Raw genomic sequence first — 57671 nt, 5'->3', positions numbered from 1 at the left:
TAGCACCATCTGCCGCTTTATCTAGCCCTTTTGCTAATTCCTGCATTTTATGAAATACGCCTTCCGTATAGGATTTCGTAATACTGTTCGCCATTTTTGTTTTCATTTCTTTCACAGCAGTACTGCTAATCTGGGACGCAACGAAGTTTTTTCCCGGATTGATTTTATACACAAGTTGTGCAGGTTGTGGGTGTTTATCCATCAACGTAGTTACCTTTTTGGAAAAATCTTCAGGAATCGTAATGGTCATGTAATACCGTCCGTCTTTTAGACCATCTTCAGCCTCTTTAGAAGACACAAACCGAAAGTTCAAATCTTTGTTTTCTTTTAATTTTTTAACAAAGTCGTCACCAGCATAAATCGCTTGATTGTCCATCACAGCCCCTTTGTCCAAATTGACCACAGCGACAGGAAGTTGCTCGAGTCGACTATATGGATCCCAATATCCAGATAAAAAGAATCCTACATAAATCAAAGGAACAATGAGCAGAAAGCCTAGTGCGATTCGTCCATGTTTATTACTTAATAGTAATTTCCAATCTTTAAAAATCAACTTTATACCATTCATGTCTGTTCCCTTCCTCTTCCATTATTGTTTTGGCGTTAATCCATTCAAGAGAAGGAGATTAATATATTGCTTGATTACTTCTTTATCCAATGGTGGACGAGTTCGATTCCACTCCAAAGTAAGGGCTATGTAAAGCCGAACAATGGCATAACTAACAATCTTCGTGTCACAGGAGACAATTTCTCCTTTCTGTATAGCATCTTGCAGTAGATGTTCGATAAAACGTTCCAATGCTTCTTCATACCTTTTTTGAGCCTTCTCGGCAACAGGAGTACCAGCAATCCGAATTTCCTGCAACAACTTGTCAAGCAATTTACTTTTTTTTCGAAAGGTCATCACCTCTTCCAAAATCATTAATATATTTTCTTGAAATGAACGTTCATGTGAAATGGCATTTTGAGCAACACGGATCACTTTAGCAATTACCCTACTAATCACTTCATCAAACAATTCTTCTTTACTTGAAAATATAGTATAAAGAGTTCCTTTACCGATATTAGCCATTTTCGCTACTTGATCCATCGTAGTCCCTTTATACCCAAAGAGAGCAAAGGCTTCTGCAGCGGATCTGAGAATAGCTGTTTTTTTGTCTGTTGTCATATATTTCTCCTCTATCTTTTGACTAAAGAACTAAAGTTTAAATATAGTCAATATTGTCGTAAATTATATTTAATAACACTATAAAAAATATGTCAATATTTTTTACCCCTCGATTCATCTCAACAAACGTTGTAAATGTTAGAAACAGAAGTCTTCTCACAAAAGAAAAACGCTGCCATGATCATGGCAGCGTAGCGAAGAATCCATTATAAGTACAAAATGATTTTTTATCCTTTTAGCACAAATTCATTTCCATCGATATCCTTAAATTGCACAAATGTGCCCCATTGCATTTTTTGCGGTTCTCCTAAAAATTCTACACCTTTAGCTTTCATCGTTTCATATGTACCTAGCACATCTTCACACTCAAACACAATAGACGGCTTTCTCTCATTCCAATCTTTCATCATCGCTTTTGGGTAAATAACTAATGCTGTTTGTGCACCTTTAGGAGCTATCTCTAACCAAAAGGCATTCGGTCCCATTGGATGCTCAGCGACAACTTCAAACCCTACTTTTTCCGTCCAAAACTCTTTGGCTTTTTGCTGGTCTTCTACATAAATAGCGACAGTCGCAATTCGTTTAATCATAAAAGTTTCCTCCCTCTATACATATGTTTTAACTTGTCCATTTGTAATGTATCATATTTTTGACTCACTCATCTTGTAAAAAAACGATATCATTTTTCATATGGTTTCCCCTCGTAGCAAGCATACTGTTTTTAAACTCAATAGGTGTGATTCCAAGATACTTTCGAAAGTCTTTTGAAAAATGCGAGTAATCGTAATAACCATAATGAAACGCCAAATCCATTACATCCATCTCTGGATGTTTCCGCAAGTGTTCCCTTGCGGCATTAAAACGGTAAATGGTTGCCATTTTCTTTGGAGAAAATCCGACAAACTCATTAAATTTGCGTTCTATCTGCCTAAGCGATAATCCTGTTAACTGTTCGATATTTTGTAATGGAACCATTCCGTTTTCTTTCTCAACCCACTTTGCTAATTCAGAGATAGGATGATAGGAAACTGTATGTAGCTTTTCTAATAGAAAATGTTGCAATACGGAAATCGAATCCTCTAAACTTGCTTCAAACAAACGTTCTTCCAAAATTTCAGCATCCCGCCCAATTAAATCTGATAAAGGAACGATTTGGTTTCGCAAACTGTTCATCGAAATACGGAAAAATGGTGCGAATCCCCCCGGATGAAACCTCGCACCAACCAACCTAATGTTTCCAAAGGAGGTTAAATTTATATAGTTCGTTAATGGACCAATAAGAAAACTACAAGAAATGATTTCATTTTTGGAATTTATATATCGGGCACCAAAATGAAAAAGTAACTCAACATCCCCTTTTGCCCATATTACCTCACCAGGGCCAAATTGTTTATAATCACGTTCTAAGTACCAAAAACACTTTATAAAGGGAGCTAATGCGTTCGTTGGCTTCAATTCCCGGTATATCATCGTATTTTCATCAATCCTTTTTAATTCATTTTCGGCTCCTTTACCTGTTGTTGTTTGTACTTCTAATACCTGACCTAATCCATCACTTTCTTTGTTTGAACATTAGGATAAAAAAATGGCCAACCCTTAGTTTTAATAAGAGTTGACGTTTCTTTTTATCTGCTTTTCACCAATAGTTCCGCTGCTTCTTTTACAAGGTGCTCCGTTTGTTCACCTTTTTCGATATTACGATACCTCTTTCTGATCGTTTTCATCACATGGGCATTCTGTTAAATAGTAGCTTGTGACATGAAAACCTCTATGAAGTAGAAACCGTAGCCCTAGGTTGCGCTCTAATTCGTCTGAGGCAATAACATGAATCGGTCGATTCGGAATTTCTTTATAGAAACGTTTTAAATAAGCATAAGGAATATTCAATGAACTTGAAACAGGATTCTTACTTGTTTCAGTGTAATCTCGGATATCTAGCACGATTATATTATTATCTTTTGAATTATTTATCTTTGATACACATGGAATCCAATTAACTGGATAATAACGTCTATATACACTTACGATTAAAATTATAAGCATTATTATAAACATATACAACAACACCACCACCTTTGTGTGTTGATCAAACTATCTATATTTTTATCTTTTATCTATCATTACATATACATGTAATAGTATATGCCAAAGCGAATTTTAAGAGTAACTTCAATTACCCACGTATGTATATAAAAAACTCTCTACCTAGTCGTCAACATATTTGACTATACTAATCTTATAACACTCTATCTAGCGGATAAAAAACGTAGGTAAGAAAGAAATATCCGATTCAATCTCACCTACTTCGTGAAATAAGCAGAAGTCCTTTGATCATTTAAGAGTTTGTAACTTTTTCCGCGTTTCTTCTCTAGTTAATATTTCATAATCAAGAATAAACTTAGAGTAAGGGAGATAACGAATAACAAACCATCTATGTGAATATTCCTCCTTAATATCATCCGGCATAGAAAATGTCACATCATCCACCACGACCTCCCAATAGTCTGGACTTTTACGGGCGGAATGAAATTCAAACTTACTCGGTACTCCTTCAGCCACTTTATATTCGTGTTTTAAATAAAAAGGTAAATCAACCCATTCATGAGAAAGTAGCATCATAATAACTGTTATCCCAAGTTGAATATAACGCTGTAACCCAAATTCTTTGCGAAACAGGATTATCATACAAACGAGTACGAGTATTATAATTGGAAGGGTTTTGACCAAGTACGGAAAAACGAAAGAATCTGAAGTTACTATTGAAACGATTAGAAAAATGAACCAGGTAATATTAAGTATTTTACCGAATCGACTTAGTTTGGCATTGATGTCGAGTAGAAGATCGGAATCTCCAAATAAGAATTTTCGAATTCGTTTTGACAAGGTATTCTCCTCAGGTTGAGGAATATGTTCATTATTCGTCTCCCATTTTTCGCCATCATATTGAATGGATAGTTCCGGTTGAACTTCTTTAATGCTTTTATTAATCGCCACACGGGAGATAGTTTCAGGAATAATAAACTTATGTGTCTCTCCATTTGTTAGTGTAAATAAAATTGTTCCGTTATCTCGGAATCCTGTATGAAAGGTTGCTGCTGTATTTATAACAATGTTCTTTATTTCCAGGCTGTTAATGGAAAAGTTATGCTCTTTCTGTAACAGTTCAGATACTTCGTTGTTATTGACCTTATTGTCATACTCGGCTTCTAAAGCAGTCTGCTTCTTTTCTGTTTTTTTCAACCAATACCAAAATAAAATTTCGAACAGTACCGGAATTTGCTTTTCATATGCATAACGGTTGTGAAATTGACCGCCGATTTTAATAAAATAAAAAGAAGTATCGGTAACGTAAACCTTATAAAAAATGTCGAATTTCGTTAATCTCGGTTTAATCAGGTAAAAACTGTGAACCATATGATGCACTACACCTTTTTATGAAGTAATTTTCTACTGTTGTCATCTGTTCATTCCACTAGAATGATATTTATTTACCGACAGCACTATTAAGGTGCTGCTGAAGGTGTTCTTGATAAAAGACCATTTGCCACTTATCTTCTTTCCTCTTCCAAATAGAACTGCGCAATGAGTATTTCATATCTTTATGTTTGAGCACACGGTAAGTCGTTAATGCCACATCTGGTGCCAATAATTTCACTTCGAAATCCATTAACGTCATTTGAATGATGGGTTCATTTACAAGTCCATCGATAACCTGCTGTTTATTGAAAATACGACCTGAGCTTCCGAATTCTATAAAATCATCGTCAAGCAGAATCTCAAGTTCCTCTACAGATTTTCGAACTTCAGGTTGCAGTATCGTTCTTCGAGTGAACAAAGGGGTTCTTTCAATGAAATGGTTTCCATCTCCAATCCCCCCAAAGGCTTTTATAATCATTGTAACATGATGATCCCATTTATTTAGTTGATTAACATGAAAGCATTGTTGAATGATCTTGCACTGAACTAATGTTTTACAGGATATCCAAACCAATTCTTATACATTTTTGAAGTATCACTCTCAACTAGTGCAAAACCTCCTTATAAATATTAATGGTTCTTAGCTTTCACTATCAAAAAAGTAATCTCTTTCTACTTTACAAATTCTTGTTGCAAATCTTTTGTACCATTCTCTTTTCCCTCTATCCTGCGCCACTTTATGTCGCAAGTTTTCTTTCCAATTCTTTATCGCCTCAAGTGATTCCCAATAAGAAACCGTTATTCCGAACCCATCTTGATTTCTAACGCTTTCCACCCCTAAAAATCCCGGCTGCTGAGAAGCTAATTGAACCATTTCTTCGGCCATTTCACCATAACCATTGTCTCCTTCTGTTCTTTCCGAAGTAAAAATAACTGCATAATATGGCGGCTTCGGTGTTTTGGAAATTCCGCTCATTGTAAAAATTCCCTCCCTCGCTTAAAGATGAACTCAATTTAGACCATCAAATTCAATAAACATGAATGTCTCTTACTTCAATAAGAAAAGCATTACTCCTGCTTATTGAAGTAATGCTTCCGTTCGTCGAACAACCATACCAATTATTCCATTTAGTCTTTTCATAAAGATTATTGCTTACAGAATTTATTTAAAAGGGATTAAAAAGTATCCATAACCTCACTAAAAGCCCAAACAGAAAGAAGAACGATGCAAAAAGCTCATACAAAATTCATTTAGCCTCTTCTTCTTTTAATGGATATAGCTTCTGCTCTTGTTTCGTTTAAACTTGAATCAAACAAAAAACGAGACTGACACTTAGTAGTGTCAGCCCTTTTCTCCAATTATATAAACTTCCGATGCACCGCTTTTCCATCATATGTGAACATCACCGGGCGGTTTTCCACCACCGTTTCTATATGCACCGCTCTGCCCCATAGCTGATGAAGATATGGAAGCACTTTTTCCAAGTATTTAAGATCTAATTCAATACCTTCGTACCAATGTTTCAAGTATAGTTCACCGTTTCGCATGTAATCTCCGTCATTGACGGTGATGTACGGGAATCCGCCATTCACGCGCATGTTCACTAATTGGTCGCGGATATTTTCCCAGCTCTTGTCGACGATTTTGTAGTCTTTTCCTTGTTTTTGGAACAAGTACATGTCTTCACGCATAACCAGTTCTTTGGTTAAATAGTTGCGCAAGAAGGAAATATCGGAATCAAGTTCGCGCACTTCAAAAATTTTCTCTCGCCCTGAGCCTGGTTTCACACCGAGTTTTTTCATTTCTTCCGTTGGATTGTTCCAGCGTTCTTCGATGTCTTCAAAGATTTTTAGTCCTAAATAATATGGATTAATGCTTGTTCGTGATGGCTGAATAACTCCGGCGTTTAACTTCGCGAACTCAATTGCCTCGTCGGTTGTTAAATCCATCTCGCGCAAGATGCGTTGGTGCCAGTAAGATGCCCAGCCTTCGTTCATGATTTTCGTTTCAAGCTGCGGCCAGAAATAAAGCATTTCTTCCCGCATCATCGTGAGAATATCACGCTGCCACTCTTCAAGTTCACGGCTATATTCCTCAATAAAGAGAAGGATGTCTTTTTCCGGCTGCGGTGGAAATTTCTTTTTCTTCTTTCTCTGTGGAGGGGCAGGTTTCTTTTTTTCATCGAGTGACCATAAATCATCATATGGGGTTGGTTTTGGTGTCTCTTCCTCCTCGTATATTTCCGTATCTTCTAATGTCCATGAAAGCTTCGGACGAAGGAGAGAAGGATCAATATGTTCTTGGATCGCTAACACCGCATCTAAAAACTTTTCCACTTCTTGTTTGCCGTATTGATGCTCATAATGCTTAATTCGTTCCGCGGTTGCTGCCATGCTTTCAACCATATCACGCTTCGTGTTGCTGAAGCGAACGTTATTTTTGAAAAAGTCGCTATGGGCTAATACGTGGGCAACAATCAATTTGTTTTGAATGAGGGTATTCGTATCAAGCAAAAACGCATAACAAGGGTCCGAGTTAATCACTAGCTCATAAATTTTACTTAATCCTAAATCATAATGAAGCTTCATTTTGTAAAACTGCTTTCCAAAACTCCAATGGGAAAACCGCGTCGGCATCCCGTATGCTCCAAATGTATAAATGATGTCAGCAGGACATATTTCATAACGCATCGGATAAAAATCCAATCCAAAGCCTTCCGCGATTTCCGTAATCTCCGCAATCGCATACTCAAGTGCTTTTTGATCCTCTGGTTTCATCCACATCTCCCCCCTTTTTCCTCTTATCACAATGTATGAAAAAGATGGGGAAATGATGAAGGTTGTTTAACCATGAACGATGATTTATGTTAGTCAAAAAGTGTTGATGTTCCTCACCAACACTTTTTTTGTTCCATATATTTTTGGTTTTGTCGTATAAAACGGCTGAAGGGGAAGAATATAAAAAATACCAATTCGGCTCGCAGGGAGTCCAAATCAGTATTAAAACTTATACAAATAACCCGTCCCGTAGTCGTTTATTTCACCAGCTGGCCTTCTGCCACTTTTTTCACTCGTTCCACAAAGTCAATAACTACTTTTTCCGTTGCGAAAAGAAGGAATAATTTCGTGTACCATTTCAGCGGTTCATTCGTTACGGTGTACGTGAACTCAGTTCGATTTTCATCTTTTTTCTCCAGTTCATAACAAGCGGTAATATCGAACATATTCCCTAAGTTGAATCCGACCTTTAATTTTTTGTAAGCTGAGTTGTCAGCGTACTCTAACGTTTTCACATCGTATTCTATCACGCGCTTACCTTCACGATACTTTTGACGATACACACTGCCGACTACTTCTTCCGTTTCATGAACGGGAGTATGTTCTACCACTTGTGGCATTATTTTTTGCATGTTTTCTAATGATCCGTCAAATAGCTCCCACACCGCTTCAATCGGTGCGTTAATCTCGATCGATTTTGTCCACTTTTTCATCACAATGACCTCCTTATTATACGAATTGCACCTTTGCTAAATATGTCCTTTTTAATCAAAAAAGACCTCTTCATCAAAATGACGAAATGCTAGCGGGAAAATTCCGTCTTTCTAACGGTAAAATTTATATTCTACTCAACAACGAACATATGTTCTTGATGATTTTACCATATTTTTTTATACAAGAAAACAGAAAACATTCATTTCTTATTCGATCCGCTTACTCGCTTTTGCTCATGGAAATGGAGCTTTCACAGTAATTCACCATAAAATGGAAGGTCAGTTCAGCCGTAGAATCCCTTTGGAACCTTCTCCTCTACCTTTCACTTAGAAAAGGAAGACTTATAAAAAATATTAAATTGACACAAAGATTTTATGGAATTTTATGTTAATATATTGACATAAAAAATGCGTTCGGGTTGTCCATGAGGAACGATGATTAAGGGGGGAATCATTTTGGATTTATTTTTCTTTTTCAATGTGATTAAAAACATTATTTCCTCTTTCTTTCAAAACGGGATATGGGTGGTAGGCTTCTTTTATTTGTTAAACAAAACATTTGCAAGTAAACAACTATTGCAGCTATCAAAAGTAGTTACAATAGTAGCTTTGGCGTTCTTATTCCTCCATGCCGTATTTGTAAGTATTTAGCTTATTAAGCTAACGGAAGCGCTTGTTAAGCTAAAAGCACAAAAACGGTTTTGTCGCATTTTTATACAAATATGTAATATGCTCTATCTTCTGCCATAAAGCTGCTCACTAAAAAATTTGTGGATTTAGTTGCGCTCGTTGTTCTTGGCTACACATTGAACCATCCGAATGAAAAAGTATTTCGCGTATTGTTAGTGTGTATGTCATCCTCTGCTTTATACACATATCCATCCGATAATTTTAGCCAATCCAACACAGCTCTCTGTTTCGCCCCGCTTACCAATTCACACAACATTTACAGCGAAAAAAACACCAAACTCATCACACACTAAACATATCTCCTCATTATAAGGGGGCTTTCGAGTTTGAATACACTGGATTATGATAAAGCGTTATATTATACACATCGTTCCCAATGGGATAATTTGCTTATTTTAATGGTGCGCACAAAGGATGACTTACTTTCGAAAAAAATTGAGCATTTTCTTCATGCCTATAACTTTGAACATGATTATTCTGTCATCCAAAAGCACTTAACTGCTTTGCTTCGCTATATTGATCACGCACTAGAAACAAATGGACAAAATGTACTCCACGAACAGTACGTCAATTTTTACTAAATGAAAAGAGGCAGACTCAGATGAGACAAATCCCTTCATTGAATATGATAACCATTCGAGGGAGAAATCATCATGAGTCAGTCTCTTACATAGCTTGTGAAATATCCGTTTCCTCTTTTTTCACTGTTTTTATTAACCCCATACCGTTAATTAATGAAACAGATAATACTGCACCTAAAATAGCATACGGCATCATTACACTTTCCAATGAGACAGCACCCGTGAAAACGGATAACAACAAAATACGAATCATCAAACCAACCGCACGGAACAAGCTGTCGACACGGCCGATTTTATCATTCGGAATGCATTCCATCATTAATGAACTGCGTGCGACTCTCGTTCCTGCATTTCCAGCAGCAAGCAATTTATATAAGCGGCTATCACGATAAAGACTATTCATCTTGCACCTTCAACAGTTCAAACGCTTTCATATAGCGCTTTAACTCTGAAATAACTCCTTCTACTTGCTGCGCCGCTGTTTCTGTTAATGCGCCGCCCGAAAAGCAAGATGGATCTAAGACAAGCTGTCTTGGAATCGCGTTTGCATAAACACCTCGCATCACGATGCGCATGTTATTTAGCGCGTTCATTCCACCTTTGCCGCCTCCACCTACAGCAATAAGCGCGACAGGTTTATGTTCAAATTCGTCACTTCCTAGAAAATCCAGGGCATTTTTCAACGCTCCGCTCATCGCATTATGATATTCAGGGGAGCAGAGAATAACACCATCCGCTTTTTGAATCGTTTCTCGCAGCTGTTTTACCGATTGTAAAAGGTCTTGGCCGGCTTCACCATTATACAAAGGCAATACTCCCTCACTTAAATCGATTAATTTGGCACCGTATTGTGAAGCAATATATCTCGCAACAATACCTGTTCTTCCCGATTTTCGTGGACTTCCATTTACTACAACCATCTTCATTTGAATCTCTCCTTCATTGTTTTCCTATTTCTAATTGTAGACAATACTCATCTCGCGCAAATCGTCGAATCGAGTGAACTTTTTCTACGAAAATAGCCGAAGGCACAATACGACTAAAGTCCGAGATGTTTCACCGCATAAAGAGCTGCTTGGGTGCGGTCAGCTACGTTTAATTTTGCTAAAATATTGGATACATGTGTTTTCACCGTTTTTTCCGTAATCATTAACGATGCAGCAATTTCCTTATTGCTTTTACCTTTTGCAATTTCCGCCAACACTTCTTTTTCGCGCTTCGTTAATTCTTCCAATAAATTCTCTTCTTTTTTCTCTCCTTGAGACAAATGGGCCATCACATGGGAAGTCACTTTAGGATGAAGCTGGCTTTCTCCTCTATAGACAGATTTAATCGCTTCGACAAGCTGATCTGGTTCAATATCTTTTAATTGATATCCTGATGCACCGGCACGAATGGCAGGAATAACATGATCTTGATCAGAAAAACTTGTCAAAATCAGTATTTTTGTCAGAGGAAACAGCTCTTTTATTTTTTTTGTCGCTTCAATCCCGTCCATCACCGGCATCACTAAGTCCATAAGAACCACATCAGGTTGAAGTTTCTCAACGAGTGTTAATGCCTCTTCGCCATTTGCTGCCTCACCAACAATTTCAATCTCTTTTTGTGTTTTTAGAAAAAAGACTAAACCTCTGCGAACGACATGATGATCATCAGCAATTAACACTTTAATCGTCATTTTGCTCTCTCTCCTTTCAATGGAATCATCATTTGAACAGTCGTTCCTTTACCGATTGCGCTTTTTATATGAAAAGTACCATTCATCGCTTCGATTCGTTCTTTCATACTTTTTAGACCAAGGGACGGCATTTCTTCATCGCTGTAGTTAAAACCGCATCCCTTATCTGTAATTTCCATTTTAATTTGCTTATTTTTAACAGTAATAAAAATGGATACAGTTGAAACGTCTGCATGTTTTTTGCAGTTATTGAGTGCTTCTTGACCAACACGCCATAAGCATTCTTCTACATCACTTGGTAAATCAATGACACCATGAATGTCCATCTCTACGTTTAGACCAAGCATTTTTCCATAATTCATTAACGCACTGGCCACCCCATTTTCCAAACCTTGCGGGCGAAGCTGCCAAATTAATGATCGCATCTCTTGAAGCGCTTCTTGTGCTAATTGTTGAATATAGTCTAGTGTCTTTTTCATCCGTCCATCGGTCGTCATTTCCTTCGCTCCACCAGCTGTGAGCATGAGCGAAAAAAGCAATTGGTTCACGGAATCATGCAAGTCACGCGCCAAACGATTCCTTTCCGCTAAAAGTGCTAATTTTTGTTCGTTTTCGACGAGCTTAATCCGCTTTATTGCCGTCCCAATTTGAAACGCTACTGCTTCAAGTAAAGCCAGTTCCTCATTTGTAAAATGGGTTTTGTTCGGTGAAGCAACATTTAATAACCCAAACTTTTCATCACCAGCGCGTAAAGGAACGGTCGCATGATGAGTAATTCCTTTCGTATCCCCCCATTTTTCTTCTATTGCATCTTCTAAACGCTTGCATTCAATAATATTTGCCGCCCTTTGCAACCGTCCATCGTTATAGCGGTCTAAACACCAACAATCTCCTTCGCACATCGGCTGTTTATTTTCCCATGTAAGAGCAGGAGGAAGTTCACAATCAGCAACAAGAGAATAAGATCCCTTTTTGTCAACCAAAAAAATCCAGCCACATTCTAATTCGGTTACATGGATTAATTGTTTTAACACGGCATCTAGCATTTCCTCTAAATCGTTCGCTTCGTTTAACGTTTCAGCAATTGCTTTTAATGTCTGCAGTTTTTGAATATGCTGTTCGCTCATTCTCTCTCACCTTTATTTTTCTATTAAGAATATTCTAATAAAATATTGTATAAAAAAAGAGGCTGACCTATAAGTGCCTGCCCTCACACCAGCTACAATATAGTTTATTTATATTGTGCTGTGAGGGTCTGGCACTTCGCTTAGGATGAGCCCCTTTTGTTTCAATTAGGCAATTGGGTAGTTTTGAATTAATGGATGAAGCACAATTTCATCAATGAGCATATGTTTTGGAGCGCTCGCCATATAAATAACCGCATCGGCGATATCTTCTGCCTTCATCCAATCTTGTTTTTCTGGCAAGCCTTGTACAGAATTAGCAAAATACGTGTCAACCATGCCAGGGTTAATCGTGCCGACTCGAATTCCATACTCTCTTACTTCTTGAGCAAGCGATCCGGAAAAGCCTTGCACCGCATATTTTGTCGCTGTATAAGCGGAACCGTTTGGAATCGTATAACGTCCCACATCAGAAGAAATCGTAATAATCGTTCCAGATTTTCTTGCTTTCATATGCGGTAGCACTGCTTTTGCCCCGATAAAGACGCCTTGCACATTTACTTCAAATACTTTTTTCCACTCATCAACGGTTGTTTCCTCCACTGGTTTAAAAAAGCCGATTCCTGCATTGTTGACAAGGATATCAATTTGTCCGAACTTTTCAAGCGTTTTCGCTACCATATCATTCATTTGTTCTTCATTGGCAACATCGACTTGAAATGTTTCGATATGATGAAATCCTTTTTCTCTTAACTCTTTTCCCGTTTGATGAATCTCTTCGGAACTTCCGATAAGCGCCAGCTTCGTTCCTTGCTCAGCGAATTTCAAGGCGATTGCTTTTCCGATTCCCCGCGAAGCACCGGTAACGATCGCTACTTGATTTTTTAACATTGTAAACATCCTTCCATATGTAATTCTTTTGCAACTATTATATAGTAACCATTTATCCGGCAGCACGCAACTGAACGAAAAAGAAGCAAAAATAACTGATAAGGCACTTACGCCTTACCAGCTGTTTTGTTTAACAAGTTTTGGACTTGTTCCATTACTGCGGAAGAGAGTTGCTGCAATTGTTGTTCACTATCTTCTAAAGAGTTACCCTTCACACCGAAATAAAATTTTACTTTCGGCTCTGTTCCTGAAGGCCTTATGCAAAACCATGAGTCATCTTCTAAGAAATATTTTAATACATTCGATTTAGGCAGTGTAATGATGCTTTTTATTCCTGTATTTGTATCCATGCGTTCGCTTGTTTTGTAATCTTCCTGCACAACGATTTTTTTGCCGGCCATGATCATCGGAGGGTTGTCGCGGAATGCTGCAAGAAGCGCTTGAATTTGTTCTGCGCCTTCCTTCCCCTTCAATGTTAATGATTGCAATCCTTCTCGATAATAACCGTATTTCTCAAATAGCTGCATTAACGCTTGATACAGAGATAACCCCTGCTTTTTATAAAATGCACATACTTCCACTGCTAATAATGCGGCTTGAACGGCATCTTTATCACGGGCAAAGTCACCGATTAAATAACCGTAGCTTTCTTCATAACCAAACTGGAACGTATACTGTCCCGTTTGCTCATATTCCTTAATTTTTTCCCCGATAAATTTAAACCCTGTCAACGTATCAATCGTATCTAAACCAAATGACTCGGCAATAACACGACCGAATTCTGAGGTTACAATCGTTTTTAAGACAACCCCGTTTTTCGGTAATATTCCTTTTTCTTTCTTTTGTGAAAGAATATAATGAAGCAACAATCCTCCCGTTTGGTTTCCAGTTAATACAACATACTCCCCTTGCTCATTTTTTACGGCAATTCCTAGACGATCGGCATCTGGGTCTGTTGCGATTAAAATATCCGCATCAATTTCCTTGCCGGCTTGAATCGCCAATTCAAAAGCAGCATGTTCTTCTGGGTTTGGCGACTTCACTGTGGAAAAGTTCGGATCTGGAAGTTCTTGTTCTTTTACGACTACTATATTTTTGTACCCGAGCGTTTCTAGCCCGCGGCGCACAGGTTTATTCGCTGTACCGTGCAATGGAGTAAAAACGACTTTGACGTCTACTTCCTGCGAAAGCCCCGGATTTAAAGAAATCGTTTTTAGCTTTTCTATGTATGCTTTATCAATTTCATCACCAATAACTTGAATAAGTCCTTTTTCCTTTAAAAGTGCTTCATCTTTCACTTCAATAAGCAGTTCATTTTCCACCTGATTCACATATTCGATTACTTTATCAGCCGCTTTTGGCGGCAGTTGTCCCCCGTCTTCTCCATACACTTTATAACCGTTATATTCAGGAGGATTATGGCTTGCCGTAATCACAATTCCCGAAAAAGCATTTAAATAACGCACGGCAAATGAAAGCTCCGGCGTCGGACGCAATTCGTTAAATACATATGTTTGAATGCCATGTGTCGCTAATGTCTTTGCTGCTTCCATCGCAAATTGTGGTGATTTATGACGGGAATCGTAAGCAATGACAACCCCGCGCTTTTTTGCCTCTTCTCCAAAAGATTGTATGTATCGCGCTAACCCTGCAGATGCTTTGCGCACCGTATATATGTTCATGCGATTTGTTCCCGGACCAATCTCACCGCGCATACCGCCCGTGCCAAACTCTAAATTTTTATAAAAACAATCTTCCAAAAGCTTGGGATCGTCTTTTATTTTCGTTAACATCACTTTCATCTCATCATCTAAATTTTCATATCGTTCCCATAATTCATATGTTTTTCTCCAACTCAATCGAATCCCTCCAAAAATTCAAAACGTTACCTCCTTAACGTTATTCTTCACAGCTATAGTATATTCCTTCAAAAAATTAGAAAAGAGGCTGACCTATAAGTGTCTAACCTCTTACACATTCCACCATATATCTATCATGTACTTTCCAAACATGAATACGGTATGATGGTTATAAGGTCCGACACTTTTTCTTTAGGTCAACCTCTTATCTTAACAGTTAAGATTGCGGACTGGATGGTTCAGATATATTGCTGAGCGCTTGTTCTGCTTGCTGGTCATAAGCGCTATTTGTTGCGATATCACCTAATGCAACAATACCGCGAAGCTGATTATTTTCAACAATTGGTAAACGTCGAATTTGATTTTGCGACATTAACTGAGCCGCTTCTTGAACACTCATATTCGGTTTTCCTGTTACTAAGTTCGTTGACATCACCTGAGAAACAGGAGTTGAAGAATTCAATCCTTGTGCAGTAGAACGTAGCGTGATGTCACGGTCTGTAATGATTCCTTTCACTTGACCGTTTTCAACAACCGGAAGTGCACCAACGTTATGTTGGCTCATTAATTGTGCCGCTTCTTGTATCGTTTGATTGGATGAAATAGTCGCGACATTTGTCGTCATAATATTTTGAACGGTGTTGTTGTTCAATGTGATCCTCTCCTTTCACCGATTATTTTCACCGTTTTTTCGCGGGTTATAGTTAGAAAATAATTCTTATCTTTTGGAATGAATATAAACATCGTCAATACTATCCCCATAAATGTCTGACTTCTCACCTATTCGGCAATACACCGCTTGTTTATCTAAATAATTCGGAAGGTTAACACTTTGCTTTTGGCCCAACTTATTTATCCCTTTCGTTTAAACATTTTAACGTTTCCAAGCTACTGATTAATATTTTACATACAACTGTTGATTAACTATAATGAAACTAGCATTATTTACTAACAATAAGGGGTTTTATATGGATGATGGATAAAAAAGAGAAAACACTGGAAAATTTACTTGTCAGTGCTTGGGGAATATCTCTTATTGCTACATTGGGAAGCCTTTATTTCTCAGAAATCATGAAATTTATTCCATGCGAACTTTGCTGGTTTCAGCGTATTTTTATGTACCCACAAGTCATTATTCTAGGAATGGCAGTGATTCGTAAAGAATACGACATTGCCCGCTACAGCTTAGTCCTGTCGATCATTGGTGGGGCGATTTCCACGTATCATTATTTAATTCAAAAAGTACCATTTTTCCAAGATAATGCGATTTCATGCGGAATTGTTCCATGCACAGGACAATATATCAATTGGCTTGGTTTTATTACGATTCCGTTTCTTGCGTTAATCGCCTTCATACTCATTGCTGTGTTAAGTAGCATGATGATTCGGAAAATGAAAGAAGGGAACTAAAATGAAAAAAATCGTTATTTTCGGAGCGATTATTTTAGCACTATTCGCTGCTATTGCATTTACGACATCTTACCAGCAGCAACAAAAAGCAGAAGGAAACCCATTTAAAAAAGAAAAGCTTCATCCGGCTACAATTGAACAGCTTGATGATCCGAACTATCAAAACATCATTTTGCCGGACGAATTAGAGAAGAAGCTTAAAAATAAAGAAACCGTTACCGTCTATTTTTACAGTTCAACTTGCCCTCATTGCAAAAAAACAACACCAATCGTTGTTCCGTTGGCAAAAGAAATGGGAATTGATTTAAAAATGTTCAATCTTCTCGAATTTGAAGATGGTTGGGATAAGTACAAAATTGAAGGAACACCAACGATTGTTCATTACGTTAACGGAAAAGAAGTCAAACGAATTGATGGCTATCGAGAGGAAGCAGTATTTCGCGACTGGTTTCAATCTATTCAATAACAAAGTGGCTGACCCGTAAGTGTCTGCATTGTTATGTCCTATATATGATGGATGTGGAAGCTGACACTTTGCTTTTGGGTCAGCCTCTTTTTCAATTAGCCTACTTCATATGTAACTTTTAAATAAGCCATTGATTCGCAGGCTGCGAATATATACTTAATACTTCTTTACGCCCGTTTGCAAATTGGTCGATTAAAAATGGAAATGAGATACCATATCTCCCAAGCAAGCGAATATTTCTCTGAAAAAGCTTGCGATGGTGTTCACCGATATAATTAGGTTCTAACGCTTCAATAATTGCTATTAATGATTGAAGTGATGAGATAATTTGAAATGCTTCCTTCATTGTACCGTTATAGCTGATGTGTTCACTATGTAAAGAAAGGACTCCTAAATTTTCAAACTCCATAATTTTTTCATCATCGAAGTAGTGCGGGAAAATATTACTGTAAATATAGTTAATTAAACAGTTAATATACTTCTCCTGTTCCTTCGTTGCCGCATAAACAATTTTCAATTTCCATACCACCTTTTCCACACTGCACTTCTCCACATGATATTATGAGTGTAGCATAATTTTTTTATGTGTGGCTGTGGTAAGTGTTTCCGCGTTTTCGACAATCTGCCTATTTTGCGCTATACTTTAACATCATAACATGATGAAGGTGATTTTCATTGATGACAATAAGAAAAGGGGAATGGCTTGAATTTTCAATTCCTTCAGACTGGGACGGGCATACTGTAGAGTTTCTTTTGAAAGAAGTTTGGAAAGCCCCCAAAAAACTAATTCATCAATTGAGGATGGATAAAGGAATCAAAATAAATAGACAGGAAATAAAATGGACAGAGCGACTTCATACAAACGATCGTCTACAAATTTGGCTATACAAGCCCGAGCCGTTTGGAGCAGAACCAGCATATGGAGAACTAGATGTTTTATTTGAAGATGACCATCTGTTAATCATTAACAAACGGGCTGGGATTGATGTTCATCCGACAAAGCCCGGACAAAATGATACGTTAGCTAATGCGGTTGCTTTTCATCTCCAATCCCAAGGGATTTTTATAAAAGTGCGTCACATTCATCGTTTAGATCGTGATACTACAGGCGCAATTTTGTTTGCCAAACATGCATTAGCTGGAGCAATAATGGATAGGATGCTCGAACAAAGAAAGATAAAAAGAACATACGTAGCCCTTGTCCATGGCATTGTGAGCAAAAAAACAGGAACTATCGACGCTCCTATTGGTCGCGACCGTCATCATTCAACAAGACGAAGAGTTTCAAAAACAGGAGAAAGAGCTGTTACTCATTATCGTGTGCTCGAAGTGTTCCCGAGCAAGAAACTTTCTCTTGTTCAGCTCATCCTTGACACCGGACGCACTCATCAAATTCGCGTTCATATGAGTTATATCGGTCATCCACTCGTTGGAGACGTACTTTATGGTGGCTCTGATCATTTTGCATCTAGACAGGCACTTCATGCAGCGAAAATCGAATTTCTTCACCCTATTACAAACGAGACCATCTCGTGCATTGCGCCATTTCAAGATGATGCCTTTACTAAACATATTGATTTATATTCTTATTTTTCATAATAAGTGAAAAAGCGCAGATACTCTCTGCGCTTTTTAATAATGCATTCCAGCTATTTCGCTATTTTCATCGTTTGGTTCATGATTCTCTATAACAGGCAACCTCGTTACTTCTAATGTTTTAACATGATGGCCATCCATTTCGAGTACTTTGAACGAATAATGATCCACTTGTACGCTGTCCCCGACTTTAATGTCATAGTGCTCTGTTAAAATCCAACCGCCAATGGTATCTACATCGGTATCATCAATAGATAAGCCAAACAAATCATTCACTTCACTAATAAGCACTTTTCCATCGATAATCGTATGCTCGTCATCAATTTTTTGAATCATTGGCATTTCATCGATGTCAAATTCATCTTGAATTTCACCGACAATCTCTTCTAAAATATCTTCTACTGTTACCAATCCTGATGTTCCGCCATATTCGTCAACGAGAATAGCCATATGAATGCGTTCCTTTTGCATTTTTACTAATAAATCATGAATGGCAATTGATTCAATTACTTGAATGATTGGACGAATATAGTCTCTTATTGACTTTTCCTCAGAAGGATTGGTTACTAAGTCAGTAAATACTTCCTTTATATTAATCAAACCGATAACGTGGTCTTTATCGCCATCAATCACTGGATAACGCGTATATTTTTCTTGTTTAATAATTTCGAGATTTTCTTTTACCGTTTGATTAATATCCAAAGCAACAATTTCCTTTCGCGGAACCATAATCTCTTTAGCAACGCGATCATCAAAGCGGAAAATATTGTTTACATATTTATATTCAGATTGATTAATTTCACCGCTCTTATAGCTTTCCGATAAAATCAAGCGCAATTCTTCTTCCGAATGGGCGATTTCATGTTCGGATGCCGGCTTCAATCCAAACAAACTAGTTACGATTCTCGCTGAATTATTTAACGCCCATATAAAGGGATACATGATTTTGTAAAACCAGATAAGAGGCTTAGCTGTAAACAGCGTAATCGCTTCGGCTTTTTGAATCGCCAATGTCTTTGGTGCCAATTCCCCAACAACGACATGCAAAAACGTAATGCTTGCAAAAGCGATAACAAAAGATAAAAGATGGGAAAGTGATTCAGATAGATGAAATTCCTCAAACAGCGGAAATAAGAGACGTTCGACAGTCGGTTCTCCTAACCAACCTAAACCTAACGAGGTAATCGTAATTCCTAACTGGTTTGCTGATAAATATTCATCAAGATTCGAGATGACTTTTTTCGCTGCTACCGCCCGCTTATCTCCCTCGCTAATAAGCTGATCGATTCGCGAACTGCGCACCTTTACAATGGCAAACTCCGAAGCAACGAAAAAGCCGGTTAATGCAATTAATAAAGCAACCATGAATAAATTAAATATCTCCAATTAGCTTCCGCACACGTCAAAACGCGTGCGGACTACACCTCCTAAGAGTATGTTTCTTATTCTTATTCTTCTTCGTTTCCTTGCGTAAAAATAAAGACGAATTTTAGCAACTCAAGCACAGAAATTAAAGCTGCGGCTACATACGTTAACGCTGCCGCTCCAAGCACTTTATTAACACCACGTTCCTCACTGCTATGAATCAACCCTTCTGCGAGCATAAACTTCTTCGCCCGGGAACTTGCGTTAAACTCAACTGGAAGCGTAATCAACTGAAACGCCACCGCAAATGAGAAAAAGATAATGCCAAGACCTAACAATGAGAATTGCTTAAAGATAAATCCAGCAAATAATAAAAATGGCGCAACCCCTGATGTGAAATTGACAATCGGAAACATGCGATGACGCAATACTAACGCTCCGTATGATTGCTTGTGCTGCACAGCATGACCAACTTCATGAGCAGCTACGGAAATCGAAGCAATAGAACGACCGTAGTAAACAGGTTCTGATAAGCGAACCGTTCTCGAAATTGGATCATAATGGTCAGTCAGTTTTCCCGGAACTAACTCGACTGGCACATGATGTAAACCGTTTCGATCTAAAATCATCCGTGCCACTTCTGCTCCAGTCATTCCGGAAGAAGCTGGGACTTTTGACCATTCATTAAAATTCCCTGATACTCTAAATTGCGCCCATAGAGAAATCCCAAAGGCAATCAAAATCAGGAAATCCATCGGATGAAAAAACATTTATAACCCTCCGTCAATACCGTATAACATACTTAAAAAAATATGTTTATACTGAGATTATTTTACTTTACAGGTGTGAAAGACGTCAAACACAACGCCTTATGTATAAACGTATGATCTTTTATTAGTATATAAAATATCACTGCACCTACAACTTCCAAATTTTATTTAGATAAAGTGAAATTTCATCATTGTAGGGGTTTTTCATCCCCCACTGATGTTAGTTGAACTTATCGTACTTCTAGCCCCATCTGTAGAGGTGAGAGTTTTAAGGACGATTAGAACGGGATAAAACGAATTCTGTCCTTATTATCTATCTAAAAAATAAAGCATATTTCTGCACAACAAAAGAAACTGGCGCAAAAATACGTCAGTTCCTTTTTGCCACGCATATAGCGTCACTCTTAATAAGAATCTCTCCCCCTTACACTTCGTTTAGAGGAAGGAGACTTTCCGGAAAAATGTTAAAAATCAAAGTTATCGGGATCTGAGCCAATTCGTTTATTCATATTTAAAGCATCGATTTTTTCCATTTCTTCTGGTGTTAATTCAAAATCAAAAACATCGGCATTTTCTTTAATCCGTTGGGGAGTAATTGATTTCGGAATCGTTACTACTTCATTTTGCAAATCCCAGCGTAAAATGACTTGTGCCGGAGATTTCCCATATTTTTTGCTAATCTCTAAAAGAGTTGGATCATCAAACAAGCCTCCGCGCATCAGAGGTGACCATGCTTCAAGCTGAATATGATGCTGTTTACAAAAAGCATGAAGCTCTTTTTGTGTTAAGCGAGGATGATATTCTACCTGGTTGACCATCGGCTTTATTTCACATTCGGCCATTAAATCTTCTAGATGATGAATTTGGAAATTGCTTACGCCAATGGCCCGAACAAAGCCGTCTTTATAAAGCTTTTCAAGCGCCTTATACGTTTCTTTATATTTTCCTCTTACTGGCCAATGTACCAAATATAAATCAATATAATCCATCCCTAATTTTTTTAAGCTTGTTTCAAACGCTTTTAATGTCGTTTCATAACCTTGATCAGAATTCCAAACCTTTGTCGTAACAAATATTTGTTCCCGTGGCACACCTGATTCTTTAATTGCCTGGCCGACTCCTTCTTCATTGTCATAAAACGCTGCTGTATCAACATGACGATATCCGGCTTCAAGTGCTGTTTTTACCGCATTAATAACTTCATCCCCATTTTTTACTTTGTAAACACCTAACCCAAGCCAGGGCATTTTAACACCATTATGTAAAATTGCGCAATCTTGTATACTTTTCATTCGAGCACTCCTTTCCAAAATTGTACAATTCTATTATCTTTGCATTCGTATCAAAATGCAAAAAAGAGAGGCTGACCTAAAAACAAGTGTCAGCCCCCTCAACATAACACTGAATAAAAACACTATATATTATGAGTTACGCGTGAGGTCAGATACTGATGGGTCAGCCCCTTCTGCAACTCGATTATTGCGCCAAGCCGGCTTTTACCCATTGTGCTACTTGAACAGTACGTTTTGCTTGGTGCTTCACCGCTGCTTCTGCATCCTCGATCATGTTTCCATTTTGATCAACCGTTACACTAGTGCCATAAGGATTTCCACCTGCTGCAAAAATAGACGGATCTGTGTATCCAGGTGCAACTACAATCGCTCCCCAATGATACATTGTTGTATATAGTTGTAAAATTGTTTGTTCTTGACCGCCATGTGCGTTGCTTGCCGAAGCCATTGCGCTTACAACTTTATTGGCAAGTTTTCCTTGGAACCATAATCCGCCTGTTGTATCTAAAAATTGCTTCAATTGTGATGGAACATTACCAAAACGTGTTGGTACACTGAAAATAATGGCATCTGCCCATTCTAAATCATTGTGCGTTACTGTTGGAACGTCCTTTGTCGCTTCTACATGAGCTTTCCATGCTGGGTTTGACTCAATTGCTTCCTGCGGAGCAAGCTCAGGAACTTTTAATACTCTTACTTCTGCCCCCGCTTCTTTCGCTGCTTCTTCAGCCCATTTTGCCATTTTATAGTTTGTTCCTGTTGAGCTGTAATAAATAATTGCTAAGTTTACATTTGCCATCATCATTCTCTCCTTTAGTTTTCATTTTATATAGAACTCAGCGATTGCCGATTATGGCAAATCGATGAGCATAAACCGTGAACTTGAATCTGTTGAGAGTGTTAATTTATGAAGCTGAGTAATGCGAGCGGAATCACGCTTATTTAATATAGTCTCCCCATTTATTACTAATCTTCCCTCAATAACAAAAAGGAATATGCGACGTCCTTCTTCCTGTGTGAATTCGATTTCTTTGTCAGCTTCTAAATCGGAAAGATAAATCGTCAAATCTTGATGAATATGAGCGATTTGTTCTGAGTCAGGATTTTTTGTCACAACAGGCAATAGCTGATTTTTCAACTTAGCAATGTCGAAATTCGTTTGTTCATAAGATGGAGTTAACCCGCTCTTCTCTGGCAAAAACCATAGCTGCAAGAAATTAACATCTTCTGTCGCTGAAGGATTAACTTCGGAGTGAATAATTCCTGTTCCTGCCGACATTCGTTGAACACCGCCAAGCGTTGTAACAGCTTTATTTCCTAGACTATCTTCATGCTGCAAATAGCCACTAAGAACAATCGAAACAATTTCCATTTCTTGATGCGGATGCGCTCCAAATCCGCGCAGCGGTTTTACGACATCATCATTCAATACACGCAAAGGACCAAAGTTCATGTTGCTAGGGTCGAAATATTCGGCAAACGAAAAACTGAAATAGCTTTTTAACCATCCATGATCAGCATGATAGCGCTCGTTAGCTGGATATATTTCAATCATCCTTCTTCTTCCTTTCATCTAAAAAATGAATGTAAACAAAAACAGATAAAAAATTTATCACCTTCACTCTTTCATAACATAAATTATGATTTCGTAAATCTCTAAATCGAGATATAAAACCAAAAAATTTTACTCAATAAATCTCGACTTCGAGATTTATTATATATAAAGATCGATAAAAATGTCAACATTTAACTTTCAAATAATAAAACCTCGCTTTTTGAGCGAGGTTAAACAAAGAAATTCCCTTTTTCTTCCGTCGAATGGCCTAAGTATAAGCAGCTACACTATCTAATTTGACAATATGAGTCAGTTTCTCTTTTTTAACATTTTTCCGAGAAGTCTCCCACTTCTAAACAGAGAAGAGGCGGGAGAGATTCATTGCCTAATAAGTCTATTGGCATTTATTTGGCAAGTGTGATATTCGAATCTTGCAGTGTCATTTCGGTTGAAGGATGAAATTCATTTTCCATTTTTGAAACGACCACTGTTGCAACTCCATTTCCGATTAAGTTTGTAATGGCGCGTGCTTCTGACATAAAACGGTCAACACCAAGAAGCAGCGCGATTCCCTCCACTGGAATCATTGGGAATGCAGCTAGTGTAGCCGCTAATGTAATAAACCCCGAACCGGTTACCCCTGCTGCTCCTTTAGACGTTAACATTAACACTCCAAGAAGGGTAAGTTCTTGCCAAATCGTTAAATCAATTCCGTATGCTTGCGCGATAAACACGGCTGCCATTGAAAGATAAATAGATGTTCCGTCAAGGTTAAATGAGTATCCTGTCGGAATAACAAGGCCGACAACGGATTTGGAACATCCGTATTTCTCTAATCTCTCCATCATTTTTGGCAAAGCCGACTCTGATGAAGATGTTCCTAACACAAGTAAAATCTCCTCTTTTATATAAGCGATGAACTTGAAAATATTAAACCCATAAAATTTTGCGATTGTCCCTAACACAACAACAATGAATAAAAACATCGTAATATAAACAGAAGCCATTAATTTTCCTAGCGACACTAAAGAACCTAAACCAAATGTTCCAATCGTATAAGCCATTGCACCAAAAGCAGCAATTGGTGATACTTTCATGACCATATTAACGATACCGAAGAAAATATCGGCCAAACGTTCAAATAGTGTAACGACGGGTTTGGCTTTATCTCTTAATGCTGCTGTCGCCAATCCGAACAGAACAGCAAAGAATAAAATCGGCAGCAACTCTCCTTTTGCCATCGCTGCAACAACATTATCTGGAATAATACCAAGTAGAAATTCAATAGCACCATGGTTTGCTGCTTCTGCTTGTTTTGTATATTGAGAAATGTCGCCACCTTTGACTGCTTCCGTATTAAATCCTACCCCCGGTTTGACGAGATTAACAACAATAATCCCAATCGCTAAAGCAAATGTTGTTACAATTTCAAAATAAATCAGTGCTTTGCCACCAATTCGACCAACCTTTTTCAAATCGCCCATGCTGCCAATACCAATGACAACAGTAAAGAATATAATCGGTGCAATCACCATTTTAATTAATTTAATAAACGCATCGGCAAGTACCTTGAGCTTGGTCCCAAACTCAGGAAATAAAAAACCAACCACAATACCTAAAATGATTCCAATAATTACGCGTACCGTTAAATTTTTAAAATTGATCCGCATTTCTCCCTCTCCTTTCTGTTGTTCTTGATAACGCTTTCAAAAACCCCTTTTGTAAATTTTATGTTAATAGAACATTAAGAAAATTTTAATATTATGGTGATAATGGTCTTTTTGTTCATTTTGATCAATAGAAAAGAGGAAGCACCGCGCTTAGCTCTCGAAGCCAAATGTTCTTCACCCGTACAAGTGCTTGCACTTCAAGGGGGAAGGTTATTTGGCAGAAGAGAGCTAGGTGCTGAAGCTAGACAAATAAGAAAAGCAGAGGCGAGCGGTTAGCTCCGTAGGGCAAATGTTCTTCGACCGCAGAGGTGCTTGCACTTCAAGGGGGAAGGTTATTTGGAGCAAGAGAGCTAGGCGCTGGAGCTAGACAATCAAGAAAAGCGGAAGCGCCGAGATCGTCTCTCGAGGATGAGTAACATAAAATAAAAAAGCCAATGGTTCCTTTAGCCTCTATCATTTTGAATTCGCTGCAACAGCTTTCTGCCAAACTTTTTTTCAAACTCCTTATATAATGGCGCAAACTTTTCTTTCCATTCCTTTCGCTCTTTATCAGTTAATTCGTAAATTTGTATGTTGCTATTATTTTTCATCTCTATTAACTGTTGCTCATTCTGCAGTTTTGATTGCTTTAAATTCCAAAGCGTTGTCTCTTCAAGAGCTGCAACAATTTGTTTTCGAACATCTATAGGTAAACTTTCCCAAAATTTTCCGTTCATTAATACGACATAACCGAGATAACCATGATTACTAACTGTTATATAAGGATGAAATTGATAAAACCCCTTTGAATAAATATTCGAAATCGTATTTTCTTGACCGTCAAATTCTTGTTTTTCTAGCGACTGATACACATGATTAAAAGAAACAACAATCGGCTCTGTCCCCAGCAAGCGAAACTGATCTTCAATCACTTTACTTGGCATGATACGAAACCGCAGTCCTTTGAAATCTTTCGGTTCAATAAGCAAATATCGGTTGCTCGTCATCTGTTTAAATCCATTGCTCCAAAACGCCAATCCTTTAATCCCTTTTTTCTCTAACATCGCTAATAGTTGTTTGCCAACTTCCCCCGTAAACACCCTCTCAACATCATGATAGTCCTCGAAAATAAACGGCAAATCGAGAACTTGCCATTCGGGAATTAATTCCGTCACTTTCGAAAAGGAAGGAGCAATCATTTGCACATCTCCGCGCATAAGCGCATCGATTTCCTCTTCATCAGAATATAAGGATCCATTCGAAAATACTTCCACTTTGACGCGGCCATTTGTTTTTTCATCAACGAGCTCGGCAAATTTTTGTGCTGCCAATCCTTTCGGTGTATTTTCCGCCACAACATGGCTGAAAGAAATGACAATTTGTTTGTTCAATCCCTTTTGTTCATCATCATAAACCATATTCTCTTCAGAAAAATGTCGCTTCATCATAAAAATCACACTACCGATCAATACAAGGAGTAAAACTATTATAATCAGCCATCGTTTCTCCATTTTTCACACACCGCTTATTTCTAGATTTTAAGAAAATTCTATCACATTACAAGAGAAATGATAAAATAGATGTTGAACACTCCCATCACTTAAAATTAAAGCGATTTCATCATTATTTCAATGAAGTCTTTCGCTTCACTGAGTATAGGGAGTCTTCCCGCCTATTTAAGATAAAACGAAAACATCTATCCTGAACAAGCAAAAGAGGTATTTATATTCATGCGATGGTTATCGATTCGTTGGAAAATTACTGCACTGATTTTCTTTATTGTTAGTTTTTCCTTGCTACTTGGCGGCATGATTGTTGTAGCAAATTTCATTCATACAAAAGAAGAAGAGTTAAGGCAACGCGCTTTATTGACAGCGCGTACCGTTTCTGAACTTCCGGAAATTAAACATAAAATCGTTGGAACAAAAAGCGAGCGAGACACGATTAATGCCATCATCGATCGTCTTCGTGTCATTCATGGAGCGGATTATATCATCGTTCTTGATATGAATAAAATCCGTCTTTCTCATCCTGTCAAAGAAATGATTGGTCGTAAATCGAAAGGAACAGACGAAGGTCCTGCATTCGCCGAGCACACATACACATCGAAAGCTTGGGGAGAAATTGGAACGGTTATTCGTGCTTTTGTCCCGATCATGAATAGCGATCATAAGCAAATCGGCGTTGTGATCGCGGCATATAAACTACCAAGCTTTATCGAAGTAATTCTCTCCTTGAAAATCGAAATTTTTGTAACTGCCAGTCTTTCATTGTTGTTTGGAGGCTGGGGAGCGTGGTTGCTTGCCTCTCATATTAAACGACAAATGTTTCATCTTGAGCCACATGAAATTGCGAAACTGTTAGTCGAACGGACAGAAACATTTAACGCCATGCATGAAGGAGTGATTGCCATCGACACGGACGAGCGAATCACCATTTTTAACGATAAAGCAAAACAAATGCTTGGAATTAGCGGGGACGTCATTGGCCAACCAATTCGTTCTATCATCCCTGATACTCATTTGCCAGAAATCTTGGAAATCAATCAACCCATTTACAATAAAGAACTGCAAGTTAGAAATTTAAATATTTTAAGCAACCGTATTCCGATTAAAGTAAACAACAAAACCGTTGGTGCCGTAGCCATTTTCCAAGACCAGACTGAAGTGAAAAGACTAGCGGAAGAGTTAACGGGAGTAAAGGCGTTCGTTAGCGCCCTTCGCGTACAAAACCATGAATATATGAATAAATTGCATACCATCGCTGGCCTTATCCAACTCGGACATAAAGAAAAAGCGCTGGAATATGTATTCAAAGTGACAGAAGAACAAGAAGAAATGACGCGGTTTTTAAGTAAAAATATTAAAGATGAAAGCATTTCCGGTCTTCTTTTAAGCAAAATTAGCCGCGGCAAAGAATTAGGGGTTCATGTGACAATCGACCGCCATAGCCAATTAAAAAAATTTCCAAAACATCTAGACCATCACGATTTCGTTGTTATTCTTGGAAATCTCATTGAGAATGCGTTCGACTCCTTTCAAAACGTTGTTGAACAAAAGAAAGAAGTATACATCAGCATTGAACAAAATGATGAAATTCTTTCCCTCTCCGTTGAAGATAATGGCTGCGGTATTGATGAACAACATAAAGAACGTATTTTTGATGAAGGTTTTTCGACGAAAGGAACAAATGAGCGCGGGATTGGCTTATATTTAGTGAAACAAATTGTTGAAAAAGGAAAAGGCCAGATTCACGTTGAGTCTGAGAAAGGAAAAGGAACGATTTTTACGATTACATTTGAGATGTAAGGAAGGGAGGCTAGCTGATGTATAAAGTGTTGTTAATAGAAGATGATCCGATGGTACAAGAAGTCAACCGCCAATTTATTGAAAAAGTGAATAGATTTACTGTCATCGGAACAGCGGGAAACGGTATAGAAGGAATAGAAATGATTAGAGAACTTCAGCCCGATTTAGTTATTGTCGATATTTACATGCCTCACCAAGACGGACTTGAAACGTTACAACAAATTCGTACGGAAGGACATACCGTCGATGTCATTGCGATTACGGCAGCAAGCGATATGGAAACAGTACGACGCGTTTTACAAAACGGTGCTTTTGACTATATTATGAAACCGTTTAAATTCGAAAGACTGAGACAATCTCTCGAAAATTACCATTCTTTCTATAGCAAGCTGAAAGAAAAAGAGAAACTGACACAAAAAGAATTGGATACCCTTTTGCTGCCAAGGGGAACGGAAGAGCACGGCGCACTGCCAAAAGGTTTAAATCACATCACCTTGCAAAACATTCTTGACTATCTTCAAAAACAAACCGAACCAATATCAGCGGAAGAAGTCGCAGAAGGAGTGGGCATCGCCCGAGTAACCGCACGCCGCTACTTAGAATACTTAGAGAAATGCCAAAAAGTCAAAATGCACATTCAATACGGTGGTGTAGGAAGACCTGTAAATCGCTATATCATTACGAAAAACGCCAATTGATAAAAAACCCATCCACAAGCAATTATAGCCTAATAAAAGGAGCATGATTGTCTATGCTCCTTTTAATGATCAATGATTTTCACAATGATTTTAATACGCCGGAACCTAAACCGTTAATCGCTCGACTAAATGTACACTTAACTCTTCCGTTTTTTTTGTCATTTCTCCGCTTTCGAGGTGATTGTATATCATGCGGAATGCTCTTTTTCCCATCAGTGAAAGCGGAAGTTCAATTGTCGTTATATGTAATGCTTCCGAAATGGGATGATTATCAAAACTTAATATGGCAAGCTCCTCAGGTATTTTCATTCCTTTATGCTGCGCAAACGTCACAATGCCTGCCGCTACCTGATCACTCGACACTAATAAGGCTGTTGGTCTTTCTTTCATCGTTAACAAGGAAGTTACAACTCTTTTTCCGTCTTCTATATAAAGACAGTGATCAAATATCCATTCTGGTCGAGGAGATTCATTAATTTGTTTTAAAGCCTCATAATAGGCATCTTCACGAGCTTTACTATTCGTCCCTGTTGTTCTGCCAATGCAATAGCCAATTTTCCGATGTCCTTTTTCAATTAAATAATTCATTCCCAGCTTAAAAGCTTGATAATGGTTAATATATACGGACAGCATATCCTTTCCTTTTACATTTTCACATAAAACAATCGGACCGTAGTCTTTGTATGCTTCTATCCATTCCCAATGAATGGTTCGCGAACAAATAATGATGCCGTCAACTTGTTTCATTTTCAACATCTCAAGCGCTTCTATTTCTTTGTTTGCTTCATAGCTCGTTTGAAATAATAAGAGATGATAGCCACATTGAAGCGCTTCCATTGAGATTCCTTCTACGATCGTGCTGAAATACGGGTGATTAACATATGGCAGCACGACACCGATTATAGACGTTTTTCCTTTTGCAAGATGTACCGCATTGATATTTTTTGTGTAATTTAACTTTTCAACGGCCTCCCATACCGCTTTCCGTTTTTCCTCTTTTACATATGGGTGATTATTTAACACGCGCGATACAGTTGACACAGATACTCCCGCTAACTTCGCAATTTCCCGGATATTTCCCACTTTCATCACCTTTTAGGTATTTTAGGTATTGCATTGAAATGCGTTTCATACATTATAGTTTCCATAAACTATACAAAGGAGGAGTCAAGATGCTTGGAATGTTTGTTTACCTTCTTTTATGCCTTATAGTGTGGGGCGGAGCACACATAGCTATAAAAACTAGTGTACAATCAGAAAAAGAATATTATAACGAAAATGATCCTTTTAAAATTTTCTTCATGTAAAGCTAAAATTCCTAGTTACTTATTCTTTCAGTCTAACAAACAATGATTTCTTTATGTAGTCGCTAATATTTATTGTGAAAAGATGATATTCAATTATTTATTTCCCCCGTTTATACTTTTCTGGTAATATTTTAGCAGATAAAACGTTAAACTTTTTATCATTGTAACGTTTCAACCGATATTTCGACTAATTTTATAGTAGTGTATGTAATATCCTAAAGGAGGAAATTCTTCTATGAAAAACATATGGACAACTTTAGCTTTATTCGTATTGGGCCTTTCGCTCATTTCTGGATGCGGAACAACAGAAAATACTGAACAGGTAAATGGAAGTCAGCCGTCTGAAAGTCAAAACGATAATGAAACCACGAGCGACAGCAAACCTGTAGAAGAGACGAAAAATGAAGATGATCAACCAACAAATGATAACAAACCTGCGGAAGATTCAAAAAACGGAAATAATCAAGATGAACAAGTTATTCGCCTTTTGGAAAAACGACTATCTTATACAATAGATGGAAAAACACATGAAGAAACCGCTTTTCTTAAAAACAGCGATAATCAAGGATTTTCTATGTATGCATTTGAAGGTTGGGAACTCGACGGGGAGGAACCGAATTCAGATGTTCTCTTAAAAGATGACTCTTTTGTAAGAATTCGTTTAATTAATCCAGAAGGAGCCGAAAACGACTATGCCAAATCAGTAGAAGAACAAGCAAAAGCGGTCTCTTCCGAAGCACATCGTAACGAAACAGCAGGACTTAATGGGATATTAAAAGACGCGGTTTGGTGGAAAGCGTACACGGAAGACACAGCCGTCAATGTCCTTTGGATAAAAGAAAAAACACCAATGCTTTTAACTATCCATACGCCGCGTGATCAAGAAGTACTTGAACCGATTTTCGCAATGCTTGAAACGATTGAGAGAACCACGACTTCCAAATAATCCGGACGAGCCAACAGTAACATGTCCATCTACGGAAACGATGAAGAAAAAATAAAAAAGCACAACCAACACGTTTGATATAAGCAACATCAACCATTCAGCTTATACTTGCTGCCAAACTATCAATCAGATGTGGTACGCATCTATATAGCGGATGATGAACAATGGGAATTACTTGGTCAGGAAGTAGGCTGGAATCAAGTTGAATTTGAAGCTACGGAAAAGTTAAAAGCAGTCAGTGAAAATGTCACCAAAAACGTTTGGAATCATCCTTCCGAATGACAGTGTATTAAAGAATCTGAGTACAAACTTTTATTATCAAAAAATCATCCAGACTATCTAAATACGCGGCTCACTTGTTCATATGCCAAAAGACAATGTTCGCCTTGCTCGAATTTCTTGCGATGGCAAGGACGATTTTGCAAAATGAAAAAAGAGGCTGTTTCATAAGGATCTGACCTCACGCCCCCATCATAATATATCTTGGTTGTGGGATCTGATCCTTTGCTTTGGGAACAGCCTCTTTCTATTATCCTTTATTTTTTCTTTTTCTGTTTCTTTAATTCTTCCTGCAACTTTTGAATATTCGGCAATCCATGAATATAACCAACAGCACCAGCTTGATTAATTCCATAAGTTGCATCAACAGCTTTTTTCACGTCCTCCATATTTACCGCTGTTGGCGCAAAATTGTCTAATTCATCACCTGGATGCTGGAAATTGCTCATAACATAGCTAAATCCATTTCTGTTATCAACCGCTTGAAGGCCCGTTGCCTCTGCACCAGCAGGTACAGATAAAATACGGGATAATTGTTTTGTTTCTACATTATAAGCCCATACAAAATTGTTAATATGTTGGCTGCTGTCTTCCCCGATAAACAATGTACGATAATCCTCTGAGAAGCTTAAGTTGTCTGGACCAGCAATTTTATTCACGTTCGCTTTATTTCCGTAAGCGTCAGGCTGAGCTAAATCTTCGCCGACAAGAAGCGCCTTCATAGAATCGGCTACATATCCGCTGTTCATCGGCTGACCATCTGTGTTCTTTTGTCCTGGCTTTAAGCTTAACTCATAAACGGCACCAGCTTTTACTTTTGGCAATTGAATGTGATCCGTTGGGTCTTGATCGTTTTTCTCCATCCCTTTACCAATTTCGGAAATCGCTACATATAATTTTTTATCTTTTGCATTAACTGCTAAGCCTTCCATCTTATTAAATTCGCTTGTTGCCCCTAACATAGCTGCATAACGACGCGTTTCTAAGAATGCCGCAGCTTTTTCCATACCCGGTTTCAGTTTCAAGTATTCTACTTTCCCGTAGTTGGCTTTCTGACCTGAGTATTGCTTAACAGGGATAAAACCTTCCTCCGGCACATCGGACACTTCAAATATATCACTGAATGTAATTCCTTTATCAATGATACGTTTAATTTCCTTATCTGTCGCATGTCCCAATTTAATCCATTCTAAATTGCCAGCTCCGCCGTTTTCCGCACTTGTTTGCGTAAATTTCGCTGCATATAATGTGCCGGTTGACAAATCACGTGGTTTATCAGCTACATACATAAACAGCATTGTATATTCACCGTCGTCTCCAAAGTAAGCAGTACGCTCATCCGGCATTACTATCATCATTTCATTAGAACGACGTCCAGTACTATAATGTTTCACAACACGCGTCATACCGTCAGAACTGACAAATACTTCAGGAATAAAGCCGTAATAATAAGGATTTGCTTTGTTCTCATCATCAAAATATAGCTTTGCAAAATCTTTTAAATGAGCGGTTGATTCACTAAGTTTATCTGGTGTATCAAATTCAAATGAACGTGCATCAGGCTCATACTCTTCTGAACCTAAGTGCGTATTCCACGGCGTTAACGAGCCGTTGCACGGCACCCATAAACCGTTTACTGTTGAAAAGTCAATTTTGTCAACCGTTGAAACCTTTAACTCTCCTGATTTCCTATTTTGTTGAAGTTTCGTTAACGTCATTGATGCTGGCACGCGGCGCCACGCCGGATTTCCCGCATTGTCTAACGAATCATATTCATAATGAGAAACAAGATACAAAGAACCGTCTTTCATCGGACGAAGCAAGCTATTTGCATCTGGTGCGTCAGATACATAATGAACAGGTTTTCCATCTACCGATTTGTCCGTAATTGGGTCACCGTAATAATCCATTGGTGTGCCTGCTGAGAAAGTTTCGCCGTTAGACATTTTAAACGTATCCGTTGTTTTAAAAAGCTGCTTATATGTAAGCGGGAATGTTTTTGTTGTTCCATCTGTGTACTTGACGATCACTTTTGCTGTTGTAAACGGTTGACTCATTTCTTCAACTTTCGTTGGTGCTTTCGAACCACTAAACGAAATTGATTCAATTTTTACTCCTTTTGTTGATGCTTGAGCTGGGGGCAAAGTAGGAACCATGATGCTAAGAGCCAAAGCAACAGCAATTCCTTTCTTTTTCATCCTATCCTCTCCTTATTGATAGAATAAACATTCTATCTCCATTTAATAAAATCATTGTTAAACTACTTAAATAAATAAGTAAATTGATTGTTAATTCATGTAAAATATTCACTTACAAATGTTTTTAAGCGTCATCATACCGCTTTTATTCATCTTCACCACTACTTTTTATGATCGAAAATTGAATATTCAAAAAAAGGAAAACTCACAAAATCTCATGTTATAATCAGTTCATCATTAAAATACATTTGTTCTCTGGTGGTGGACATTATGGACAAAGCAGATTTGCAGAAAAATATTGGCTTTATTGTTGCTACATCTTTAGTCATTGGAACCGTAATCGGATCAGGAATTTTTATGAAACCGGGGATCGTCATTGCTTCGGCTGGCGACTCTACAATGGCTTTATGGGCATGGGTAATCGGTGGGATTATTACTCTAGCAAGCGGTTTAACAATCGCGGAAGTTAGTGTAAAAATACCGAAAACAGGTGGATTGTATGCTTATTTAGAGGAAGTATATGGAAAGTTTTGGGGATTTTTATGCGGCTGGGTACAAACAATCATCTACGGTCCGGCTGTTATCGGGGCAATCGGGTTGTATTTTGGGTCATTAGTAGCCGGTTTATTTGGATTTTCCGATAATAGCAAAACAATCATTGGCATTATTTCTGTTATTTTTCTTTGTATTGTAAACTTATTAGGAACACAATATGGCGGTTTTATTCAAAGCCTCTCGACATTTGGTAAACTTGTTCCAATTGCTCTTATCGCTGTTTTTGGCATTTGGCAAGGAGATGTTCCCGTGTTTGGTATGGAGAGCGAAAGCAGCCAAGCAGTTAGTATGGGAGCGGCCGTTCTCGCAACTCTTTGGGCATATGATGGCTGGATAAACGTTGGTTTCGTTGCCGGAGAGATGAAAAACCCTGCTAAAACGCTCCCGAAAGCGATTATTACGGGAATTATTATTGTCATGATTGCTTACTTGTCAGTGAATATTGCCATGCTTCATATCTTGCCGGCAAATAAGATTGTTGAACTCGGACCAAACGCAGCAAAAGAAGCTGCTACGCTGTTATTTGGCGAAATGGGTGGTAAGCTTATTGCTATCGGTATTCTTATTTCCATTTTTGGTGCCTTAAACGGTAAAATTCTCACGTTCCCGCGCATTCCTTTTGCGATGGCGGAAGATAAACTGCTGCCTGGGGCAAAATGGCTATCACGCGTACATCCAAAATTCAAAACACCTGTTCAAGCAACTATTCTACAATTAGTCATCGCGATCATCATGATGCTGGCCGGAAACCCCGACCGTCTTTCCGATATTGCTATTTTCACTGTTTTCTTATTTTATGGTTTAGCTTTTTATGCTGTCTTCTTGCTTCGTAAAAATGGAACGGACAATGACCATTTATATAAAGTGCCGTTATACCCTGTTACACCTATAATTGCTATTCTTGGAGCGATATATATTGTCGGAAGTACGCTCATCCACAATCCAGTAGATTCACTTTTCTCTATTTTCATCTCCTTATCTGGTTTACCTATTTATAAAATGGTAAAATCACAAAAAACAAAGACAACCATACGAAAAGTAAGCTAATAGATAAAATTTGTTAAGATGCTGTCTCATATTTTGAGTCAGCATCTTTTGTATTTCCGACTATATACAAAAAAATCCATAAATAAAACTAACTACCAATCGATGTTTCTTATGCTGTATGGAGCAGTTTATAAAAAGAAAAATCAGCCTTTTCGGCTGATTTTCACACAAGCGCCTTATTTTCTTCCTTCTTAAAGAAGCTCTTCATCGCGTAGAACACATCGGACTTTTGCTTGAGGATGTAATAGCGGAATTTTTCATCTTTGATGTTTTTGTAAGCGGACATTAATGTAGAATGGCGATTGTACTGATTTACTTCTCCGTAGCCGAACATGTTCGATACTTTCAGCAATTCATTCACAAGTTTGACGCAGCGGGCGTTGTCAGAAGTTAAATTGTCGCCGTCAGAAAAATGAAACGGATAAATGTTATAACGAGAAGGTGAATATTTCGTTTCAATTAATTCAAGCGCTTTTCTGTAAGCAGAAGAACAGATTGTACCGCCACTTTCACCTTTGTTGAAAAATTCTTCTTCCGTGACAACTTTCGCTTCTGTATGATGAGCGATAAACGCAATTTCAACCGTTTCATACTTCGTGCGCAAAAAGCGAGTCATCCAGAAGAAAAAACTTCTGGCCATATACTTTTCCCATAAGCCCATCGAACCGCTCGTATCCATCATCGCAAGGACGACCGCTTTTGATTCTGGCTTTACAACTTCATTCCATGTTTTAAATTTTAAATCTTCCGGATAAATTGGATAAAAACTTGGGTTTCCGCTCATCGCGTTTCGTTTAAACGCAGCCATCATCGTTCGTTTTTTATCAATATTCCCCATTAAGCCCGTACGGCGAATATCGTTAAACTCAATATGCTCGACTACATTTCGATCTGTTTCCTTGCGCTTTAAATTTGGTAACTCCAGCTGGCTAAAAAACGCCTCTTCCAATTCCATTAATGATACTTCTGCCTCATAATAATCATGTCCTGCCTGGTCACCTGCCCCTTGCCCTTTACCAGCTCCCTTCTGTCCTTCACCTGAGCCGTCCCGGGCAATCACATCACCGATTTGACTGTCCCCATCTCCTTGGCCAACGTGTTTATTTTTCTCATAGTTATAACGAATTTTATATTCATCTAAAGAACGAATCGGAATTTTAATCACATCTCGACCATTTGACATAATGATGCTTTCTTCCGTAATGAGGTCAGCTAAGTTATTTTTAACGGCCTCTTTTACTTTCTCTTGATGTCTTTTTTGATCATCATGGCCTTTGCGATGGAGGGACCAATCTTCTTTCGATACAACAAAATTTCTACTCATCCTTTCCCCCTCCTAACATTTTTTCACATTTTTATGTGTTCATTCATATACTTATTTTGGTGGCTGAAAAATACAATAATAATGGTTGGTTACTCTATCGTATGCAGGAAACTGAAATAATTGACAAATTATTTAGAAAATTAATCTTCAATTTCTACATTGGACAAACCCAAAAATATCCAACCATAAATATCGTCTCAATAGATAGGGCTAAAAAAGCATGCCTAAGTAATTAGGCATGCTAGCGGTTTAACAAGCTTCCGACATATCGAAGCAATTCGTTCGCTGATGTTGAATTATATCCATATTCATCAATTAATCTCGCAACTACTTCATTCACTTTCTTTAATTGCTGCTCATCTGGTGTTTTCGTGGAAGTTGTAATTTTTACGATATCTTTCAAATCAGCAAATAGTTTCTTTTGAATCGCTTCACGTAAGCGCTCATGAGAGTTGTAATCAAATCGCTGCCCCTTTCTTGCATAAGCGGAGATGCGGATTAAGATTTCCTCGCGAAACGCTTTTTTCGCGTTTTCTGAAATACCGATTTGCTCTTCGATCGAACGCATCAATTTTTCATCCGGATTCATTTCTTCTCCTGTAAGCGGATCACGTAATTTGCTTTTATTGCAATAGGCTTCGACGTTATCTAAGTAGTTATCCATCAGCGTTTTCGCTGACTCTTCATATGAATAAACAAACGCTTTTTGTACTTCTTTTTTGGCAATTTCATCATATTCTTTCCGTGCCAGCGAGATAAAATTCAAATAACGTTCTCTGTCTTCATTTGAGATCGAAGGGTGCTGATCAAGCCCCTCTTTTAAAGCACGAAGCACATCAAGCGCATTTATAGATGGGACTTCTTTGCGGATGATGCAGGAGGAAATACGGTTAATCACATAACGCGGATCAATCCCGCTCATTCCTTCATCCGGATATTCTTTCTTTAATTCCTCTACATCAACGTCATTATAACCTTCCACAGCTTCTCCATCATATAGACGCATTTTCTTTATCAAATCAATGTCGCCTCGTTTTGGCTCTTTTAAACGAGTTAAAATTGTAAACATAGCAGCCACTCTCAGCGTATGCGGAGCAATATGAACATCAGCCACATCGCTTTCGCGAATCATTTTCTCATAAATACGCTCTTCTTCTGATACTTTTAAGTTATATGGAATTGGCATAACAATAATCCGTGAATGAAGCGCTTCATTCTTTTTATTCGCAATAAACGAGCGATACTCTGTTTCGTTTGTATGAGCGACGATCAGTTCATCAGCGCTGATAAGCGCAAAGCGTCCTGCTTTAAAGTTTCCTTCTTGTGTTAGTGACAATAAGTGCCATAAAAACTTTTCATCGCATTTTAACATTTCTTGAAATTCCATAAGTCCACGGTTCGCCTTATTTAATTCACCATCAAAACGATATGCACGTGGATCAGATTCTGAGCCATATTGCGCAATTGTTGAAAAGTCAATGCTTCCTGTTAAATCAGCAATATCCTGCGATTTTGGATCGGACGGGCTAAACGTTCCAATACCGACCCGTTTATCTTCGGAAAAGAAAATCCGCTCAACCATAACATCTTCAATGCGGCCACCGTATTCTTTTTCAAGACGCATCATGTTTAACGGAGAAAGATTACCTTCAATGCGAATGCCGTATTCTTGATAAAAATCATCACGTAAATGATGAGGAATTAGATGGAGCGGGTCTTCATGCATTGGACATCCTTTAATCGCATATACAGCCCCTCGATCGGTATATGAATATGCCTCCAATCCCCTTTTTAGCATTGTAACAAGCGTTGATTTTCCACCACTCACTGGTCCCATTAATAACAAAATACGTTTACGTACATCAAGACGCTTCGCTGCAGGATGGAAATACTCTTCCACTAATCTCTCTAGCGCTTCTTCTAAGCCAAATAGTTGCCCGCTGAAAAAATTATATCGCTTTCTTCCGTTTACTTCTTCAACCCCTGCATCTTTAATCATATTATAAACGCGCGAATGAGCGGACTGGGCAACCCATGGCTTCTCTTTTAAAAGTTCCAAATACTCCGCGAATGTACCTTCCCACTTTAATCGTTGCTCTTCTTCCCTGTACCTTTCAATTTTCTTTAAAATATCCATAAGGGACCTCCTCCATCTTTGATGTCTAATAGCGAGATTAATACAATTTATGCGTGGATGTCCGTTATGATTCATCACAAACGGAAATTTCATCGGAATATCAAAAGAGGCAACTACATACACTTAACATTCACATAGCTTGTTATATAGGCTATAATGGAGATATACAAAACTTTTTGGGATATAGAATAAGGAGGAAAAAACATGAGAACATTGCTTGTTATGGGCGTTATTGTAGCGTTTTTAACAGCGATTTTCACTGCTGGCTATAACGACAAACCAGGAGTAAAAAATTAATTTTTTAATAAAAATGACCTCCATCCTTTTTGATGAAGGTCATTTTTCATGAACCCCTCCCTTCTACACTTCGCTTAGAGGAGAGAGACTTCTTGAGAAAGTGTTAAAACACTCCAGGAAAACCTTGTTGTCTTAACGCTTCATACACTAAAATCGCTGCTGTATTGGACAAATTTAACGAGCGCACATTTTCATTCATTGGAATGCGTAAACAGCGCTCCATGTTATTTTCGATTAGTTCTTTTGGCAATCCGGTTGTTTCGCGGCCAAATACAAAGAAATAGTCTTTCGATGGATCGCTGTAATCAAAAACCGAATAATACTTTTTCCCAAACTTCGTGATAAAATAAAATTCTCCATCTTTATACTTATCAAACAACTCCTGAAGCGAATCATAATAAAGAACATTGACATATTGCCAATAATCCAGTCCGGCGCGTTTCAACATTTTATCATCCGTTGAAAACCCCAGCGGACGAATTAAATGCAGTGTTGTATCTGTAGCGGCACAAGTACGCGCAATATTTCCTGTATTTGCGGGAATCTCTGGTTGATATAAAACAACGTGTAAAGCCACTATCGTCACCTCAAACTTTTCATATTTCCGCCCATCATTATATCATTATTTGCTTCAAAACATTAAACAATATGAAAAAACTTATATTGAATATTAGGGGTATATGCAGTTGAATCTTCATATGACCAATATCTCATTCGGCTATTCGTTGTATGCGCATTGACAAGCGGCATCCCTTGTCTATCTTTTGCGACAACAATCGTCGCATGATCAAAGCGGCCGTCTCCTTGAAAATCATAACAAATCACATCTCCCGGCATTAATTTCTCGGGAGACGATACTTCAATCGCCTTCAGCCCGCTATGAGTACCGCTTAAATACCAGCGAAACGAATGAGCTACCGCCCAACTATAGCTCCAACTACCATTTTTCATCCACCAACCCTTCGCCCGGTTTGGATATCCACTCATTGGAATGCCGCCTGCATATAAACATTGCGAAACAAAATTGGTACAATCAACAGCAAACTTTTTAAAAGCGGGATTATAGCTATTCCACCACGTTTCTGCATAGCGGACCGCAGCGAAACGATCGTATTGGTAAGATCCTTTTTCTCTTACCTCATATCCACGTTCCATTCGTCCTTCGCTTTCACTAACAACCTCTCCGTCTACAATTTCCTTGTCTTGGATAAGCTCACCGTCTTTAAACAATGCACGTCGTTCTTCTACTTGTTCTTCTAAATACATCCAGTCTTTTTGTCTAATTAAAAATTGATAATGAACTACATAATCAACCTCCATTTGTCTATCGACTTGATGTTTACGCAAAATTTCTCCACGCGCTTGACACTTCACGATTTCGGCATTACGCTTGCGAAATAAGCCGAGTTTCCTTTCTACGGATTCATCGCATGTATTATTTGTTTCTCCACATACAAATGCATGTATTTTCTTTTCGAGCATAGAAATCAGTTCTCTTCTCACGCCGTTCACCACTTTTTTATCGTTTTTTATTACTTTATGTGGTGAACAAGCGATTTTAGTCCTGATTGAGTAATAGATGCAATCCTTTATCAATTTCCTTTAATACTTCTTCATCTTTTTCTACTCGCTTTGCCTCTTCCAGAAAAGGAATGACGCTCTTTTCCCCGATTTTTCCTAACGCCCAAGCGGCTGTTCCTCTAATGACAGGGCGGCTGTCTTCTTTCAGCAATTTTAGTAAATCGGAAATGGCGGTTTTATCTTTATAATGAGCCAATGCAAGAATCGCATTTCGTTGAATCGGCTTTTTTCCACGCCATGAACCTGAAATCAAACCAAACTTCTCTTTAAACTCTCGATTGCTAATATGAAGTAGCGGTTTCAATTTCGGTTTCGCAATTTCTGGATCTGGCTCCATTTCAGGATGAAGATGAAAATCCTTCCCTTTATTTTCAGGACAGACCGTCTGACAAGTGTCACACCCGTAAAGCCGATTGCCGATTTTATCGCGGAACTCATCAGCTAAAAATCCCTTTGTTTGTGTAAGAAATGCAATGCATCGTTGCGCATTGAGTTGTCCCCCTTGCACAAGCGCCCCTGTCGGACATACCTCTATACATTTATTGCATGTACCACAACGATCTTCTATGGGTGCATCTGGAGGAAACGGAATATTTGTAATCATCTCTCCTAAATATACATATGAACCAAATTCTGGAGTAATAATGGAGCAATTTTTCCCGCTCCATCCGATCCCCGCTCGTTCAGCAACAGCCCGGTCCGCCAATTCTCCAGTATCAACCATTGACTTCAGTTGAGCGCTTGGCACTTTTTCTAAAATAAATTCTTCTAATTTTTGCAATCGTTCACGTAAAATATGATGATAATCTTTTCCCCATGATGCCCTGCAAAAAATTCCTCTTCTTTCTTCCTTTGTACTGCGCGGAGCATTTTTCATTTTTGACGGGTAAGCCAATGCGATGGCTATAATCGATTTAGCACCCGATAAAAGTAATGATGGATTTGTCCTTTTCTCAATATCAGGTTCTTCAAATCCCGATTGGTAACCTAACTCCTGCTGCCTGCGCAGACGCTCCTTCAGTTCAGTAAACACATCCGCGCTCGCAAAGCCAATTTTGTCAATCCCAATCGTTTTACTGTATTCAATAATTTCCTTTTTTAACGCAACCACATCCATATAAATCCCTCCTTTCGTAAAATTTCCTTATATATGCTACACTGAAAATAAAGTGAAACTACATCAGTGGGGTTTTCTTCATCCCTACTGATGTTAGTTGAACTTATCGGATTCTTAGCGTCCGTTATCTCCTACCTGTAAAGGCGGGAGTCTTATGGACGGTTAGAACGGGATAAAAAAGAGGTGGAAAGATGGAACTTTATATTTCAAAACATCTTAAAGAAGTGATACATCATTTTAAAGTTGGGGTTATTGTATACAAAAATATTATTGTTGAGCAATCCCCACAAATGTTAAAAGGTAGGTTGCAGTTTTTTCAAGAATCACTGTACTTTGATTTGCAAGAAACCCCTTTATCCAATATCCCTGAAATTCAGGAATGGCGTACAATATTTAAACAAATTGGTACAGACCCCAATCGATATCGTCATTCTGCCGAGAGCTTATATCGACGAATTCATAAACAAAATTTTATTGGCTCGATCCATTCCGCAGCGGATGTGAATAACTTCTTTTCTCTTTATTATAAAATCCCAATAGGCATCTATGACCTAGACAAGATATCAGGAAATATTTCCATTGACATTGGAAAAGATAACGACGAGTACATAGGAATTAACGGTCGTGTAATGAACTTTGCGAAAAAGCTCGTTTCGAAAGATGCCTTGGGTCCTTTCGGCAGTCCAATTGTCGATTCAGAACGAACCGCAGTTACTTTCGATACGAAAAACGCTGTGCAAATTGTTTATCTATTACCATCAATGAGCAACAATCAATGTGAGAAGCTCATTCACTCGATCAGTAAAATGTTTGTCCAAATTCATGGCGGGGACGCTACCAGCGAAATTGTACTTTAAATGAAATGGACTGAATTTCACCGTTGGGGGTTCTTCTGTTCCCGCTGATGCTGCTATATATTTAGCTAAATAAAAAAACGCAATGCCCCGTTTAACCGAAGAAACGAAACACTGCGTTGTCCCCTATGTATAATGGAGCGGGTGATGGGAATCGAACCCACGACATCAGCTTGGAAGGCTGAGGTTTTACCACTAAACTACACCCGCAGAAAAAACAGAAATTTGTCGAATAAAAAATTTAAAATAAAAAACAGGTCTAGCCTGCTGAATGGTGACAATCTTTAGTCAATTAGTACTAAAACTTTCGTTACTAACGATACACATTATATAATGTATCTCATTTATGGTCAATACTTTTTTCTTACTTTTTTACATTGAAGCAATGAACTGTTCTGTTAAAATAACGAATTCTGTTTTGGAGTACAAAATCTTAAATAACAACATAAAACACATATTATTTCATTGGCCATTTAACATAAAATTGAACATACAATAAGCAAACAAAGACGCTTGGGTATTTTCAAAAACCAAGCGTCTTCTGTTTGCTCTTCGAACGCTTCCGTTAGTGGAAGAAACTGCGTATCCAAACATAAACTTCATATACATAAAAATAAACAGAATAAGGAAATATAAGGAACAATAGCATAATTTAACAAGTAACCATCTTTCCCAACAATAACTATTTTTCCCTAAAAGAGAACAGAAGGAGATATCATGAGGAATATTGCCGCTTTATTTTCCATACTTATGCCCGGATTCGGACAAATATATAATGGTCAGTTCATTAAAGGTGTCTTCTTTTTAATAGTTGAACACTTTGATAATGTATTTGGAAAAATAAACAAAGCCATTCATCTTGATTTTAACGGATTACACCAACAAGCTGTAGAGGTGGCAAATTTTGAATACATGTTATTTTACCCTGGATTTTATGCTTATTGCATATGGGACGCATGGTATTACGCAAAACCTAATGCTGACAAGACAAAAACCGCCATTCCTTTTGTGATTGGAGGTTTTCTTGGAGAGATAAGTGCCATATTAGCGAACCGATTACAAATACCTACTCTAACGGTTGGAATGCTCATGATTATTCCTATGATTTGCGGGATGATTATATTTAGGAAGCAATAAGCATGGATGAAAACACCTTTTGTTCAACGAACCTGCCCTTTAGCGCTGAACATGAAAAGCAATACCGTTTTGAAGGATCGTCACCCGTTAGCCCCCATTCCACACTTCGCGGTCCCAAAGATATGCTGTGGCTTACATGAGCATGGAATAAGGAGAATACATTTTGGTCATCGTTTATTCCAAGTTTCTTATCCGTTTTCTAATTTCTGCAGCAACACTTACAGGATCTTCAATCTGAAATATGACATAATGATATTTTTCATGTCCTTGCAACTCCATAATGACGAGAGGTTCTCTTCGTTCATAAGAAAGGAAGTACCACTCATTAGCATATTTAAAACTTCCCTCATAGATATTTAGAGGAGATATGGAAGTCCCAGGCATCCTGAGCATCCATTGAGGTGCGTCAAAATAATCTACATATACACTTTTAATAGTGTGATAAGGCATTGTAACTTTTCGTTTTAAGGCAAAAAAGCATGTGACTCCATTTAGTTTTAAAGTAATTTCGTCTTTACCAAAATGGACTTCTCTGCCCATGATCATCTCCTCTTTCATAAGTAATCGGAACAATAAAACCATCCTTCATACATTTAATGACGATGAAAAACAAAAAATGTTTTAAAAACGTCACTCAATATCAATCTTAAATGGCTCCGTTAAATATATTTTGATCTTTTTCTGTCTCTGAATCACTCGATATCTTTCTTTCCATTTGAATACGGAATTTAGCAGACTTCCCATTACTGCTAATGTCAAGCAACGAAATTGTATAATCTTCCATTACAAAGCTTCCCTTTGAAATCTCTATTAGAGGATTGGGAAATGCTGTATTATTTAGCCATTCTACACACCCTTCTATTAGTTTTTCAGTATCAATTGTGATGTTAGTCTAAAAAGTGGACACAGAGAACAGAGAGACTATAATAAACTTAATTACAATAAGTTCGAGGTGTCCAATCATGAAAAAGAGAACATTTGATCAAGAATACAAGATTCAAGCCGTTGAGTTATGCTTGGAGGGGGACAAGTCGATCGCCCAAGTGGCAAAAGAATTAGGTTTGGCTTACAACACTCTTCACCGTTGGGTTAAAGAATACAAAGAAAGTAACAGAACGAGTTTTGTTGGTTCAGGACATATCAAGCCACAAAATCAAGAAATCATCGAGTTACGCCGTCGTAATCAAGAGTTGGAGGAGGAATTAGCGATCCTAAAAAAGGCATTAGGCATCTTCACCAGAAACCAGAAGTAATTTACGCCTTCATTTTTCAACACCCGAAATGAATTTCTTGTTGTGAAGATGTGCCAAGTGCTCGGTGTTTCAAGAAGTGGGTATTACGACTGGCTCAAGCGTGCGAAAAGTAAACAGAAAGAACGAAAAGAACAACTCACTCAACAGATTCGAAAGGAGTATCTAAAGTCCCGTAAGATTTACGGAAGCCCGAAAATTACGCAAGAACTACGCAAACAAGGGATTCGTGTGTCTCAAAAGACGGTCGCTCGCATCATGAACGAAGAAGGCTTGAGATCCATTACCGTCCGTAAATTCAAAGCCACTACGAACAGTAACCATCCTTACAACGTATATGACAATTTATTGAAACAAACCTTCCAAGCAACGGCTCCGAATGAAGTATGGATGGCCGATATCACGTACATTCCTACCGATGAAGGCTGGTTGTATTTAGCGAGTATCATGGATTTATATACTCGTAAGATTGTAGGATGGTATATCGATACACGAATGACAAAAGAGTTAGTCATCAAAGCGTTACAACGGGCTCTAAACAGCGAAAAACCAACGGAACGAGTGATTCATCATTCGGATCGTGGAAGTCAATATGCTTCGAATGATTATCAGCAACTTTTACAGGAACATCATTTTCAAGTGAGCATGTCGAGACGTGGAAACTGTTACGACAACGCTTGTATGGAGTCGTTTCATAGCCTAATCAAGAAAGAGTGTATCTATCCGAATCGATTCCGCACGCGAAAAGAAGCGAAACAAGCCATTTTTGAGTACATCGAATGCTTCTACAACCGCAAAAGAAGTCATTCGGCCCTTGGCTATGTATCGCCATGTGAATTTGAGGCTGCTTACTACGCTAACCAGAGAAAAGTAGCTGCCTAAGCAGAGCTTTTCTCTCTGTTTAACGTGTCCGTTTTCTTGACATAACACCAAGTAATGGCATGAGCTTTGTGGGTTCAGACAACATTGAATGTTTTTACAATCAAAAACGAAGTCATTCAGCGCTCGGCTATGTATCACCATGTCAATTAAAGCTACTTACTACGCTAATCAGAGACAAGTAGCTGCATAGGTTCAGCTATTTCTCTCTGTTTATCGTGTCCATTTTCTTGACATAACACACCATTCAAGCCCTTATACAAAATTTGAACACTACCTAAGTGGAAATTTATTTTACATTCACATTATATATTCCAATGCAAAGAAAAAGGATAAAGAAGCATATGTTTAAATAGATATGTTTTAAATCTATTTTTGAAGGAACTTGAATTCCAAAGCAACCACATCCATATGGAAGCTTTTTTCCATATTTTATAATCATAATTACAATAAAAATAATTTGTAAAAGTCCACCCATAACACTTACCAATAGCAAATTTTTAAATAAGATTAAGCTTAAGGCTATATAGATTTCTAGAACTGGAAGTATTAGAGCAACAGCCTTTTCTATATATTCATTATTGAGCAACTCATAACTTTGTACAATGTTTTTAAATGCATAAATGCTTCTTAATTTTGTTAGACTACTTTGTAAATAAATGACACCTAATGTTAAACAAATAGTAATAACCAATATTTTAATTAAAATCATGTTCTTTTAGTTCCTCCATAATCAATCTAATATATGTTGAATGGGAAGCAGCTTTATCCATTGTTTGAGAACACATTTTTGCAATTATGTTGCCTCGGTGAAATATTAGTAAGACTGGAGGATTACAATCAATAGTAACAAGTTTTTTTGCAAGATCCATTTTCAAAAAATAAATTGGAATATCTATTCTGTTTTTTACCTTTCTAAATACATTAATACAATTAATACAAGAAGTTTCATCGAAGATGGCAACAATCGCGCAATTCAACTGAGAAATCTTATTCAAATTTGTTATCTCCGTTTGTTTAATAAAATTTTCCGACAGTTTGTAATTGATTATTCCATAGCAACAACTTAACAATGTTAAGAATAATATTAATGAAGTAATCATCTCTTATTTCATCCTTATATGGATATATTTTTATCTAAAATTTCATTATGGAATAAAAGATATCCTTTCTCTCTTTTTATCATATCTCTAACAAAAGAAATGTAATCCTTTATACCAACTTCGCTTAATCGTACTAAATAATCATCAACAAAAATATCTTCCCTTGACAATAAAGAATTTTTAGCTTGGAATTTCATTCTTTCTAATGTGGTTTCATACAAAATAAAGCTTTGGTTTATTGCCATATTTTTAATTTGCTCGAAGTCCTTTGGACTAATCTGAGCTACTGATTCTAGTGTTGATTTAATTACATTTATTACTTCTAATAGCTTGTCCGAAGAAAAAAGTGCGGTAATTCCTAAAATCCCTGCAATGGTATAAGGTAAATAATAAGAAAATGTTTGATAAGATAATCCCCTTTTTCTTAATTCCCTAATCAAAAGTGAATTTTGTCCAGAATTAGTAAGATGAAAAGTGAGAATCTCAGGTAAGATATGTTGATGAAAATCACTTGTCTCAAAGTAAGAAAGTATATTCAAAATCGAGATATCATGTAAGGACTCCTCGATAATAAATGAGGTAGAATACTCAATATTTGATATTTTGTAGCTTTTATTTTCCTTGTTAATGTTTTCTAGGTAATCTAATGCTTCATATAGCTGTTTCTCATCGATACCCCCATTTATGGAAACCACAAGTGGAGACTTTAATATTTTATTGTACCAAGTGTCGGATAGCTGCTCTAAGTCGAAGCTTAAAACGTTGTTTTCCGAACCTAAAATAGGAAATGCTAGTGGGCTCTGTTCTTTAAAAATACATCTTGAAATATTATCTAAAGCATTCTCTAAAAAATCTGATTGATACATTTTTATTTCTTCAATAATAACTGCTCTTTCTGATTCCACTATCTCCTTAGTTATTTTAGGTGAAAAGATTTGAACAGCTACCCTTTTTAGACACTCTAAAAAATCCTTTTTATTCACTGTTACGTTAAAACTAATATATTCTTTACTTGTTATACACTCGACTCTTCCACCTTTATTTTCAATAAATATTTCAAATTCTTGCTTGTTTATTACATGTTCTAAAAAATGTGAAATGCCGTTATTACTTTGTGTTTCATAAGCAGAACCAAACTGAAACCAAAAGCCGAAAGAAACAATATCTACATTTCTTTGACATTCACAAATAACCTGAATACCATTTTTTAATTTCTTTTTTATTTTCATCATTATCACCGTCAAAAATTTATAGTCAGATTAGCAAACAATTTGGATATTAGAATTTCACGCATCATTCCCAATTGTTTTATATTTCGTTACTTTTTTCTCGAATCTATTTATACTCAATCTGTATATTATAGCTGATAAAAAATTACACGCTATGGCTGTGATGAAATCCGTGATCCCTAAAGTCGGGGAGGTAAACATATACTTGTAAAAAATAAACAAGAATAAAAACCCAACAAGTAATGACAAATAAGTGATGTTTGTTTGCGGAATTTGTTCTGTAATCATAGATGATTCGGAAGGTTTGGAGTAACTTTCAATATTGATGTCGAACAACGATATGCTCAAAGTAGTAATTACTAAGCTAAGTAGGCTTAAAAAAGTGATAGCAATAATTAACACAAAAGATTTTATAGGCAAATCCAAGAACAATACATACATACTGATCGTCAATAGACTAGGCACCAATAGTATACAGAAACCTAGAATTGCTTTTGACAAAAATAATTTACTTCCATTTACACCTGTGAATATATACCATTGTATAATTCCTTTATCCAAGTGGAATAAAGAAATTGGAATTTCTCCAAATAGTAAAAACGTGGTAATTAGTGATATTTGAAATGCAAACCATTCCTCATGGCTTTGCGATAAAGGGAGATAATCAATCAAGAAAGAGAGTCCTTTTTGTTCAATCATGAATAAAATGGCAACCTGAGCAGCGATCCAAACATAAAATCTAATTTTCGTAATTGGGTTGGCAAATAATAAAATAACATCTTTGAATACAATTGGATTTTTAATCATCTTAACAAAAGAAATGCGTTCTTTGCCCTTATTAGACGTTTGGGAAATTTTGTTAAAATAGTCTACACTAATCATATAGAAGCGATCTATTACATTTGGTTTTACATAAATAAAAGACAAAATAAACAAAGCAACGACGAAATAAATGATTAATGGCACAGTCACAACATCAATTTTTGTAAGTGCTACGCCAAAGATAAAGAGTAGTAGAATTATTTGTATAACAAATACAAAAACAATTAACCATTTCACCGATTTAATAAACCTAGTAGAAAATAAAGCAAATAAAATAGCTAACAGAAATGACAGAAAGGAACAGATCAAGAAAGCAACGAAATAGAACGGGGCTAATGCTACATGGGCAGCTGAAAAATACAAAGAAATACCCAAACCTATGATTGCGTTTTTGACAGTATTAATAAAAGATATTGCTAAAATAATCGATGATTTATGGATGCCAGTCAAAAATGGAAACGTAAGATCATTTAAAGAAAACAACTTTTGATAAATATTCAATAGCGTTTGCAACCAACTAATAACAATAGCTTGCAATACAATAAACAATACTATTTCTGTTGGTGTGAAAAATTGAGATGGATTTACGATTAATCCTAGAAGAAAAGCTCCAATCATTGTTACTATTACTTTCAAAATTAATAACCATTTATTCCCACGTATCCATAAATTTAGTTGTTCTTTAGAATGCGTTTTAATGATAATAGTTGCTGGAGTCTCCATTCAGTTTGTAACCCTCCATTCAAGATATAGCTTTCAAAAATACACCTTCTAAATTTTTTGCCTTATATTTCTCTTTTAATTCTACAAGTTCCCCTTGTTCAACAATTTCCCCCTTTTCGATAATAATAATTCGATGAGCTAACTCTTCAACTACATCTAAAATATGCGTCGTGAGTAAACATGAGACTCCTTGTTGCTCATTTAACATTTTGATAAGATCTTTTATTTCTCTAGCAGATCTAGGATCCAAACCGTTTGTAACCTCGTCTAAAATAAGAAGCTTAGGGGAATGAATAAGACCACATGCAATGGAAACTTTTTTCTTCATTCCTAAAGAGAAATTTTTAATCAGCTCATCTTCAAAATCTTTCAAATTCATAATAGACAAAAGTTCATCAATCCTTTTGGATAAAACACTTGTTTTCATATTATACAATCTTCCTACAAAACCTAACATTTCTTTCGGAGTTAATCCTTCGTAAAGAACAGGAGTATCAGGAATATACCCAATTTTGCTCATAATATCCTTATGATGATCAATCACATTCATACCAAATATTTCTATATGCCCTTCAGTTGGCAAAAGTTGTCCTGTCAGCATCTTAATTGTTGTCGTTTTTCCTGCTCCATTTTGACCGAGAAAACCTAAAATTTCCCCCTTTTTTATAAAAAAATCAATATGTTTAACAGCATACATGTTTCCAAACTTTTTACAAACGCCTCGAACGTTTACATCATACATATTGGTTCACCCGCAATTTGTTTGTATTTCATTTAATCTTAATCAGCAAAAGGAGAGAGGGGATCCCCCTCTCCTGTTTCATAACAAATATAACAGTGCTTTTTCACTAGCAAACAAGTTTAAATAGTCTTGTTCCCAAGCAAATTAATCCACCGTTTTTTTCTTCTTTAACAACTCTAACTTTCATTTTTTCACCTCCTTTCAAGTGAGCACATCTATTACAAGGTTCATGAATATATTCCAAGAGGTTTTTCTTGTGAAAAGATAAATGAATAAAATCCAGCTCTATATGTTGATTTATAATAACAGGAGAAGAAAAATTGGTAAGAAATTTTATAGCCTCTAGCACTTGCAAATTGGCTACAATACTCGCAATTCCCACTACTGAACCATAATCTATGTCTCTTTTTTCAGATAAGAATGGTCTTAAATCTCCATCATGATTGTGAATTGCTTTCCTAATACAAGGAAAACACATCGTTTTTTTAGGAATAATTAGATAACCGAGACTTGTTTGATGCGCACTGTATCCTCCCCCTGTAATAAAGGGAATATTCATTTTTTGACAAATATCATCTACAATCATGCTTGTATATTCCATATTTGGATCATCCATACAGTTAACAACAAGATCTGCCCCTTTTATAATATCTTCCAAGTCCGATGCCTGAGATATCCTTCTGTCAAAAGTGATTATAGATACAGAAGAATTTATACTGCTTAATTTTTCTTTGGCAACACTCGACTTCAACTTTCCTACATCGTTTTCACAATATAAGGCTTGTCTTGTTAAATTTTTCTCTTCAACATGGTCGGGATCATTTAAAATCAATGTCCCTACTCCCATTGCACATAGACTATATGCTATATGACTTCCCGTTCCACCTAACCCTAAAATACATACCTTTTTACTACTTAATAAACTTTGTATTTCGTGAGCGTTATTAAACTGAAGAAAATTTCTAAAGAAATGAATCTGATTCGAATATCTTTTTAAATCAGACGGTATTGCTATGTCTGTAAATTCTATGATATTCTTTTGATATAAGTAATTTAGATAGTTATCGACATCTTCTGAAAAGTCTCTTGCAAACTTTCTTCTGACTAAATCTTTAATGTCTTTTATAGTATTTTCACCGTTAATTTGTCTTAAGAAAAAATCTGAAATTTCATCAATTTCAAGAATTATATAATTTCTAGTTATGACATTATTGAATACCAATTGATTGTTTTTTAGATACAATAATTCAATAGTCCCTTTAAATCTAGGCTTTAAACTTGAATTAAATTTATTCATTGACATTCACCCAATGTAGTAAAAATATTAAAAAGCAAAACAGGTAAAGTTTCTTCAATATCATTTCTATCTATTATTACATTGTTTGGATACTGAACTACAACAACCTCTTGCTTCAAAGAACAATAATTGCAGAATTCCTCCACTATTTCAGGAGCTATATTCCAATATTTATCCTCTAAAGCAAGCTTTATGTAAATTGTGTCAACAAGAATTTCATACGTAATATTTCCTATTAACTGATCAAAGAGAAAAATACCAAAAACAAATGGTCCCCAAATAAACCTAATAACATCATGAATAGTTGATCTTTCGATAGAAATGTTTTCAAAGTCTTTTTGTAAGTTTTGACTGATAATACTGAAATATAATTCTTTTTGGTTCATATTGATTTTTTTGAATTTTAAAGAGATAGAAGAAGAGAGATTGTTTCTATTAAATTTGAACGCATTTACGTAAAAGAAATTTGCATTTGCATACTTTTGAAGCATTTTTTGGGAAGGAATATTTTTGTTAAACGCTGCGCCTAGAATAAAATCGAACCCTTGCTTATACAACTCTTTTCTATAGAGCTCGATAACTGTTTTACTTAATCCTTTTCCCCTTGATTTAGGGGTCAAATATATATCCATACAAATAACTATCTTCTCACCTATCTTCCTATGGAAACAATAGGCAATCACTTGGTCGTTATCGACAATTTTTACAGTGCTTAGAGAATATCGGTAAAAAAGTGTACCCACTATGTTTTGAAAAACAATCTTTTTTAAAGGGTTGCACATATAATGTAAATACGTAGGATCTCCCATTTCAAAATATGTTCTCGATATTTTTTTGAATATTTTATTAGCTTCACCTAAAGATAATGTACTATTAACTACTTTCATCCTAATCAATCCCCGTAATAAAACCTATTTCCAATTTCCCATCAAATTTCCAGTTCCATTTTATACAAATATTGGAATTTGCGTCAAGGATATATAGAAGAAAAATTTACATTTTTTCTACTATTTTTTCTTCTTTCGACACACAGATTTTTGTTTATTCTGTTCGATATAAACACCATTGTATATTTAACCAGAATACAAATCCCCTTTTGTTGAAGCATAGGAAGATAATGAGTGTATAGGATATTTCAACAATTATGAAAAACATAAGTAGAAAAGTACTAAGTAAAATTGGGATGGGAATTAAGTAATATCATCAAAAAAAGAAAGAGTAAGTGAAACTAAATTATCACTTACTTTTTTCCATTACAATTCCTCTTTAATCCTCAAGCCATTCTAAGTCATCTGGATTATTTCTATCTAAAATAACCCGTCCTTCGTTATCTGTTTTAAACACTTTGATCTTTCCGTTTTCCATTAACGATTGAAGATTTGTATAAATGCTAATTTAATAATGTACAAAGCTGCTTGTGTAAGAATGTACAATTTTGATTCTCGCATGCATACTGAACTTGAGGTGAAAAGGTATGCATGCGAAATTAACAATCGCAACAGAGATAGAAATTCGTTGTTTATCAGATTTACCAAAATTAAAGATACTCATGGAGAGTTCAGGAATGAAAATTAATAAGAGTCAATTAGCGAGAGAGCTGAATGTAGACAGGAGGACAGTGGATAAGTACTTAAAGGGTTATGTTCCGAAAAAGAAGAGAAACAGGTCTTCAAAAATTGATCCGTATTATGAGGTGATCGCTGAGCTACTTTCTGAAGAATCCAAGCAAGTGTTTTATTACAAGCGTGTGTTGTGGCAGTACTTGAAGGACCATCACGGGCTGCAGTGCTCATCGTCTGCCTTTCGGGCTTATATTGCACGTAAGCCGGAGTTTCAAGCTTATTTTACAGAGGGAAAACGAACAAAAACAAACAAACCAGTCGTTCGATACGAAACAGCACCAGGAAAACAAGCGCAGTTTGATTGGAAGGAGAACATTCGATACGTAACGAAAGAAGGGGAAGTGTTGTCGGTACAGGTTGGAGTGTTCCTTCTGTCCTACTCTCGTTTTCGGACGTTTTTACTTACGCTTTCCAGAACACAAGGGATGTTGATGGATTTTTTAGCTCAAACCTTTGAAATCATTGGGGGTGTTCCAAAGACAATCCTCTTCGATAATATGAAAACGGTGATGGATGAAGCGCGAACTACGTATTCGAAAGGGGTGGTCAATGAGCGATTTGATCAATTTGCCAAAGACTATGGATTTGACATTCATCCGTGTATAGCCGGTAGACCGAGGACGAAAGGAAAAGTGGAAACGACGATGAAACTCATTGATGAGATTCATGCGTACCAAGGAAAGTTGTCATATGAAGAACTTCAGGACTTTATTCAGTCCCTCTGCGAACGGATCAATCATAGCTACCATCAGGGCACAGGAAAGATTCCGATTCTTGCCTTTCAACAAGAAAAAAATCTCTTACTCCCCTTGCCAAGGAAGGAAATAAGAGATTCATACAAGATCAAGCATATACCTGTCAAAGTCAACTCGGCCGGCATGATTAGCTACAAGGGAAATCAATATTCCGTACCGATGGACTATCAAGGAAAAACGGTAAATGTACAGGTATATGATGAACGGATGTATGTCTATTATAACACAAAACTCATTGCCGAACACCCAGTGAGTTCGTTGAAAATGAATTACAAGGAGGAACACTATATTCAGGCATTATCGCAAGATTTGCCTCATTACCCAGATGTCGGAGAGTTAGCGAAGAAAAACTTACTCGCCATTCATGAGGTGTATAAAAATGAATAGCAGCTACCAACAATTAATTCGAAATTTAGAATATCTCAAACTCAAGCAGATGATCATTCATTTGAACGAAACGATTGATTTTAGCACGAAGAACGAATTACCCTTTGTGGAAACGCTCGTCAAATTGACGAATTATGAAATTGATACACGGGAAAGAAATATGATTCATTCGATGGTAAAAGTGGGGGCCTTTCCTCACTTGAAGGAACTAAAAGACTTTGATTTCGACTTTCAGCCATCCATCAATAAACAGCAAATATTCGATTTTACCACCTTACGTTTTATCGAAGAGAAAGAAAATATCGTCTTTTTAGGGCCAAGTGGAGTGGGGAAAACCCACTTGGCCACCGCCATCGGTATTGCGGCAGCCAAAAAAAAGAACGAGTACGTATTTTATCAAATGCCATGAGTTAATTTTACAACTAAAGAAAGCGAGGATGGAAAATCGATTAGATGACCGATTAAAGCATTACGCGAAATATAAGCTATTGATTATCGATGAAATTGGTTATTTGCCGATTGATAAGGAAGACGCCAAACTGTTTTTTCAGTTGATTGATTTGCGATATGAAAAGAAAAGCACGATTTTTACGACCAATGCCAATTTTAAAGACTGGGGGAGATTTTCCAAGATCCAAAGTTAGCCAACGCCATCTTAGATCGGATTTTACACCATGCGACCGTTATTAACATTGTAGGGAACTCGTATCGTTTAAAAAATCACTTGGAAAAGGAAAGCGAAAACGAGTAAATTTGTACATTCTTAAACAGTCAAAAATGTACATATTCATCTTGACATTTACACACTGCGATAATATTTAATCGTATGTTCCCTTAAATTCCTCAATTCGCAATCCTCAATAAATATCTCTAACAATTCATCAAATGTGTATTCAATCTCTCCGATGTCATCAGATATTAACAACAACTCCTCACGACTCAACTCTCCTCTTCTTCCTCTCTTGCTCTTTCTCTGCAATTCTCTCTCATTTTCTATTCTTCCCACTTTCCATTTCACCTCACCGAACACGATTAGCCGCACACGATTTTTCTTGCTCGAATCGTATTCGGTAAAAATAAATCAAGGGTTCCCACAATCGTGAGAACCCTTGATCCTAAAGCCTTTTCCCTATTTTCAGTGCCGATGGTGGGAGTCGAACCCACACTCCCAGAGGGAACACGATTTTGAGTCGTGCGCGTCTGCCAGTTCCGCCACATCGGCATATTTCAAAAATATGAAATACATGGAAAATTATAAATAATCGACCTTAGGATGTCAAGCACTTTCACCCTAAAGTGCCGAGGGCCGGACTCGAACCGGCACGGTAGTCACCTACCGCAGGATTTTAAGTCCTGTGCGTCTGCCAATTCCGCCACCCCGGCAAAAGCCACAAAAATAAATGGAGGCGGCACCCGGATTCGAACCGGGGGTGAAGGTTTTGCAGACCTCTGCCTTACCACTTGGCTATGCCGCCTTAATTTATAAGCGGAAGACGGGACTCGAACCCGCGACCCCCACCTTGGCAAGGTGGTGTTCTACCACTGAACTACTTCCGCATGATTGTGGCTGGGGTAGCTGGATTCGAACCAACGCATCACGGAGTCAAAGTCCGTTGCCTTACCGCTTGGCTATACCCCAACGCATAAGAAATTTTATCCTGAATATGGGGCGACTAGTGGGAATCGAACCCACGAATGCCAGAGCCACAATCTGGTGCGTTAACCACTTCGCCATAGCCGCCATCTCTTTGGCAGGGGCAGTAGGAATCGAACCCACACCGGAGGTTTTGGAGACCTCTGTTCTACCATTAAACTATGCCCCTATTGTTCTTTTTATGCTCATTAAAAAATGGTGGAGGGGGACGGATTCGAACCGCCGAACCCACAGGGAGCGGATTTACAGTCCGCCGCGTTTGGCCACTTCGCTACCCCTCCGTATAAAGTCTTTACTGGTGCCGGCTGCAGGACTTGAACCCGCAACCTACTGATTACAAGTCAGTTGCTCTACCAATTGAGCTAAGCCGGCTAATAAAAAATAATTTCTCAGTTATCCGACCATGCTTTATCAATTGAGCTAAGCTGACACAAAATGGTGGCTCGGGACGGAATCGAACCGCCGACACAAGGATTTTCAGTCCTTTGCTCTACCGACTGAGCTACCGAGCCATCTATAACAAATGGCGGTCCCGACGGGACTCGAACCCGCGATCTCCTGCGTGACAGGCAGGCATGTTAACCACTACACTACGGGACCAATATATTATGTATTTGGTTGCGGGGGCAGGATTTGAACCTGCGACCTTCGGGTTATGAGCCCGACGAGCTACCAGGCTGCTCCACCCCGCGACGATCATAACTATACCTTTTCATGGTGGAGGATGACGGGATCGAACCGCCGACCCCTTGCTTGTAAGGCAAGTGCTCTCCCAGCTGAGCTAATCCTCCAAAAAAGATGACCCGTACGGGATTCGAACCCGTGTTACCGCCGTGAAAGGGCGGTGTCTTAACCACTTGACCAACGGGCCGTCATATAATCTAGTGGCGGAGAGCAAGGGATTCGAACCCTTGAGGCGCTGTTAACGCCTACACGATTTCCAATCGTGCTCCTTCGACCACTCGGACAGCTCTCCAAAAATGGCTCCGCAGGCAGGACTCGAACCTGCGACCAATCGGTTAACAGCCGATTGCTCTACCACTGAGCTACTGCGGAATAGTTATCTTAAGGCCTGGCAACGTCCTACTCTCGCAGGGGCGCTGGCCCCAACTACCATCGGCGCTGGAGAGCTTAACTTCCGTGTTCGGGATGGGAACGGGTGTGACCTCTCCGCCATCGTCACCAGACTATATATTATTATTTTTTACAGACAACCTTTATTATAATCGATTGTCGAAGAGTGTCAAGGAATTTTTTATTCCCTCAAAACTAGATAACCGGTATTTCTCGTATTCATGGAGAAGCTCCACTCACTTCGCTTTTCTACTTGGTTAAGTCCTCGATCGATTAGTATCCGTCAGCTCCACGTGTCACCACGCTTCCACCTCGGACCTATCTACCTTGTCATCTTCAAGGGATCT

The 57671-nt window shown here is 37.6% G+C and carries 55 protein-coding genes, 17 tRNA genes, 2 rRNA genes and 2 pseudogenes (1 of these 76 running past the window's edge); 17 read left to right on the top strand and 59 right to left on the bottom strand.

The genetic code is table 11. The features are described 5' to 3' along the window. From HNQ85_RS10830 to HNQ85_RS10785, 9 genes are all read right to left on the bottom strand, one after another. Positions 1–568, bottom strand: the 5' portion of a protein-coding gene (locus HNQ85_RS10830; protein ID WP_181537740.1) for a YhgE/Pip domain-containing protein. The gene continues 1595 nt to the left of window position 1, outside the view; the window shows 568 of its 2163 coding nt (coding positions 1–568); its start codon is at positions 566–568; its stop codon lies off the left edge, out of view. Between the two features lie 21 nt (positions 569–589). Next, positions 590–1168: a TetR/AcrR family transcriptional regulator gene (locus tag HNQ85_RS10825; RefSeq protein WP_181537739.1), complete on the bottom strand. Its 579-nt coding sequence runs from the start codon at positions 1166–1168 to the stop codon at positions 590–592. Between the two features lie 227 nt (positions 1169–1395). Continuing rightward, on the bottom strand, positions 1396–1758 hold the full coding sequence (locus HNQ85_RS10820; RefSeq protein ID WP_181537738.1) for a VOC family protein: 363 nt from the start codon (positions 1756–1758) through the stop codon (positions 1396–1398). 64 nt (positions 1759–1822) lie between these two features. After that, a complete protein-coding gene (locus tag HNQ85_RS10815; RefSeq protein WP_343046505.1) occupies positions 1823–2638 on the bottom strand; it encodes an AraC family transcriptional regulator in 816 nt (271 codons plus the stop codon). A gap of 861 nt (positions 2639–3499) precedes the next feature. Beyond that, positions 3500–4582, bottom strand: a complete 1083-nt coding sequence (locus tag HNQ85_RS10805; protein ID WP_181537736.1) for a hypothetical protein — start codon at positions 4580–4582, stop codon at positions 3500–3502. 70 nt (positions 4583–4652) lie between these two features. Beyond that, on the bottom strand, positions 4653–5063 hold the full coding sequence (locus tag HNQ85_RS10800) for a nuclear transport factor 2 family protein (RefSeq protein WP_246326851.1): 411 nt from the start codon (positions 5061–5063) through the stop codon (positions 4653–4655). Positions 5064–5225: 162 nt separating this feature from the next. Further along, positions 5226–5561 (bottom strand): antibiotic biosynthesis monooxygenase family protein, encoded by a 336-nt coding sequence (locus HNQ85_RS10795; RefSeq protein WP_181537735.1) that lies wholly within the window; start codon positions 5559–5561, stop codon positions 5226–5228. A gap of 383 nt (positions 5562–5944) precedes the next feature. Continuing rightward, positions 5945–7363 carry a SpoVR family protein gene (locus HNQ85_RS10790; RefSeq protein ID WP_181537734.1) on the bottom strand — a complete coding sequence of 473 codons (1419 nt, stop codon included), beginning with the start codon at positions 7361–7363 and terminating at the stop codon, positions 5945–5947. 257 nt (positions 7364–7620) lie between these two features. Continuing rightward, entirely contained in the window at positions 7621–8076 is a 456-nt protein-coding gene (locus tag HNQ85_RS10785; protein ID WP_181537733.1) for an SRPBCC family protein, read from the bottom strand. Positions 8077–8532: 456 nt separating this feature from the next. Between HNQ85_RS10785 and HNQ85_RS10780 the strand changes: the two genes are divergently transcribed. Then, positions 8533–8727 (top strand): hypothetical protein, encoded by a 195-nt coding sequence (locus HNQ85_RS10780; protein ID WP_181537732.1) that lies wholly within the window; start codon positions 8533–8535, stop codon positions 8725–8727. Positions 8728–9092: 365 nt separating this feature from the next. After that, positions 9093–9347, top strand: a complete 255-nt coding sequence (locus tag HNQ85_RS10775) for a YhdB family protein (protein WP_181537731.1) — start codon at positions 9093–9095, stop codon at positions 9345–9347. Between the two features lie 85 nt (positions 9348–9432). Here the strand turns inward: HNQ85_RS10775 and HNQ85_RS10770 are convergent, their stop codons facing one another. The 7 genes from HNQ85_RS10770 to HNQ85_RS10740 form a co-directional block, all read right to left on the bottom strand. Beyond that, on the bottom strand, positions 9433–9750 hold the full coding sequence (locus HNQ85_RS10770) for a hypothetical protein (RefSeq protein ID WP_181537730.1): 318 nt from the start codon (positions 9748–9750) through the stop codon (positions 9433–9435). Beyond that, positions 9743–10273, bottom strand: a complete 531-nt coding sequence (locus HNQ85_RS10765) for an NADPH-dependent FMN reductase (RefSeq protein ID WP_181537729.1) — start codon at positions 10271–10273, stop codon at positions 9743–9745. Before HNQ85_RS10765 ends, HNQ85_RS10770 begins: the two co-directional genes overlap by 8 nt. Positions 10274–10386: 113 nt before the next feature. After that, the gene (locus HNQ85_RS10760; protein WP_181537728.1) at positions 10387–11025 is read right to left on the bottom strand and encodes a response regulator; all 639 of its coding nucleotides are present in this window, start codon (positions 11023–11025) and stop codon (positions 10387–10389) included. Beyond that, entirely contained in the window at positions 11022–12152 is a 1131-nt protein-coding gene (locus HNQ85_RS10755) for a GAF domain-containing sensor histidine kinase (protein ID WP_181537727.1), read from the bottom strand. The genes HNQ85_RS10760 and HNQ85_RS10755 overlap by 4 nt, the downstream gene beginning before the upstream one ends. A 165-nt stretch (positions 12153–12317) precedes the next feature. Further along, positions 12318–13040 carry an SDR family oxidoreductase gene (locus HNQ85_RS10750; RefSeq protein ID WP_181537726.1) on the bottom strand — a complete coding sequence of 241 codons (723 nt, stop codon included), beginning with the start codon at positions 13038–13040 and terminating at the stop codon, positions 12318–12320. A gap of 107 nt (positions 13041–13147) precedes the next feature. Continuing rightward, a complete protein-coding gene (locus HNQ85_RS10745; RefSeq protein ID WP_181537725.1) occupies positions 13148–14899 on the bottom strand; it encodes a phospho-sugar mutase in 1752 nt (583 codons plus the stop codon). A 217-nt stretch (positions 14900–15116) separates the two neighbouring features. After that, the gene (locus tag HNQ85_RS10740; RefSeq protein ID WP_181537962.1) at positions 15117–15557 is read right to left on the bottom strand and encodes a CBS domain-containing protein; all 441 of its coding nucleotides are present in this window, start codon (positions 15555–15557) and stop codon (positions 15117–15119) included. A gap of 317 nt (positions 15558–15874) precedes the next feature. Between HNQ85_RS10740 and HNQ85_RS10735 the strand changes: the two genes are divergently transcribed. Both HNQ85_RS10735 and HNQ85_RS10730 read left to right on the top strand, forming a co-directional pair. Further along, positions 15875–16309: a disulfide formation protein C gene (locus tag HNQ85_RS10735; protein ID WP_181537961.1), complete on the top strand. Its 435-nt coding sequence runs from the start codon at positions 15875–15877 to the stop codon at positions 16307–16309. A gap of 1 nt (position 16310) precedes the next feature. Further along, on the top strand, positions 16311–16775 hold the full coding sequence (locus HNQ85_RS10730; RefSeq protein ID WP_181537724.1) for a thioredoxin family protein: 465 nt from the start codon (positions 16311–16313) through the stop codon (positions 16773–16775). A 118-nt stretch (positions 16776–16893) separates the two neighbouring features. Here the strand turns inward: HNQ85_RS10730 and HNQ85_RS10725 are convergent, their stop codons facing one another. Continuing rightward, positions 16894–17292 carry a YhcU family protein gene (locus HNQ85_RS10725; protein ID WP_181537723.1) on the bottom strand — a complete coding sequence of 133 codons (399 nt, stop codon included), beginning with the start codon at positions 17290–17292 and terminating at the stop codon, positions 16894–16896. A gap of 161 nt (positions 17293–17453) precedes the next feature. On the opposite strand from HNQ85_RS10725, the gene HNQ85_RS10720 reads away from it, so the two are divergent. Next, a complete protein-coding gene (locus tag HNQ85_RS10720) occupies positions 17454–18374 on the top strand; it encodes an RluA family pseudouridine synthase (protein WP_181537722.1) in 921 nt (306 codons plus the stop codon). Positions 18375–18407: 33 nt separating this feature from the next. Here the strand turns inward: HNQ85_RS10720 and HNQ85_RS10715 are convergent, their stop codons facing one another. The 6 genes from HNQ85_RS10715 to HNQ85_RS10690 form a co-directional block, all read right to left on the bottom strand. After that, positions 18408–19736: a hemolysin family protein gene (locus HNQ85_RS10715; RefSeq protein WP_409994129.1), complete on the bottom strand. Its 1329-nt coding sequence runs from the start codon at positions 19734–19736 to the stop codon at positions 18408–18410. Positions 19737–19819: 83 nt separating this feature from the next. Then, the gene (locus tag HNQ85_RS10710; protein ID WP_181537720.1) at positions 19820–20506 is read right to left on the bottom strand and encodes a zinc metallopeptidase; all 687 of its coding nucleotides are present in this window, start codon (positions 20504–20506) and stop codon (positions 19820–19822) included. 464 nt (positions 20507–20970) lie between these two features. Further along, positions 20971–21798 (bottom strand): aldo/keto reductase, encoded by an 828-nt coding sequence (locus HNQ85_RS10705; protein ID WP_181537719.1) that lies wholly within the window; start codon positions 21796–21798, stop codon positions 20971–20973. 184 nt (positions 21799–21982) lie between these two features. Then, positions 21983–22597 (bottom strand): NAD(P)H:quinone oxidoreductase, encoded by a 615-nt coding sequence (gene wrbA / locus HNQ85_RS10700; protein ID WP_181537718.1) that lies wholly within the window; start codon positions 22595–22597, stop codon positions 21983–21985. Positions 22598–22648: 51 nt separating this feature from the next. Then, positions 22649–23353, bottom strand: a complete 705-nt coding sequence (locus HNQ85_RS10695) for a pirin family protein (RefSeq protein WP_181537717.1) — start codon at positions 23351–23353, stop codon at positions 22649–22651. Positions 23354–23757: 404 nt separating this feature from the next. Beyond that, positions 23758–25023, bottom strand: coding sequence for a dicarboxylate/amino acid:cation symporter (locus tag HNQ85_RS10690; protein WP_181537716.1), 1266 nt, complete (start codon positions 25021–25023; stop codon positions 23758–23760). 111 nt (positions 25024–25134) lie between these two features. Here HNQ85_RS10690 and HNQ85_RS10685 point away from each other — a divergent pair, with 111 nt between their 5' ends. Beyond that, positions 25135–25299, top strand: coding sequence for a hypothetical protein (locus tag HNQ85_RS10685; RefSeq protein WP_181537715.1), 165 nt, complete (start codon positions 25135–25137; stop codon positions 25297–25299). A gap of 167 nt (positions 25300–25466) precedes the next feature. On the opposite strand, the gene HNQ85_RS10680 is transcribed toward HNQ85_RS10685, so the two are convergent. Next, positions 25467–26513: a TRAP transporter substrate-binding protein gene (locus HNQ85_RS10680; RefSeq protein WP_181537714.1), complete on the bottom strand. Its 1047-nt coding sequence runs from the start codon at positions 26511–26513 to the stop codon at positions 25467–25469. Between the two features lie 219 nt (positions 26514–26732). Between HNQ85_RS10680 and HNQ85_RS10675 the strand changes: the two genes are divergently transcribed. After that, positions 26733–28310 carry an ATP-binding protein gene (locus HNQ85_RS10675; protein ID WP_181537713.1) on the top strand — a complete coding sequence of 526 codons (1578 nt, stop codon included), beginning with the start codon at positions 26733–26735 and terminating at the stop codon, positions 28308–28310. Positions 28311–28327: 17 nt separating this feature from the next. After that, entirely contained in the window at positions 28328–29008 is a 681-nt protein-coding gene (locus HNQ85_RS10670) for a response regulator (protein ID WP_181537712.1), read from the top strand. Between the two features lie 105 nt (positions 29009–29113). On the opposite strand, the gene HNQ85_RS10665 is transcribed toward HNQ85_RS10670, so the two are convergent. Further along, positions 29114–30091 (bottom strand): substrate-binding domain-containing protein, encoded by a 978-nt coding sequence (locus tag HNQ85_RS10665; RefSeq protein ID WP_181537711.1) that lies wholly within the window; start codon positions 30089–30091, stop codon positions 29114–29116. A gap of 89 nt (positions 30092–30180) precedes the next feature. Here HNQ85_RS10665 and HNQ85_RS17845 point away from each other — a divergent pair, with 89 nt between their 5' ends. Continuing rightward, positions 30181–30315, top strand: coding sequence for a hypothetical protein (locus tag HNQ85_RS17845; RefSeq protein WP_281363458.1), 135 nt, complete (start codon positions 30181–30183; stop codon positions 30313–30315). Positions 30316–30550: 235 nt separating this feature from the next. After that, positions 30551–31261, top strand: a complete 711-nt coding sequence (locus HNQ85_RS10660) for a hypothetical protein (protein WP_181537710.1) — start codon at positions 30551–30553, stop codon at positions 31259–31261. Positions 31262–31797: 536 nt separating this feature from the next. Here the strand turns inward: HNQ85_RS10660 and HNQ85_RS10655 are convergent. After that, positions 31798–33738 carry a PhoX family protein gene (locus HNQ85_RS10655; RefSeq protein WP_181537709.1) on the bottom strand — a complete coding sequence of 647 codons (1941 nt, stop codon included), beginning with the start codon at positions 33736–33738 and terminating at the stop codon, positions 31798–31800. A 270-nt stretch (positions 33739–34008) separates the two neighbouring features. Here HNQ85_RS10655 and HNQ85_RS10650 point away from each other — a divergent pair, with 270 nt between their 5' ends. Then, positions 34009–35340 (top strand): APC family permease, encoded by a 1332-nt coding sequence (locus HNQ85_RS10650; RefSeq protein WP_181537708.1) that lies wholly within the window; start codon positions 34009–34011, stop codon positions 35338–35340. A gap of 163 nt (positions 35341–35503) precedes the next feature. Here the strand turns inward: HNQ85_RS10650 and yhbH are convergent, their stop codons facing one another. The 5 genes from yhbH to queG all read right to left on the bottom strand — a co-directional run bounded on the left by yhbH (position 35504) and on the right by queG (position 41796). Further along, positions 35504–36664 carry a sporulation protein YhbH gene (gene yhbH, locus HNQ85_RS10645; RefSeq protein ID WP_181537707.1) on the bottom strand — a complete coding sequence of 387 codons (1161 nt, stop codon included), beginning with the start codon at positions 36662–36664 and terminating at the stop codon, positions 35504–35506. A 241-nt stretch (positions 36665–36905) separates the two neighbouring features. Continuing rightward, entirely contained in the window at positions 36906–38801 is a 1896-nt protein-coding gene (locus tag HNQ85_RS10640) for a PrkA family serine protein kinase (RefSeq protein WP_181537706.1), read from the bottom strand. A gap of 400 nt (positions 38802–39201) precedes the next feature. Further along, positions 39202–39684 carry a tRNA (uridine(34)/cytosine(34)/5-carboxymethylaminomethyluridine(34)-2'-O)-methyltransferase TrmL gene (gene trmL / locus HNQ85_RS10635; protein ID WP_181537705.1) on the bottom strand — a complete coding sequence of 161 codons (483 nt, stop codon included), beginning with the start codon at positions 39682–39684 and terminating at the stop codon, positions 39202–39204. A gap of 53 nt (positions 39685–39737) precedes the next feature. Continuing rightward, positions 39738–40601 (bottom strand): amidase domain-containing protein, encoded by an 864-nt coding sequence (locus HNQ85_RS10630; RefSeq protein WP_181537704.1) that lies wholly within the window; start codon positions 40599–40601, stop codon positions 39738–39740. Positions 40602–40656: 55 nt separating this feature from the next. Continuing rightward, entirely contained in the window at positions 40657–41796 is a 1140-nt protein-coding gene (gene queG / locus HNQ85_RS10625; protein ID WP_181537703.1) for a tRNA epoxyqueuosine(34) reductase QueG, read from the bottom strand. A 191-nt stretch (positions 41797–41987) separates the two neighbouring features. Between queG and HNQ85_RS10620 the strand changes: the two genes are divergently transcribed. Continuing rightward, complete coding sequence (locus tag HNQ85_RS10620; RefSeq protein ID WP_181537702.1) at positions 41988–42653, top strand: B3/B4 domain-containing protein; 666 nt, start codon at positions 41988–41990, stop codon at positions 42651–42653. A 133-nt stretch (positions 42654–42786) separates the two neighbouring features. Here the strand turns inward: HNQ85_RS10620 and HNQ85_RS10615 are convergent. After that, a tRNA-Gly gene (locus HNQ85_RS10615) sits at positions 42787–42860 on the bottom strand. Positions 42861–43367: 507 nt separating this feature from the next. Here HNQ85_RS10615 and HNQ85_RS10610 point away from each other — a divergent pair. Next, positions 43368–43787, top strand: coding sequence for a hypothetical protein (locus tag HNQ85_RS10610; protein WP_181537701.1), 420 nt, complete (start codon positions 43368–43370; stop codon positions 43785–43787). 174 nt (positions 43788–43961) lie between these two features. Here the strand turns inward: HNQ85_RS10610 and HNQ85_RS10605 are convergent, their stop codons facing one another. Then, on the bottom strand, positions 43962–44327 hold the full coding sequence (locus HNQ85_RS10605) for a hypothetical protein (RefSeq protein WP_181537700.1): 366 nt from the start codon (positions 44325–44327) through the stop codon (positions 43962–43964). 106 nt (positions 44328–44433) lie between these two features. Further along, positions 44434–44571 carry a hypothetical protein gene (locus HNQ85_RS10600; protein ID WP_181537699.1) on the bottom strand — a complete coding sequence of 46 codons (138 nt, stop codon included), beginning with the start codon at positions 44569–44571 and terminating at the stop codon, positions 44434–44436. Between the two features lie 178 nt (positions 44572–44749). Between HNQ85_RS10600 and HNQ85_RS10595 the strand changes: the two are divergent. After that, positions 44750–45919 (top strand): annotated as a pseudogene (locus HNQ85_RS10595) (IS3 family transposase). A gap of 286 nt (positions 45920–46205) precedes the next feature. Here the strand turns inward: HNQ85_RS10595 and HNQ85_RS10590 are convergent. The 6 genes from HNQ85_RS10590 to HNQ85_RS10565 all read right to left on the bottom strand — a co-directional run bounded on the left by HNQ85_RS10590 (position 46206) and on the right by HNQ85_RS10565 (position 52719). After that, positions 46206–46628, bottom strand: a complete 423-nt coding sequence (locus HNQ85_RS10590; RefSeq protein ID WP_181537698.1) for a MauE/DoxX family redox-associated membrane protein — start codon at positions 46626–46628, stop codon at positions 46206–46208. A 405-nt stretch (positions 46629–47033) separates the two neighbouring features. Next, entirely contained in the window at positions 47034–48248 is a 1215-nt protein-coding gene (locus HNQ85_RS10585; RefSeq protein WP_181537697.1) for a M16 family metallopeptidase, read from the bottom strand. A gap of 57 nt (positions 48249–48305) precedes the next feature. Continuing rightward, positions 48306–49793, bottom strand: a complete 1488-nt coding sequence (locus tag HNQ85_RS10580) for a hypothetical protein (RefSeq protein ID WP_181537696.1) — start codon at positions 49791–49793, stop codon at positions 48306–48308. A gap of 19 nt (positions 49794–49812) precedes the next feature. Continuing rightward, a complete protein-coding gene (locus HNQ85_RS10575; protein WP_181537695.1) occupies positions 49813–50535 on the bottom strand; it encodes an ABC transporter ATP-binding protein in 723 nt (240 codons plus the stop codon). A 106-nt stretch (positions 50536–50641) separates the two neighbouring features. Then, positions 50642–51832 carry a HesA/MoeB/ThiF family protein gene (locus tag HNQ85_RS10570; RefSeq protein ID WP_181537694.1) on the bottom strand — a complete coding sequence of 397 codons (1191 nt, stop codon included), beginning with the start codon at positions 51830–51832 and terminating at the stop codon, positions 50642–50644. Further along, positions 51829–52719: a GNAT family N-acetyltransferase gene (locus tag HNQ85_RS10565; RefSeq protein WP_181537693.1), complete on the bottom strand. Its 891-nt coding sequence runs from the start codon at positions 52717–52719 to the stop codon at positions 51829–51831. Before HNQ85_RS10565 ends, HNQ85_RS10570 begins: the two co-directional genes overlap by 4 nt. A 587-nt stretch (positions 52720–53306) precedes the next feature. Here HNQ85_RS10565 and istA point away from each other — a divergent pair. From istA to HNQ85_RS17835, 3 genes and pseudogenes are all read left to right on the top strand, one after another. Continuing rightward, positions 53307–54596: an IS21 family transposase gene (gene istA, locus HNQ85_RS10560; RefSeq protein WP_181537692.1), complete on the top strand. Its 1290-nt coding sequence runs from the start codon at positions 53307–53309 to the stop codon at positions 54594–54596. Then, entirely contained in the window at positions 54589–55005 is a 417-nt protein-coding gene (locus HNQ85_RS17840) for an ATP-binding protein (protein WP_281363456.1), read from the top strand. Before istA ends, HNQ85_RS17840 begins: the two co-directional genes overlap by 8 nt. Before the next feature lie 28 nt (positions 55006–55033). Beyond that, positions 55034–55347 (top strand): annotated as a pseudogene (locus HNQ85_RS17835) (ATP-binding protein). Between the two features lie 48 nt (positions 55348–55395). On the opposite strand, the gene HNQ85_RS17620 reads toward HNQ85_RS17835, so the two are convergent. The 19 genes from HNQ85_RS17620 to HNQ85_RS10460 form a co-directional block, all read right to left on the bottom strand. Continuing rightward, entirely contained in the window at positions 55396–55602 is a 207-nt protein-coding gene (locus tag HNQ85_RS17620) for a hypothetical protein (RefSeq protein WP_246326850.1), read from the bottom strand. A 133-nt stretch (positions 55603–55735) separates the two neighbouring features. After that, positions 55736–55818: transfer RNA gene (locus HNQ85_RS10545), tRNA-Leu, on the bottom strand. A 75-nt stretch (positions 55819–55893) separates the two neighbouring features. Continuing rightward, positions 55894–55979, bottom strand: a tRNA-Leu gene (locus HNQ85_RS10540). A gap of 18 nt (positions 55980–55997) precedes the next feature. Beyond that, positions 55998–56071 (bottom strand) — tRNA-Cys (locus HNQ85_RS10535). A gap of 10 nt (positions 56072–56081) precedes the next feature. Continuing rightward, positions 56082–56153, bottom strand: a tRNA-Gly gene (locus HNQ85_RS10530). A gap of 7 nt (positions 56154–56160) precedes the next feature. Further along, positions 56161–56235: transfer RNA gene (locus tag HNQ85_RS10525), tRNA-Gln, on the bottom strand. Between the two features lie 26 nt (positions 56236–56261). Continuing rightward, positions 56262–56337 (bottom strand) — tRNA-His (locus tag HNQ85_RS10520). 8 nt (positions 56338–56345) lie between these two features. After that, positions 56346–56419, bottom strand: a tRNA-Trp gene (locus tag HNQ85_RS10515). A 27-nt stretch (positions 56420–56446) separates the two neighbouring features. Next, positions 56447–56531 (bottom strand) — tRNA-Tyr (locus HNQ85_RS10510). Between the two features lie 15 nt (positions 56532–56546). Continuing rightward, positions 56547–56622: transfer RNA gene (locus tag HNQ85_RS10505), tRNA-Thr, on the bottom strand. A 64-nt stretch (positions 56623–56686) separates the two neighbouring features. Beyond that, positions 56687–56762 (bottom strand) — tRNA-Phe (locus HNQ85_RS10500). Between the two features lie 12 nt (positions 56763–56774). Next, positions 56775–56850 (bottom strand) — tRNA-Asp (locus HNQ85_RS10495). Positions 56851–56865: 15 nt separating this feature from the next. After that, positions 56866–56942 (bottom strand) — tRNA-Met (locus HNQ85_RS10490). 23 nt (positions 56943–56965) lie between these two features. Beyond that, a tRNA-Val gene (locus HNQ85_RS10485) sits at positions 56966–57041 on the bottom strand. Between the two features lie 8 nt (positions 57042–57049). Beyond that, a tRNA-Glu gene (locus HNQ85_RS10480) sits at positions 57050–57121 on the bottom strand. 14 nt (positions 57122–57135) lie between these two features. Further along, positions 57136–57226 (bottom strand) — tRNA-Ser (locus HNQ85_RS10475). A gap of 5 nt (positions 57227–57231) precedes the next feature. Then, positions 57232–57306: transfer RNA gene (locus tag HNQ85_RS10470), tRNA-Asn, on the bottom strand. Positions 57307–57320: 14 nt separating this feature from the next. Then, positions 57321–57437: ribosomal RNA gene (rrf, locus tag HNQ85_RS10465) — 5S ribosomal RNA — on the bottom strand. 140 nt (positions 57438–57577) lie between these two features. Further along, positions 57578–57671: ribosomal RNA gene (locus tag HNQ85_RS10460) — 23S ribosomal RNA — on the bottom strand; the annotation flags it as partial.

This window comes from [Anoxybacillus] calidus, from assembly GCF_013760845.1.
Lineage (GTDB): Bacteria > Bacillota > Bacilli > Bacillales > Anoxybacillaceae > Paranoxybacillus > Paranoxybacillus calidus.
The sequence above is the reverse complement of the archived record's forward strand: the minus strand, read 5'-3'. Positions and strand labels throughout refer to the sequence as shown.

Bases quoted from the DNA above. Each gene is read 5' to 3' on its own strand.
- HNQ85_RS10825 (WP_181537739.1), bottom strand. From the start codon at position 1,168: ATGACAACAGACAAAAAAACAGCTATTCTCAGATCCGCTGCAGAAGCC.
- HNQ85_RS10820 (WP_181537738.1), bottom strand. From the start codon at position 1,758: ATGATTAAACGAATTGCGACTGTCGCTATTTATGTAGAAGACCAGCAA.
- HNQ85_RS10815 (WP_343046505.1), bottom strand. From the start codon at position 2,638: ATGATATACCGGGAATTGAAGCCAACGAACGCATTAGCTCCCTTTATA.
- HNQ85_RS10805 (WP_181537736.1), bottom strand. From the start codon at position 4,582: ATGGTTCACAGTTTTTACCTGATTAAACCGAGATTAACGAAATTCGAC.
- HNQ85_RS10800 (WP_246326851.1), bottom strand. From the start codon at position 5,063: ATGATTATAAAAGCCTTTGGGGGGATTGGAGATGGAAACCATTTCATT.
- HNQ85_RS10795 (WP_181537735.1), bottom strand. From the start codon at position 5,561: ATGAGCGGAATTTCCAAAACACCGAAGCCGCCATATTATGCAGTTATT.
- HNQ85_RS10790 (WP_181537734.1), bottom strand. From the start codon at position 7,363: ATGAAACCAGAGGATCAAAAAGCACTTGAGTATGCGATTGCGGAGATT.
- HNQ85_RS10785 (WP_181537733.1), bottom strand. From the start codon at position 8,076: ATGAAAAAGTGGACAAAATCGATCGAGATTAACGCACCGATTGAAGCG.
- HNQ85_RS10770 (WP_181537730.1), bottom strand. From the start codon at position 9,750: ATGAATAGTCTTTATCGTGATAGCCGCTTATATAAATTGCTTGCTGCT.
- HNQ85_RS10765 (WP_181537729.1), bottom strand. From the start codon at position 10,273: ATGAAGATGGTTGTAGTAAATGGAAGTCCACGAAAATCGGGAAGAACA.
- HNQ85_RS10760 (WP_181537728.1), bottom strand. From the start codon at position 11,025: ATGACGATTAAAGTGTTAATTGCTGATGATCATCATGTCGTTCGCAGA.
- HNQ85_RS10755 (WP_181537727.1), bottom strand. From the start codon at position 12,152: ATGAGCGAACAGCATATTCAAAAACTGCAGACATTAAAAGCAATTGCT.
- HNQ85_RS10750 (WP_181537726.1), bottom strand. From the start codon at position 13,040: ATGTTAAAAAATCAAGTAGCGATCGTTACCGGTGCTTCGCGGGGAATC.
- HNQ85_RS10735 (WP_181537961.1), top strand. From the start codon at position 15,875: ATGGATAAAAAAGAGAAAACACTGGAAAATTTACTTGTCAGTGCTTGG.
- HNQ85_RS10730 (WP_181537724.1), top strand. From the start codon at position 16,311: ATGAAAAAAATCGTTATTTTCGGAGCGATTATTTTAGCACTATTCGCT.
- HNQ85_RS10720 (WP_181537722.1), top strand. From the start codon at position 17,454: ATGACAATAAGAAAAGGGGAATGGCTTGAATTTTCAATTCCTTCAGAC.
- HNQ85_RS10715 (WP_409994129.1), bottom strand. From the start codon at position 19,736: ATGGTTGCTTTATTAATTGCATTAACCGGCTTTTTCGTTGCTTCGGAG.
- HNQ85_RS10710 (WP_181537720.1), bottom strand. From the start codon at position 20,506: ATGTTTTTTCATCCGATGGATTTCCTGATTTTGATTGCCTTTGGGATT.
- HNQ85_RS10705 (WP_181537719.1), bottom strand. From the start codon at position 21,798: ATGAAAAGTATACAAGATTGCGCAATTTTACATAATGGTGTTAAAATG.
- wrbA (WP_181537718.1), bottom strand. From the start codon at position 22,597: ATGGCAAATGTAAACTTAGCAATTATTTATTACAGCTCAACAGGAACA.
- HNQ85_RS10695 (WP_181537717.1), bottom strand. From the start codon at position 23,353: ATGATTGAAATATATCCAGCTAACGAGCGCTATCATGCTGATCATGGA.
- HNQ85_RS10690 (WP_181537716.1), bottom strand. From the start codon at position 25,023: ATGCGGATCAATTTTAAAAATTTAACGGTACGCGTAATTATTGGAATC.
- HNQ85_RS10680 (WP_181537714.1), bottom strand. From the start codon at position 26,513: ATGGAGAAACGATGGCTGATTATAATAGTTTTACTCCTTGTATTGATC.
- HNQ85_RS10675 (WP_181537713.1), top strand. From the start codon at position 26,733: ATGCGATGGTTATCGATTCGTTGGAAAATTACTGCACTGATTTTCTTT.
- HNQ85_RS10670 (WP_181537712.1), top strand. From the start codon at position 28,328: ATGTATAAAGTGTTGTTAATAGAAGATGATCCGATGGTACAAGAAGTC.
- HNQ85_RS17845 (WP_281363458.1), top strand. From the start codon at position 30,181: ATGCTTGGAATGTTTGTTTACCTTCTTTTATGCCTTATAGTGTGGGGC.
- HNQ85_RS10660 (WP_181537710.1), top strand. From the start codon at position 30,551: ATGAAAAACATATGGACAACTTTAGCTTTATTCGTATTGGGCCTTTCG.
- HNQ85_RS10655 (WP_181537709.1), bottom strand. From the start codon at position 33,738: ATGAAAAAGAAAGGAATTGCTGTTGCTTTGGCTCTTAGCATCATGGTT.
- HNQ85_RS10650 (WP_181537708.1), top strand. From the start codon at position 34,009: ATGGACAAAGCAGATTTGCAGAAAAATATTGGCTTTATTGTTGCTACA.
- yhbH (WP_181537707.1), bottom strand. From the start codon at position 36,664: ATGAGTAGAAATTTTGTTGTATCGAAAGAAGATTGGTCCCTCCATCGC.
- HNQ85_RS10640 (WP_181537706.1), bottom strand. From the start codon at position 38,801: ATGGATATTTTAAAGAAAATTGAAAGGTACAGGGAAGAAGAGCAACGA.
- queG (WP_181537703.1), bottom strand. From the start codon at position 41,796: ATGGATGTGGTTGCGTTAAAAAAGGAAATTATTGAATACAGTAAAACG.
- HNQ85_RS10620 (WP_181537702.1), top strand. From the start codon at position 41,988: ATGGAACTTTATATTTCAAAACATCTTAAAGAAGTGATACATCATTTT.
- HNQ85_RS10610 (WP_181537701.1), top strand. From the start codon at position 43,368: ATGAGGAATATTGCCGCTTTATTTTCCATACTTATGCCCGGATTCGGA.
- HNQ85_RS10605 (WP_181537700.1), bottom strand. From the start codon at position 44,327: ATGGGCAGAGAAGTCCATTTTGGTAAAGACGAAATTACTTTAAAACTA.
- HNQ85_RS10600 (WP_181537699.1), bottom strand. From the start codon at position 44,571: ATGGAAGATTATACAATTTCGTTGCTTGACATTAGCAGTAATGGGAAG.
- HNQ85_RS10590 (WP_181537698.1), bottom strand. From the start codon at position 46,628: ATGATTTTAATTAAAATATTGGTTATTACTATTTGTTTAACATTAGGT.
- HNQ85_RS10585 (WP_181537697.1), bottom strand. From the start codon at position 48,248: ATGAAAATAAAAAAGAAATTAAAAAATGGTATTCAGGTTATTTGTGAA.
- HNQ85_RS10580 (WP_181537696.1), bottom strand. From the start codon at position 49,793: ATGGAGACTCCAGCAACTATTATCATTAAAACGCATTCTAAAGAACAA.
- HNQ85_RS10575 (WP_181537695.1), bottom strand. From the start codon at position 50,535: ATGTATGATGTAAACGTTCGAGGCGTTTGTAAAAAGTTTGGAAACATG.
- HNQ85_RS10570 (WP_181537694.1), bottom strand. From the start codon at position 51,832: ATGAATAAATTTAATTCAAGTTTAAAGCCTAGATTTAAAGGGACTATT.
- HNQ85_RS10565 (WP_181537693.1), bottom strand. From the start codon at position 52,719: ATGAAAGTAGTTAATAGTACATTATCTTTAGGTGAAGCTAATAAAATA.
- istA (WP_181537692.1), top strand. From the start codon at position 53,307: ATGCATGCGAAATTAACAATCGCAACAGAGATAGAAATTCGTTGTTTA.
- HNQ85_RS17840 (WP_281363456.1), top strand. From the start codon at position 54,589: ATGAATAGCAGCTACCAACAATTAATTCGAAATTTAGAATATCTCAAA.